Annotated in this window: 58 protein-coding genes and 1 pseudogene (2 of these 59 cut by a window edge); 46 read left to right on the plus strand and 13 right to left on the minus strand. The window is 71.0% G+C overall.

Translation table 11 applies throughout. From position 1 onward, the window contains the following. From alaS to AMYBE_RS46840, 7 genes and pseudogenes are all read left to right on the plus strand, one after another. On the plus strand, positions 1-1,574 hold the 3' portion of the coding sequence (alaS, locus tag AMYBE_RS0104170; protein ID WP_020658083.1) for an alanine--tRNA ligase. The gene continues 1,090 nt to the left of window position 1, outside the view; 1,574 of the gene's 2,664 nt are visible here — the last part of the coding sequence; its start codon lies off the left edge, out of view; the stop codon is at positions 1,572-1,574. Further along, positions 1,564-2,064: a Holliday junction resolvase RuvX gene (gene ruvX / locus AMYBE_RS0104175; RefSeq protein ID WP_020658084.1), complete on the plus strand. Its 501-nt coding sequence runs from the start codon at positions 1,564-1,566 to the stop codon at positions 2,062-2,064. Before alaS ends, ruvX begins: the two co-directional genes overlap by 11 nt. A 773-nt stretch (positions 2,065-2,837) precedes the next feature. Further along, entirely contained in the window at positions 2,838-4,385 is a 1,548-nt protein-coding gene (gene mltG, locus AMYBE_RS45615; protein ID WP_245573151.1) for an endolytic transglycosylase MltG, read from the plus strand. After that, positions 4,372-5,235, plus strand: coding sequence for a shikimate dehydrogenase (locus AMYBE_RS0104185; protein ID WP_084469863.1), 864 nt, complete (start codon positions 4,372-4,374; stop codon positions 5,233-5,235). The genes mltG and AMYBE_RS0104185 overlap by 14 nt, the downstream gene beginning before the upstream one ends. Positions 5,236-5,278: 43 nt before the next feature. Continuing rightward, positions 5,279-6,526, plus strand: coding sequence for a GrpB family protein (locus AMYBE_RS0104190; RefSeq protein ID WP_020658087.1), 1,248 nt, complete (start codon positions 5,279-5,281; stop codon positions 6,524-6,526). Positions 6,527-6,535: 9 nt separating this feature from the next. Then, positions 6,536-7,477, plus strand: a complete 942-nt coding sequence (locus AMYBE_RS0104195; RefSeq protein ID WP_020658088.1) for a D-2-hydroxyacid dehydrogenase family protein — start codon at positions 6,536-6,538, stop codon at positions 7,475-7,477. A 68-nt stretch (positions 7,478-7,545) separates the two neighbouring features. Beyond that, a pseudogene (locus AMYBE_RS46840) lies at positions 7,546-8,008 on the plus strand (DUF3885 domain-containing protein). A 156-nt stretch (positions 8,009-8,164) separates the two neighbouring features. Here the strand turns inward: AMYBE_RS46840 and AMYBE_RS0104205 are convergent. The 5 genes from AMYBE_RS0104205 to AMYBE_RS0104225 all read right to left on the minus strand — a co-directional run bounded on the left by AMYBE_RS0104205 (position 8,165) and on the right by AMYBE_RS0104225 (position 12,964). Next, positions 8,165-9,700 carry an alpha/beta hydrolase gene (locus tag AMYBE_RS0104205; RefSeq protein ID WP_020658090.1) on the minus strand — a complete coding sequence of 512 codons (1,536 nt, stop codon included), beginning with the start codon at positions 9,698-9,700 and terminating at the stop codon, positions 8,165-8,167. Further along, complete coding sequence (locus AMYBE_RS0104210; RefSeq protein WP_020658091.1) at positions 9,697-10,512, minus strand: serine hydrolase domain-containing protein; 816 nt, start codon at positions 10,510-10,512, stop codon at positions 9,697-9,699. The genes AMYBE_RS0104205 and AMYBE_RS0104210 overlap by 4 nt, the downstream gene beginning before the upstream one ends. Before the next feature lie 122 nt (positions 10,513-10,634). Further along, entirely contained in the window at positions 10,635-10,904 is a 270-nt protein-coding gene (locus AMYBE_RS0104215) for an HPr family phosphocarrier protein (protein ID WP_020658092.1), read from the minus strand. 27 nt (positions 10,905-10,931) lie between these two features. After that, on the minus strand, positions 10,932-12,170 hold the full coding sequence (locus AMYBE_RS0104220; protein WP_020658093.1) for a PTS transporter subunit EIIC: 1,239 nt from the start codon (positions 12,168-12,170) through the stop codon (positions 10,932-10,934). After that, on the minus strand, positions 12,167-12,964 hold the full coding sequence (locus tag AMYBE_RS0104225; RefSeq protein WP_020658094.1) for a GntR family transcriptional regulator: 798 nt from the start codon (positions 12,962-12,964) through the stop codon (positions 12,167-12,169). The genes AMYBE_RS0104220 and AMYBE_RS0104225 overlap by 4 nt, the downstream gene beginning before the upstream one ends. 243 nt (positions 12,965-13,207) lie before the next feature. On the opposite strand from AMYBE_RS0104225, the gene AMYBE_RS0104230 reads away from it, so the two are divergent. After that, positions 13,208-13,444, plus strand: coding sequence for a PTS sugar transporter subunit IIB (locus AMYBE_RS0104230; protein ID WP_020658095.1), 237 nt, complete (start codon positions 13,208-13,210; stop codon positions 13,442-13,444). Further along, positions 13,441-13,896 (plus strand): PTS sugar transporter subunit IIA, encoded by a 456-nt coding sequence (locus AMYBE_RS0104235; RefSeq protein ID WP_020658096.1) that lies wholly within the window; start codon positions 13,441-13,443, stop codon positions 13,894-13,896. Before AMYBE_RS0104230 ends, AMYBE_RS0104235 begins: the two co-directional genes overlap by 4 nt. Positions 13,897-13,944: 48 nt before the next feature. On the opposite strand, the gene AMYBE_RS0104240 is transcribed toward AMYBE_RS0104235, so the two are convergent. Next, positions 13,945-14,379, minus strand: coding sequence for a Rieske (2Fe-2S) protein (locus tag AMYBE_RS0104240; RefSeq protein WP_027927364.1), 435 nt, complete (start codon positions 14,377-14,379; stop codon positions 13,945-13,947). 100 nt (positions 14,380-14,479) lie between these two features. Between AMYBE_RS0104240 and AMYBE_RS0104245 the strand changes: the two genes are divergently transcribed. The 7 genes from AMYBE_RS0104245 (at position 14,480) to AMYBE_RS0104275 (ending at position 21,203) form a co-directional block, all read left to right on the plus strand. Further along, positions 14,480-14,860, plus strand: coding sequence for a hypothetical protein (locus AMYBE_RS0104245; protein WP_020658098.1), 381 nt, complete (start codon positions 14,480-14,482; stop codon positions 14,858-14,860). 326 nt (positions 14,861-15,186) lie between these two features. Next, a complete protein-coding gene (locus AMYBE_RS40860; RefSeq protein WP_034286746.1) occupies positions 15,187-16,092 on the plus strand; it encodes a prepilin peptidase in 906 nt (301 codons plus the stop codon). Positions 16,093-16,141: 49 nt separating this feature from the next. Then, positions 16,142-17,329: a chorismate synthase gene (aroC, locus tag AMYBE_RS0104255; protein WP_020658100.1), complete on the plus strand. Its 1,188-nt coding sequence runs from the start codon at positions 16,142-16,144 to the stop codon at positions 17,327-17,329. Continuing rightward, positions 17,326-17,850 carry a shikimate kinase gene (locus AMYBE_RS0104260; protein WP_020658101.1) on the plus strand — a complete coding sequence of 175 codons (525 nt, stop codon included), beginning with the start codon at positions 17,326-17,328 and terminating at the stop codon, positions 17,848-17,850. The genes aroC and AMYBE_RS0104260 overlap by 4 nt, the downstream gene beginning before the upstream one ends. A gap of 181 nt (positions 17,851-18,031) precedes the next feature. Continuing rightward, a complete protein-coding gene (aroB, locus tag AMYBE_RS0104265; RefSeq protein WP_020658102.1) occupies positions 18,032-19,147 on the plus strand; it encodes a 3-dehydroquinate synthase in 1,116 nt (371 codons plus the stop codon). Then, positions 19,144-19,575, plus strand: coding sequence for a type II 3-dehydroquinate dehydratase (gene aroQ, locus AMYBE_RS0104270; RefSeq protein ID WP_020658103.1), 432 nt, complete (start codon positions 19,144-19,146; stop codon positions 19,573-19,575). Before aroB ends, aroQ begins: the two co-directional genes overlap by 4 nt. A 137-nt stretch (positions 19,576-19,712) precedes the next feature. After that, entirely contained in the window at positions 19,713-21,203 is a 1,491-nt protein-coding gene (locus AMYBE_RS0104275; RefSeq protein ID WP_027927366.1) for a glycoside hydrolase family protein, read from the plus strand. Here the strand turns inward: AMYBE_RS0104275 and AMYBE_RS46845 are convergent. Beyond that, on the minus strand, positions 21,127-21,750 hold the full coding sequence (locus tag AMYBE_RS46845) for a B-4DMT family transporter (RefSeq protein ID WP_020658105.1): 624 nt from the start codon (positions 21,748-21,750) through the stop codon (positions 21,127-21,129). The two genes, AMYBE_RS0104275 and AMYBE_RS46845, sit on opposite strands and share 77 nt — an antisense overlap. Before the next feature lie 94 nt (positions 21,751-21,844). On the opposite strand from AMYBE_RS46845, the gene AMYBE_RS0104285 reads away from it, so the two are divergent. The 3 genes from AMYBE_RS0104285 to nusB are packed head-to-tail and all read left to right on the plus strand — an operon-like array spanning position 21,845 to position 24,007. Further along, positions 21,845-22,942, plus strand: coding sequence for a M24 family metallopeptidase (locus AMYBE_RS0104285; protein WP_020658106.1), 1,098 nt, complete (start codon positions 21,845-21,847; stop codon positions 22,940-22,942). Between the two features lie 43 nt (positions 22,943-22,985). Next, positions 22,986-23,549, plus strand: a complete 564-nt coding sequence (efp, locus tag AMYBE_RS0104290) for an elongation factor P (protein ID WP_020658107.1) — start codon at positions 22,986-22,988, stop codon at positions 23,547-23,549. Further along, positions 23,549-24,007, plus strand: coding sequence for a transcription antitermination factor NusB (gene nusB, locus AMYBE_RS0104295; protein WP_020658108.1), 459 nt, complete (start codon positions 23,549-23,551; stop codon positions 24,005-24,007). The genes efp and nusB overlap by 1 nt, the downstream gene beginning before the upstream one ends. A 1,226-nt stretch (positions 24,008-25,233) precedes the next feature. On the opposite strand, the gene bldD is transcribed toward nusB, so the two are convergent. Further along, positions 25,234-25,722 (minus strand): transcriptional regulator BldD, encoded by a 489-nt coding sequence (gene bldD, locus AMYBE_RS0104300; protein WP_003096372.1) that lies wholly within the window; start codon positions 25,720-25,722, stop codon positions 25,234-25,236. 258 nt (positions 25,723-25,980) lie between these two features. On the opposite strand from bldD, the gene pyrR reads away from it, so the two are divergent. The 13 genes from pyrR (at position 25,981) to AMYBE_RS0104365 (ending at position 40,768) form a co-directional block, all read left to right on the plus strand. After that, the gene (gene pyrR, locus AMYBE_RS0104305; protein ID WP_020658109.1) at positions 25,981-26,577 is read left to right on the plus strand and encodes a bifunctional pyr operon transcriptional regulator/uracil phosphoribosyltransferase PyrR; all 597 of its coding nucleotides are present in this window, start codon (positions 25,981-25,983) and stop codon (positions 26,575-26,577) included. Next, positions 26,574-27,521 (plus strand): aspartate carbamoyltransferase catalytic subunit, encoded by a 948-nt coding sequence (locus AMYBE_RS0104310; protein ID WP_020658110.1) that lies wholly within the window; start codon positions 26,574-26,576, stop codon positions 27,519-27,521. The genes pyrR and AMYBE_RS0104310 overlap by 4 nt, the downstream gene beginning before the upstream one ends. Further along, positions 27,518-28,804 (plus strand): dihydroorotase, encoded by a 1,287-nt coding sequence (locus AMYBE_RS0104315; protein ID WP_020658111.1) that lies wholly within the window; start codon positions 27,518-27,520, stop codon positions 28,802-28,804. The genes AMYBE_RS0104310 and AMYBE_RS0104315 overlap by 4 nt, the downstream gene beginning before the upstream one ends. Then, positions 28,804-29,367, plus strand: a complete 564-nt coding sequence (locus AMYBE_RS40865; protein WP_020658112.1) for a PH-like domain-containing protein — start codon at positions 28,804-28,806, stop codon at positions 29,365-29,367. Before AMYBE_RS0104315 ends, AMYBE_RS40865 begins: the two co-directional genes overlap by 1 nt. Then, complete coding sequence (gene carA / locus AMYBE_RS0104325) at positions 29,364-30,491, plus strand: glutamine-hydrolyzing carbamoyl-phosphate synthase small subunit (RefSeq protein WP_020658113.1); 1,128 nt, start codon at positions 29,364-29,366, stop codon at positions 30,489-30,491. Before AMYBE_RS40865 ends, carA begins: the two co-directional genes overlap by 4 nt. Continuing rightward, positions 30,491-33,808 carry a carbamoyl-phosphate synthase large subunit gene (gene carB, locus AMYBE_RS0104330; protein WP_020658114.1) on the plus strand — a complete coding sequence of 1,106 codons (3,318 nt, stop codon included), beginning with the start codon at positions 30,491-30,493 and terminating at the stop codon, positions 33,806-33,808. The genes carA and carB overlap by 1 nt, the downstream gene beginning before the upstream one ends. Beyond that, complete coding sequence (gene pyrF / locus AMYBE_RS0104335; protein WP_020658115.1) at positions 33,805-34,647, plus strand: orotidine-5'-phosphate decarboxylase; 843 nt, start codon at positions 33,805-33,807, stop codon at positions 34,645-34,647. Before carB ends, pyrF begins: the two co-directional genes overlap by 4 nt. A 107-nt stretch (positions 34,648-34,754) precedes the next feature. Then, a complete protein-coding gene (gene mihF, locus AMYBE_RS0104340; RefSeq protein ID WP_003096398.1) occupies positions 34,755-35,072 on the plus strand; it encodes an integration host factor, actinobacterial type in 318 nt (105 codons plus the stop codon). Beyond that, positions 35,069-35,740 (plus strand): guanylate kinase, encoded by a 672-nt coding sequence (gene gmk, locus AMYBE_RS0104345; RefSeq protein WP_020658116.1) that lies wholly within the window; start codon positions 35,069-35,071, stop codon positions 35,738-35,740. The genes mihF and gmk overlap by 4 nt, the downstream gene beginning before the upstream one ends. Continuing rightward, the gene (rpoZ, locus tag AMYBE_RS0104350; RefSeq protein WP_020658117.1) at positions 35,737-36,006 is read left to right on the plus strand and encodes a DNA-directed RNA polymerase subunit omega; all 270 of its coding nucleotides are present in this window, start codon (positions 35,737-35,739) and stop codon (positions 36,004-36,006) included. The genes gmk and rpoZ overlap by 4 nt, the downstream gene beginning before the upstream one ends. Continuing rightward, on the plus strand, positions 35,999-37,231 hold the full coding sequence (gene coaBC, locus AMYBE_RS0104355; RefSeq protein ID WP_020658118.1) for a bifunctional phosphopantothenoylcysteine decarboxylase/phosphopantothenate--cysteine ligase CoaBC: 1,233 nt from the start codon (positions 35,999-36,001) through the stop codon (positions 37,229-37,231). The genes rpoZ and coaBC overlap by 8 nt, the downstream gene beginning before the upstream one ends. Before the next feature lie 89 nt (positions 37,232-37,320). Continuing rightward, positions 37,321-38,529: a methionine adenosyltransferase gene (gene metK / locus AMYBE_RS0104360; RefSeq protein WP_027927367.1), complete on the plus strand. Its 1,209-nt coding sequence runs from the start codon at positions 37,321-37,323 to the stop codon at positions 38,527-38,529. A 124-nt stretch (positions 38,530-38,653) separates the two neighbouring features. Continuing rightward, entirely contained in the window at positions 38,654-40,768 is a 2,115-nt protein-coding gene (locus tag AMYBE_RS0104365; protein ID WP_020658120.1) for a primosomal protein N', read from the plus strand. Positions 40,769-41,016: 248 nt separating this feature from the next. On the opposite strand, the gene AMYBE_RS0104370 is transcribed toward AMYBE_RS0104365, so the two are convergent. Beyond that, the gene (locus AMYBE_RS0104370) at positions 41,017-42,084 is read right to left on the minus strand and encodes a helix-turn-helix domain-containing protein (RefSeq protein ID WP_020658121.1); all 1,068 of its coding nucleotides are present in this window, start codon (positions 42,082-42,084) and stop codon (positions 41,017-41,019) included. A gap of 285 nt (positions 42,085-42,369) precedes the next feature. Here AMYBE_RS0104370 and AMYBE_RS0104375 point away from each other — a divergent pair, with 285 nt between their 5' ends. From AMYBE_RS0104375 to AMYBE_RS0104390, 4 genes are all read left to right on the plus strand, one after another. Further along, on the plus strand, positions 42,370-42,984 hold the full coding sequence (locus AMYBE_RS0104375) for a nucleotidyl cyclase domain-containing protein (RefSeq protein WP_245573152.1): 615 nt from the start codon (positions 42,370-42,372) through the stop codon (positions 42,982-42,984). Positions 42,985-43,003: 19 nt separating this feature from the next. Next, positions 43,004-43,666 (plus strand): Crp/Fnr family transcriptional regulator, encoded by a 663-nt coding sequence (locus tag AMYBE_RS0104380; protein WP_020658123.1) that lies wholly within the window; start codon positions 43,004-43,006, stop codon positions 43,664-43,666. Between the two features lie 277 nt (positions 43,667-43,943). Next, entirely contained in the window at positions 43,944-44,222 is a 279-nt protein-coding gene (locus AMYBE_RS0104385) for a hypothetical protein (protein WP_020658124.1), read from the plus strand. Then, positions 44,222-44,446 (plus strand): hypothetical protein, encoded by a 225-nt coding sequence (locus AMYBE_RS0104390; RefSeq protein ID WP_020658125.1) that lies wholly within the window; start codon positions 44,222-44,224, stop codon positions 44,444-44,446. Before AMYBE_RS0104385 ends, AMYBE_RS0104390 begins: the two co-directional genes overlap by 1 nt. A gap of 318 nt (positions 44,447-44,764) precedes the next feature. Here the strand turns inward: AMYBE_RS0104390 and AMYBE_RS0104395 are convergent, their stop codons facing one another. Further along, complete coding sequence (locus AMYBE_RS0104395) at positions 44,765-45,223, minus strand: GatB/YqeY domain-containing protein (RefSeq protein ID WP_020658126.1); 459 nt, start codon at positions 45,221-45,223, stop codon at positions 44,765-44,767. Positions 45,224-45,346: 123 nt separating this feature from the next. On the opposite strand from AMYBE_RS0104395, the gene fmt reads away from it, so the two are divergent. From fmt to AMYBE_RS0104410, 3 genes are read left to right on the plus strand one after another with little or no spacing between them, the layout of a single operon-like run. Further along, complete coding sequence (fmt, locus tag AMYBE_RS0104400; protein WP_020658127.1) at positions 45,347-46,273, plus strand: methionyl-tRNA formyltransferase; 927 nt, start codon at positions 45,347-45,349, stop codon at positions 46,271-46,273. After that, the gene (locus tag AMYBE_RS0104405) at positions 46,270-47,694 is read left to right on the plus strand and encodes an RsmB/NOP family class I SAM-dependent RNA methyltransferase (RefSeq protein WP_027927368.1); all 1,425 of its coding nucleotides are present in this window, start codon (positions 46,270-46,272) and stop codon (positions 47,692-47,694) included. The genes fmt and AMYBE_RS0104405 overlap by 4 nt, the downstream gene beginning before the upstream one ends. Then, positions 47,691-48,194, plus strand: a complete 504-nt coding sequence (locus AMYBE_RS0104410; protein WP_020658129.1) for a flavoprotein — start codon at positions 47,691-47,693, stop codon at positions 48,192-48,194. The genes AMYBE_RS0104405 and AMYBE_RS0104410 overlap by 4 nt, the downstream gene beginning before the upstream one ends. Positions 48,195-48,254: 60 nt before the next feature. Here AMYBE_RS0104410 and phoA read toward each other — a convergent pair whose 3' ends face one another. Further along, complete coding sequence (gene phoA / locus AMYBE_RS0104415) at positions 48,255-49,658, minus strand: alkaline phosphatase (protein WP_020658130.1); 1,404 nt, start codon at positions 49,656-49,658, stop codon at positions 48,255-48,257. Positions 49,659-49,827: 169 nt separating this feature from the next. On the opposite strand from phoA, the gene rpe reads away from it, so the two are divergent. From rpe to AMYBE_RS0104445, 6 genes are all read left to right on the plus strand, one after another. Next, positions 49,828-50,511, plus strand: coding sequence for a ribulose-phosphate 3-epimerase (gene rpe, locus AMYBE_RS0104420; RefSeq protein ID WP_020658131.1), 684 nt, complete (start codon positions 49,828-49,830; stop codon positions 50,509-50,511). 85 nt (positions 50,512-50,596) lie between these two features. Then, positions 50,597-51,202 (plus strand): riboflavin synthase, encoded by a 606-nt coding sequence (locus AMYBE_RS0104425; protein ID WP_020658132.1) that lies wholly within the window; start codon positions 50,597-50,599, stop codon positions 51,200-51,202. Between the two features lie 30 nt (positions 51,203-51,232). Further along, positions 51,233-52,564 (plus strand): bifunctional 3,4-dihydroxy-2-butanone-4-phosphate synthase/GTP cyclohydrolase II, encoded by a 1,332-nt coding sequence (locus tag AMYBE_RS0104430; RefSeq protein WP_020658133.1) that lies wholly within the window; start codon positions 51,233-51,235, stop codon positions 52,562-52,564. Then, positions 52,561-53,067: a 6,7-dimethyl-8-ribityllumazine synthase gene (ribH, locus tag AMYBE_RS0104435; RefSeq protein ID WP_020658134.1), complete on the plus strand. Its 507-nt coding sequence runs from the start codon at positions 52,561-52,563 to the stop codon at positions 53,065-53,067. The genes AMYBE_RS0104430 and ribH overlap by 4 nt, the downstream gene beginning before the upstream one ends. A 5-nt stretch (positions 53,068-53,072) precedes the next feature. Continuing rightward, positions 53,073-53,519, plus strand: coding sequence for a PH domain-containing protein (locus tag AMYBE_RS0104440; RefSeq protein WP_027927369.1), 447 nt, complete (start codon positions 53,073-53,075; stop codon positions 53,517-53,519). An 86-nt stretch (positions 53,520-53,605) separates the two neighbouring features. Next, the gene (locus tag AMYBE_RS0104445) at positions 53,606-53,965 is read left to right on the plus strand and encodes a group I truncated hemoglobin (RefSeq protein ID WP_020658136.1); all 360 of its coding nucleotides are present in this window, start codon (positions 53,606-53,608) and stop codon (positions 53,963-53,965) included. An 8-nt stretch (positions 53,966-53,973) separates the two neighbouring features. Here AMYBE_RS0104445 and AMYBE_RS0104450 read toward each other — a convergent pair whose 3' ends face one another. Then, positions 53,974-54,759, minus strand: a complete 786-nt coding sequence (locus tag AMYBE_RS0104450) for an exodeoxyribonuclease III (protein WP_020658137.1) — start codon at positions 54,757-54,759, stop codon at positions 53,974-53,976. Positions 54,760-54,866: 107 nt separating this feature from the next. Then, positions 54,867-55,583, minus strand: coding sequence for a S1 family peptidase (locus AMYBE_RS0104455; RefSeq protein ID WP_020658138.1), 717 nt, complete (start codon positions 55,581-55,583; stop codon positions 54,867-54,869). Positions 55,584-55,757: 174 nt separating this feature from the next. On the opposite strand from AMYBE_RS0104455, the gene uvrC reads away from it, so the two are divergent. Next, positions 55,758-56,513, plus strand: the 5' portion of a protein-coding gene (gene uvrC / locus AMYBE_RS0104460; protein ID WP_084469865.1) for an excinuclease ABC subunit UvrC. 1,278 nt of this gene lie beyond the right edge of the window; only the first 756 of its 2,034 coding nucleotides appear in the window; its start codon is at positions 55,758-55,760; its stop codon lies beyond the right edge, outside the window.

Here is a 56,513-nt window from a genome sequence, read left to right on the forward strand (position 1 = left end):
TCCTCGCCACCCTCACCAGCGGTTCGCGCATCTTCGACCTGGCCGCGGCCGAGACGAAGAAGGGCGGCGGCGACGTGCTCGCCGGCGACAAGGCGTTCCAGCTGCACGACACCTACGGCTTCCCGATCGACCTGACCCTCGAGATGGCCGCCGAGCAGGGCTTGACCGTCGACGAGACCGGCTTCCGCACCCTGATGGAGGAGCAGCGCAAGCGCGCGAAGGCGGACGCGGCGTCCCGCAAGAGCGGCCACGGCGACCTGTCCGAGTACCGCAAGGTGCTGGAGCAGCACGGCGAGACCGAGTTCCTCGGCTACACCGAGCTGCAGGCGGACGCGAAGGTCGTCGGCCTGCTCGAGAACGGACTGCCGGTGCGCAGCGTCGCCGCAGGCGGCAAGGCCGAGCTGGTGCTGGACCGGACCCCGTTCTACGCCGAGAGCGGCGGCCAGATCGCCGATACCGGCGTGCTGATCGGCGACGGCGTGGAGCTGAAGGTGCTCGACGTGCAGAAGATCGTGCCGGGCCTGTTCGTGCACCGCGTCGAGGTGACCGAGGGCGAGGTCGCGATCGACACGCGGCTGACCGGTTCGGTCGACTCGCTCCGCCGGCTCGCGATCGAGCGGTCGCACTCGGCCACCCACCTGGTGCACGCGGCGGTCCGCGGCGCGTACGGCAAGCGCGCGGCGCAGGCCGGTTCGCTGAACGCGCCGGGCCGGATGCGGTTCGACTTCACCACGCCGGGTGCGGTGTCCGTCGACATCCTCACCGAGGTCGAGCAGGAAGTGAACGACTACCTGCAGACCGATGTCGAGGTGAACAGCTACACCACCACGAAGGACAAGGCTCTCGAGCTGGGCGCGGTCGCGCTCTTCGGCGAGAAGTACGGCAACGACGTCCGCGTGGTCGATATGGGCGAGTATTCGCGCGAGCTCTGCGGCGGCACGCACGTCAGCCGGATCGGCCAGCTGGGCCTGGTCAAGCTGGTGTCGGACGCGTCGGTCGGCTCCGGCGTGCACCGCGTCGAGGCGCTGGTCGGGCCGGACGCGCTCAAGTACGTCCGCAAGGAGCAGCTGCTCGTGTCGCAGCTGGCGAACACGTTCAAGGTCCCGTCGGACGAGCTGCCCGGGCGGATCGAGGACGTGCTGGCTCGGCTGAAGAACGCGGAGAAGGAGATCGAGCAGCTGCGCACGCAGCAGGTGCTCGGCTCGGCCGGCGCGCTGGCGGACAAGGCGCAGGATGTCTCCGGCGTCTCGGTGGTCGCCGAGGTCGTGCCGGACGTGGACGGCAACGGACTGCGCGCGCTCGCCTCGGACATCCGCGGCCGCCTCGGCGACCGCGCCGGCGTGGTGGCGCTGTTCGCGCCGGCGGGCGAGAAGGTGGCTTTCGTGGTCGCCACGACGTCGGCGGCCCGGGACAAGGGCATCGCGGCGGGCAAGCTCGTGCCGTCGTTCGCCGAGGCGATCGGCGGTCGCGGCGGAGGCAAGCCGGACATGGCCCAGGGCGGCGGCACGAACCCGGCCGGCGCGGAGCAGGCCGTCACGGCGCTGCGCGCGGCGGTCGCGAACCTTGGCCGCTGAGCCCCGGAGAGGCCCGGACCGGCCTGGTGAGGCCGATCCGGGGCGGGGCAGGCGGCTCGCCGTCGATGTCGGGTCTGTCCGGGTCGGGATCGCGCTCAGCGATCCCGCCCCCGTCCTCGCGAGCCCGCTCGTTACCCTCTCCCGTGATGCGAAGGACGACAGCGATCTGGACCGGCTTGCCGAACTCGTCACCGAACACGAGGTGGTCGAGGTGATCGTGGGCTTGCCGAGGACGCTGGCGAACCGGCAGGGAGCGGCCGCGGACATCGCGGTCGCGTATGCGGACAAGCTCGCCGGGCGTGTTGGGGACGTGCCCGTGCGGCTTGCAGACGAGCGGTTGACGACGGTTACCGCGTCGCGAATGCTGTCCCAGCGGGGGGTCAAGGGACGCAAGCAGCGCGCCGTGGTGGACCAGGCAGCGGCAGTCGAGATCCTGCAAGCCTGGCTCGACGCCGCCGCCGCGCACCGCGCCCGGAAAGGCGACTCATGACCGACCCTCGCGGCCCGGAAAACCAGGGCGGTCGCCGTCGGCTGCGCAATCCCGACTCCCCGGACCTTCAGGACCCCGCAGCGGGTCCGGGCGCTCCGGGCGGTCGGCGCCGGCGACGCGAGCCTGGTACGGACCAGCCACCGGCGGCCCCGCGCCGCACCCGAAACGCAGCACCGGACGAAGTTCCCGCTCCCGGCGGGCGCCGCCGCGAAGGCTCACCGGAGGGCGCGCCGCGTCGAGCCGCCGGAGAAGGCCGCCGGCGCGCCGCGGAAGCGCCCCGCCGCGACGGAATGCCGGCCGCGGAGGGGACCCGTTACGTCTCGACGGACGGATTGCTTGGCGCGGAAGGGAACTTGGCCGGCGAACCACCGCGACGCCGTCCCGACGACGAGCTGCCGCCACGGCGTCGGCGGCCGGCCGGGGCGACCGAGAACCGGGACCTTCCGCCGCACGCGGCCGACGACCTTCCGCGAGCCCGTCCGCGGCGCATCAAGCCCGGCGAGGCGCCCGAGCCGCGTGCGGCTTCGGCTGCCGAAAGCGACGCGCCGGCCGGTCGCCGTCGCCGCCGGGACGACGTTGCGCCGGCCGAGGCTCCGGCCGGCCGCCGCCGTCGCGAGGACTTGCCGCCCGAGCCGCCGGCCGGTCGCCGTCGCCGCCGGGAAGACAGGGACGTTCCTTCCGAAGCCGCCGCGCCTGGCCGTCGTCAGGCACCGGAATCGCCGTCGCCGGTTCGTCGCGCATTGGAGCCGGACCCGCGGTTCGCGGACGCTTCGATGCCGCCGGATCCGCGGTTCGCCGAGGCGTCCATGCCGCGCGATCCCCGCTTCGCCGAAGCTTCGATGCCGTCGGATCCGCGGTTCGCCGAAGCTTCGATGCCTCGTGACCCGCGGTTCCAGGACGGTTCGGCACCGCAGCGGTTCGCGGACGCGTCCATGCCGCGCGACCCGCGCCGCCCGCCGCGCCGCCCGCCGGTCGAGGACCCCACCGAGGTGATCCCGACCGTGCCGGCCGCCGCGCTCGAACCGGACCACCCGGCTGAGCAGCCGATCGACGACCTGTTCGACGACGATTACGACGGCTACGACGAGCACGACGGCTACCAGGACGATTACGACGACGGCTACGAGGGCTACGACGAAGAGGCGTACGACGACCACGACGACGAGCCGCCCGCCGACGAGCCGCCGGCGAAGAAGCCGCGCAAGAAGCGCAAGCGCGCGTTCGGCTGGATCGCCGCGGTGCTCGTGCTGGTCCTGCTGAGCGGCGGGGCCTGGTTCGGCTACCAGAAGATCTTCGGCTACGCGGACTTCGACGGTTCCGGCCAAGGCGACGCGCTCGTGCAGGTCGAGGCCGGGGACACGACGTCCGCGATCGGCGCGAAGCTCACCGACGCCGGCGTGGTCGCCAGCTCCCGCGCGTTCGTGAAGGCCGGTGCGGACAACGCCGCGCTGAGCCGGATCCAGCAGGGCTACTACCTGATGCGCCAGCACATGTCCGGCGCGAGCGCGGTCGAGCTGATCACCGCGCCGACGGCCCGGGTCGGCAAGCTGGAGATCCGGCCCTACACCCAGTTCGACGACATCAAGCAGCCGGACGGCAAGGTCACCCCTGGCGTGTTCAGCCTGCTGGCGAAGGCGTCCTGCGCGACGATGAACGGCACCAGCACCTGCCTGACCACCGACCAGCTGCGCAAGGCGGTCGCGGATGCGGACCTCAAGACGCTCGGCGTGCCGGACTGGGCGCTGAACGACGCGGGCAAGGCGCTGACGAAGGACAAGCGGCTCGAAGGGCTGATCGCGCCCGGCGTTTACGACGTGAAGCCGGGCTGGACCGCGACCGAGCTGATCACCGACCTGGTGAAGCAGTCGGCCGATTCGATCCAGGCGGCCGGGCTCAGCCAGCAGACCACCGGGCCGGGCATGACGCCGTACCAGACGCTGATCATCGCGTCGCTCATCGAGCGCGAGGCGATCAAGCCGGACTTCGGCAAGATTTCGCGGGTCATCTACAACCGGCTGGCCAACCACACGAAGCTGCAGCTCGACTCCACCGTCAACTACGTGCTGGACCAGCCGACTCTGCTGACCAAGAAGGAAGACCGGGCGAAGGCCGGGCCGTACAACACCTACGACATCGCGGGCCTGCCGCCGACGCCGATCGCGGTGTCGAGCCCGGACGCGATCAAGGCCGCGCTGAGCCCGACGCCGGGGGACTGGATGTTCTTCGTGAAGTGCGAGAAGGACGGCCATTCCTGCTTCGCGGTCACGAACGACGACCACGAACGCAACAAGCAGCTGGCGCAGAAGAATGGCGCCTACTGACGGGCCGCGCCGCGCGGCAGTGCTCGGCAAGCCGGTGGCGCATTCGCTGTCGCCGGTCCTGCACCGCGCGGCGTTCGCCGCGCTCGGCCTGACCGGCTGGACTTACGAACGGGTCGAGATCGGCGCCGAGGAACTGCCCGGGTTCGTCGACGGGCTCGGCCCGGAGTGGGTCGGCCTGTCGGTCACCATGCCCGGCAAACGGCGGGCACTCGAGTACGCGGTCGAGGTCACTCCGCGGGCGGCGGCGGTCGGCGCGGCGAACACGCTGGTCCGTCGTGCGGAGGGCTGGCTGGCCGACTGCACGGACGTCGACGGGGTGACCGGCGCTCTGTCGTACGCGGGCGGTTACCAGCCAGCTGAGGGCGACCAGGCAGTGGTGCTCGGCGCGGGCGGGACCGCGGCGGCCGCGGTGGTCGGCTTGGCCGCGCTGGGCGTCTCGACGGTGAGTCTCGTGGTGCGCGAACCGGCGCGTGCCGAGGAAACGGTCGACGCGGCGAAGCGCGCCGGCCTCGACGTTTCGGTGCTTCGCTGGTCCGAGGTCGACTTCGCCGATCTGGCGGACCGGACCGCGGTCCTGGTCACCACGGTGCCGCCGGACGCGGTGCTGCCGCACGTCGCGGAACTGGCCCGGATCGGCAGCGTTCTCGACGTGATCTACCACCCCTGGCCGACGCCGCTGGCCGAAGCGGTCAGTTCGCGCGGCGGACGGCTCGCGACCGGGCTGGACATGTTGCTGCACCAGGCGTTCGGCCAGGCGGAGCACTTCACCGGGCGGCCGGCACCGCGCGCGCAGATGCGGGCGGCGCTGCGCGAGGCGAGCGGAAACATCCTGCCGCTGCCCATTTCCTGATAGGCTGGCCGACTGCCTTCCGTACGGTCATCAGGGGGAAACTGTGTCCAGACAGCAGTTCGGCGAAACGGAAATTCAAGCGGCGTGGGTCGGCGAGGCCCCGAAGCTGGGCACCACGATCACGCTCGCCGAATACGATCCGGAGTGGCCGCGGCTCTACGAACGCGAGGCGGCGCGGATCCGCGCGGCGCTCGGGGAGCGCGTGGTGCTGCTGGAACACGTCGGATCGACGTCAGTGCCCGGCCTCGCCGCCAAGCCGATCGTCGACATCCTGCTCGAAGTGCCGGATTCCGACGACGAGGACAACTACCTGCCGGATCTGGAGGCGGCCGGCTACCGGCTCGTCATCCGCGAACCGGATTGGGAGAAGCACCGCTGCTTCAAGGGGCCGGACACCAACGTCAACCTGCACGTTCACTCACCGGGAAACGGTCAGACCGAACGGTATCTGCTGTTCCGGGACCGGCTGCGCAGCCATCCCGAAGAACTCGCCCGGTACCTGGGGGAGAAGCGCCGGCTCGCCGCGCAGGTGTGGGAGTACGTGCAGAACTACGCCGACGCCAAGAACGACGTCATCGACGAGATCATCGACCGCGCACGCGCGGCGCAGTACGACCGATTCGGCGCGGCGTATGCGAAACACGCGGCGACGAGCGTCACGAACGCGTTGTACGACCGGCCGGCGATCCTCTCGCTGGCCGGTCCGGTGGCGGGCAAGAGCGTGCTGGACGTCGGCTGCGCGGCCGGGCACCTCAGCGCGAAGCTCGCCGCGGCGGGAGCGGACGTGCTGGGAGTAGACGCGAGCGAAGCGATGATTTCCCTGGCCCGCAAGGAGTTCGGCGAGGCGGCCCGATTCGAGGTGGCCGATGTCGCACATCCACTGTCCATTCCGGACAGTTCGATCGACGTCGTCACCGCGTCGCTGGTTCTGCACTACTTGGAAGACTGGACGGCGACGCTCGCCGAGCTGCGCCGGGTGCTGCGGCCGGGCGGGCTCTTCGTGTTCTCGGTGCACCATCCGGGCGAGGACTGGCACTGGTTCGAGCGGACGAACTACTTCGAACGAGAACTGCTGGACGACGAATTCCCGCTCGGTGACCTCCGGCACCGGGTGCAGTTCTACCGGCGGCCACTGAGCTGGACTTTCGACGCGGTCCGCGACGCGGGCTTCGCGGTCGACCGGCTGGTCGAGCCGGAACCGCTGCCGAAAGCCGACGAAGCGGATCCGCGGGTGGCGCGGTCCCTGCGGGAAAAGCCACGGTTCCTCTATTTCCGGTGCGAGGCCGGGTAGCGTGGGCGCATGAAGATCGCGGTCCTCGACGACTACCAGAACGTGGCACTCGAGTGTGCGGACTGGACTTCGCTCGATGCGGAGATCGAGGTGTTCTCCGAGCCGTTCGCCGGGCCGGACGAGGCGGTCGCGCGGCTGGCCGGGTTTGACGTGGTGGTCGCGATGCGCGAGCGCACACCGTTCCCGGCGGCGGTGCTGGACCGGTTGCCCGCGTTGAAGCTGCTGGTCAGCACCGGTCGCCGGAATGCCGCGATCGACCTGGACGCGGCCCGGCGCAACGGCGTCGTCGTGTCGGCGACCGGCGCGCTGGCGTATCCGACGGTGGAACACGCGTGGGCGCTGATCCTGGCGGGTGCGCGGAATCTTCCGGTGGAGTTCCGTTCGATGCGCGAGGGCGGGTGGCAGATCGGTCTCGGCATGGGGTTGCGGGACAAGACGCTCGGCCTGCTCGGCCTCGGCCGGCTGGGCGCGGAAGTGGCCCGGATCGGGCTGGCGTTCGGGATGAGGCCCATCGCATGGAGCCAGCACCTCACTCAGGAGCGTGCCGCGGAGCATGGCGTGACCGCGGTATCCAAAGAGGACCTGTTTGCGCAGGCGGACGTGTTGTCGGTCCACTTGGTGCTGTCCGAGCGGACGCGCGGGCTGGTCGGCGCGGCCGAGTTCGCGGCGATGAAGCCGAGCGCGTTGCTGGTGAACACTTCGCGCGGGCCGATCGTGGACGAAGCGGCGTTGGTGGATGCCTTGCGGCGCAAGGAGATCGCCGCGGCCGCGCTGGACGTTTACGACGTCGAGCCATTGCCGGCGGAGCATCCGTTGCGGGCGTTGGACAATGCGATTCTGACTCCGCATATCGGGTATGTGAGCCGGGAGACGTACGAGGTCTTCTACGGCGGTGCGGTGCAGGACATCGCCGCGTTCCAGACCGGCTCGCCGATCAACGTGCTGAACTGAGCTCTCCTGCCGCGGCCGGATTTCCCGGCCGCGGCAGGGATCGGCTACCGGACAGAGAGGAGGCTCGGATGCTGGACGCCGATCTGTCCACGCTCTGGCGGCAGCAGTGGCGCGGGTGCCCGCCGCTGGCCTACCACTTGAAACACGCCTACCCCGGCCGGTGGGTGCGTTTCCACAGCCTTCCCGAGTCCAAACGCTACCCGGGCACCGAGGTGGAATACGAGATCGTGCTCGATCGGCACAACACGGTTTTGGCCGAATTGTTTCGCGGTCAGCAGGTTTGGATCGGCACTGCCGTGTTTACGCACGCAGCGGAGCCTCCGGCGCTGGCAGTCCGGTCTCGTAGACGTCCTTCTCCGCGCGGTTGCCGACGAAGTCACTGTCAATGTGATGATCGCGAGCCTGTCCTTCGACCGGGTGTATCACCCGTACGACGGCGGTGCAGACGTGCTGGTGGCCACCGCCGGCGAACGGGACGAGCTGAAGCGGCGGCATGTCGACTGGCTCTCCGCCCACCCCTCGGGTTTCTGAGCGCCCGTAGGAGATCTTGCAGCCGTTGAAGACGGTGATTCGAATGCCCGGCGAAGCGTCCGCGCGGATCCGCAAGTTCGAGCAGACAAGGGCAGACAAGGGCCGGCCCTCCGCCGCGCGGTCCATGAGCTCAGCGAAGCGAAAGCTCGTTCCAGATCACGGAAACGCCCGCACCACTGGCGGATAGACCGTCCCTTCCGGCGGCAGGGTCAGGTCTGCGAAATACCGTACCAACGCGGCGGAAGCCGCCGTGCTGGGTACATCCAGTGTCGTGTGTCCGGCACCGTCCACCACGACCACGTGGCCGTCACCGAGTTCGCGCGCGGTCGCCTGCGCGTTCGCGAGCGGGGTGACCGGGTCGTACCGGTTGGCCAAGATCAGGGTCGGATGCTGCCGCTGCCGATTCCACGGCCCCAGATAGCGGTCGGGATCCTGCGCGGGCCAGCCAACGCACTGTGCCATCGAAAACACCGGCGCGACGCCGAAATACGGCTGCCGCTTGGCCTCGGCCGCGGCGAGCGCGGCATACTGCGCGGGGTTCTGCGGCAATTGGCTGTCGAGGCATTGCACGGCAAGGAATCCCGGAGAATGCGTCGGCACCCGCGGATCGAGCACGGGTGCGGTGTCCGCCGGGGACGGCGGCACGAGCCCGGCGAGCGTCCTGGCCAGCCGCGGCCATCGAGACGACTGGTACAGCGCACGATCGATCGTTTCCATCAGCGACGCGACCGTCATGCCGCCGACCGGTCCGTGCGTCAACCGCGCGTAGGCGGCCGCGAACTTCTGCTTCAGATCACCGCCGGCGAACGCGCATTTGGCCGGGCCGGCCGCGGTGCAGGCGGCGAAGAACGCTTCCAGTTCTTGCTGCTGGGCAGTCGCGACGTCCGCGCGCACGTCGACCGGTTTGTCTTGCTGGCCGGGCTGACCGGTCGCGTTGGCGACGAGGTCGAGCGTCCCGTCGAGCGCCATCGCGCGCAGCTTGTCCGGGAACAGGTTGGCGTAAGTGCCGCCGAGATAGGTGCCGTACGAGTAGCCGTAGTAGTTCAGCTGCTTCTCGCCCAAGGCTTGGCGCAGCAAATCCATGTCCCGCGCGACATTCGCGGTCGACAGATGCGACAACTCCGCGCCGGTGCCCGCCGCGCAGGCCTTCCCGACCGAAGCGCTGGCCGCCCAGAACGCCGCACTGTCCCGTAACGGCGAGCCAGCGGCGGCCGGCGTGCCCGGGCACCGCACCGGTGCGCTGCCGCCGATCCCGCGCGGATCGAAGCTCACCAAATCAAACCGCGCGCGCAGCTCGTCCGGATACCGCGCGCCGAACCGCGTCAGCTCGCCGACCCCGTCGGTTCCCGGCCCGCCGAAATTGATCACCAGCGAACCGACGCGATGCGCGGGATCGGCGGCAGGCATCCGGATCACCGCGAGGTTGATCTTGGCTCCGCCAGGTTCGCGGTAGCTCAACGGAACCGGCGCGGTCGCACACTGGAAAGCTCCGTGACACGGCGTCCAAGCCAGCTTCGGCACGGCGGTGCCGTTGGTGCCCAACGGAAGCGGCCCCGTCGGCGCGGACGACGCTGGCACCGGCCCGGTTTCCGCGGCCGGCGCGGAACAGGCAGCGACCAGCACGAGCAGCGCCGCACCGAGCGCCAGCCAGGACGATCGGCGAGCCCGCGGCACCGCAGGCCGGAACCTCACGCGGCGAGTTCGGCCAGGACCGCGTCGGTGAACGGCGGCCACACCTCCGCCGCCCAGGGTCCGAACGACCGGTCGGCGAGCGCGACGCAGGCGTGCCCGGCGTCCGGATCCACCCACAGGAAGGTGCCTGATTGGCCGAAGTGGCCGAACGTCCGCGGTGAACTGTTCGCGCCGGTCCAGTGCGGACTTTTGTGGTCGCGCAGCTCGAAGCCGAGCCCCCAGTCGTTCGGCTTCTGGTGCCCGAAGCCGGGCAGCACGCCGTTCAGGCCGGGGAAGGCGACCTCGGTGGCCGAGCGCAGCGTCTCGGGCGCGAGCAGCTTCGGCGCCTGCAGCTCGGCCGCGAACCGGAGCAGGTCGTCCAGTGTGGACACCGCCCCGGCGGCGGGCGAACCGTCCAACCGGGTCGCTGCCATGCCCAGCGGTTCGAACAGCGCCTCGCGCTGGTAGGTGGCGAAGTCGATGCCGGAGTGCTCGGCCAGCGCGTCAGCGAGCTCTTCGAAGCCCGCGTTGGAGTACAACCGGCGCGTACCGGGCTGGGCCATCGCTTTGTGCGCGTCGAACGCCAGACCGGAAGTGTGCGCGAGCAGATGCGCGACCGTCGAGCCTTCCGGCCCGGCCGGGGTGCCCAGATCGACGACGCCTTCCTCGACCGCGATGTGCGCGGTGTAGGCGGTGAGCAGTTTGGTGACCGACGCCAGCCGGAACGGGCGATCCGGGTCACCGTGCCTTCCGCGCACTTCGCCGGACGCGGAGACCACTCCGGCGGCGGCGTTGTCGACCGGCCATTCGTCGATCAAGCGCAGGCTCTGCATGTCCGCCAGCGTAATAGGGGACCTCCCGCGCGGATGCCCCAGTGCCGTGATGCGACGAACCGTGCGGGGCGGCTGGCGACAGCCGCCCCACACGGTCCGCGGTTTCCCCTGGAGCGGTATCGCTACTGAGCGTCGAGGTCGGTGGCGACCAGCTCGGCGACGGCCGTGATGGCCGCCTCGGCACCTTCGCCCTCGGCGCTGATGACTACCTCGTCGCCGTACGCGGCGGCGAGGGTCATCAGGTTGAGCACGCTGCCGGCTGCCACCGGTTCGCCGCCGATCTTGGCGATCTGCACGGCGACGGGCTGGGCAGCGGCCGCCTTGGCGACCAGTGCGGCCGGACGGGCGTGCAGCCCCACCTTGCTGGCCACGGTGACGCGTTTCTCCGGCATGGTGTTCCTCTCTTGCTTTTCTCGGGTCTACTTGGCGGCGGTGCGCTCGAGATCGCCTTCGACCGAGTCGTCCTCGCGGCCCGGCGTGCGCAGGTTGAACTTCGTGATGACGACGCGGAACACCACGTAGTAGATCACGGCGAAGACGAGACCGATCGGGATGAGCAGCCACGCCTTGTGGGCCGTGTCCAGCGAGGAATTCAGCGCGAAGTCGATCGCGCCGCCGGAGAACGAGAAGCCCAGCCGGATGCCCAGCGCGCTGCAGATCGCGAGCGAGAGACCGGTCATCACCGCGTGGAAGATGTACAGCGGCCACGCGACGAACATGAACGCGAACTCGATCGGCTCGGTGACGCCGGTGATGAACGCGGTCAGCGCGGCCGAGATCATGATCGAGCCGACCAGCTTGCGCTGCGACGGGCGCGCGGTGTGCATGATCGCGAGCGCCGCGGCGGGCAGCGCGAACATCATGATCGGGAAGAACCCGGTCATGAACGCGCCGGAGCCGTTCACGTGGTGGAAGAAGTTGTTCAGGTCGCCGCCTCCGAAGATGAACCACACCGGGACGTTCAGCAGCTGGTGCAGGCCGACCGGGATGAGCAGGCGGTTCAGCAGGCCGTAAACGCCGCTGCCGACCACGGGCGAGCCCATGACCGCTTTGCCGGCCGCGCTGATGCCCTGGTCGACGTACTTGAACAGCAGACCGAAAATCACGCCCAGGACGATCATCGCGAGCGCGGTGACGATCGGCACGAACCGGCGGCCGCCGAAGAAGGCCAGCCAGGACGGCAGCTTGATCCGGTGATAGCGCTGCCAGAGCAGCGCCGCCACGATGCCGGACACGATGCCGGTCAGCACGCTGTAGGGCCAGTGGATCGGCGCGAGGTCCCAGCCGGCCTTGTAGCCCTGCTGGCCGCTGATCGGGGCGATCGCCTGGATGACCTTGTTGAACACGACCCAGCCGATGACCGCGGCGACGGCGGTCGAGCCGTCGCCCTTGCGGGCGAAGCCGACCGCGATGCCGATCGCGAAGATCAGCGGCAGCCAGTCGAAGATGCCACCGCCGGCCGCGCCGATCACGTCGGCGGCTTTGCCCCAGTTCAGGCCGTCTTTGCCGAGGACGTCGTCCTGGCCCAGCCGGTTCAGGATGCCGGCCGCGGGCAGCGTGGCGATCGGCAGCATGAGGCTGCGGCCGAAGCGCTGCAGTCCGGCGAGACCGCTGCCCTTCTTCTTTCCGCTGGCCCCAGCCGCGGTGGTGGCGCTCATCGGATACCTCCATTGTGGGGTTGGTTGCCGGAACTCGGGGTGTTCCGGTCCAGTTGCATGGTCACCTGGTAGTGGTCGCCCCGGTACCAGGACGTCATGTCCTCCACCGGTTCGCCCGCCGAGCTGGAGACCCGGCGGAACACCAGGAGCGGACTGCCGGTGCGCATTCCGAGCAGGCGCGCCGTCTCGCGGTCCGCGGATTCGGCCCAGACCGTCTGGTACGCGTGGTCCGGCCGGCGCGCGAAGACGTCGGCCAGCTGGGCGTACAGCGAACGGGTCAGGTCCAGGTCGAGCAGGCCGGGCGTCCGGCCCGCGTGGTACCAGCCGCGTTCCACGGCCAGCGGCACGCCGTCGGCGCGCCGGAGCCGCACCAGCCGGTGCGCGGGCACGCCCTCGGACAAGCCGAGCGCGTGCGCCGAAGCCACCGGCGGCACCTCGGTCGAGGTCGAGATCACTTCGGTGGTCGGGGTGAGCCCGCGCCGGCGCATGTCGTCGCTGAACGACATCAGGTACACCTGCAGTTCCATCCGCCTCGCGGCGGTGAAGGTGCCCTTGCCCCGGACCCGGGCCAGCAGTCCTTCCTCGACGAGCTTCCCGATCGCCGAGCGGACGGTGAGCCGCGAGACGCCGTAGCGCTGCGCGAGCTCTCGCTCGGACGGGATCGGCGAGCCCGGCGGAAGCTCGCGCTCCACCGAGCGGCGCAGGATCTCCCGCAGCTGGGCGTGCTTCGGGGTCGGCCCGTTCACCACGACGTCCTCGGGCCCGGACGGCGGGACATGCGCGGCCGCGCTCATCGGCGTCACCCCTCCCTCACTCGCAGTGCACCGGGACCGGTGCTCGCGTCCGCGCCGGAAGATTGGTACGTTCCGGTCTAGACCAATGTTCTGATGGGGCAGGATGCTCCGCAGTGCGAGCGGGTGTCAACCACCGTTACGCGTTCGTGCCCGGCCGAGGCAGGCAAGGCGGCAAACGGCGTAGTAAGGGTGGTGCCCACCACCTGGTCCAGGTAGAAAGCAACGGGATACGAGGAGGCCGCGATGGCGGACGACAGGCCGGAAAAGATTCTCGCGGCGCTCGGCGGCGCGGACAACGTCGTGGAGATCGAGGGCTGCATCACGCGGCTGCGCTGCGAACTCGAGGACGTGTCCGTCGTGGACGAAGCGGCGCTGAAGGCCGCCGGCGCGATGGGCGTCGTGAAGATGGGCACCGCTGTCCAGGTCATCGTCGGGCCGGAGGCGGACACCATCGCGAGCGACATCGAGGACTTGATGTGAGCCTGCCGATCCTGAGCCCGGTCGCGGGCGAGGTCGTCGCGATCTCCGAGGTCCCCGACCTGGTGTTCGCGGAGGCGATGGTGGGCCCGGGCATCGCGGTCAAGCCGGCCGGCGGCCCTGCGGACGCGGTCGCGCCGGTGGACGGCACCGTCGTGACGCTGCACCCGCACGCCTACGTGGTGGCCACCGAGGACGGCCGCGCCGTGCTCGTGCACCTCGGCATCGACACCGTGAAGGAAAAGGGCGAGGGGTTCACGCTGCACGTCGTCAAGGGCGAGCAGGTGCGGGCCGGCCAGCCGATCGTCGGCTGGGACCCGGACGCGGTCGCCGCCAAGGGCTACTCGCCGATCGTCCCGGTCATCGGGCTCGACGCCTCGGCCGACGTGCTCGCCGGTCTCGAAACCGGCCGCACCGTAGCCGCCGGCGACGAGCTGTTCACCTGGAACGACTGACCCCGGCTGCCCTTTGTGGACGGTGAACGTCCACAAAGGGCGGTCCGGTCAGGCAGTGACCACTTCTCCGTTCTGGACCTTCACCGCCACTTTGGCCAGCGGCTGGCTGGCCGGCCCGTGCTTCACCGCGCCGGTCAGCGCGTCGAACACCGAGCCGTGGCACGGGCAGTCCGCCTGGCCGTCCCGCGGCGGGTTCACGGTGCAGCCCTGGTGCGTGCAGATCGCGCTGAAACAGGACACGACTCCCGCGGTCGGCTGCGCGACGATCACGTCCTGCCCGTCCGGCGTTTTGGCGGATTTCGCCTGGCCCACGGGCACTTCCGCCAACGCGATCACCTTCCCGCCCGGGGCGGGAGCGGCGGGAGCGGTGCCGGAACCCGCGCTCCCGCACGCGGTGAGCGTGACAGCGGCGGTGCCCGCGACGGCGGCCGCGGCCGCCCCGGAGGCGAGGACGGAACGGCGCGAATGAAGTTCGGCAGTCATGCCCAGTGCAACGAATTCGGATCCGTTCGGGTTCAGCTGAACCGCCGCCGTCCCCCGTGCGTGTTCTTCCACGTCCGGCATTCACGGCGAAGGAGACAGCATGGCGACCTGGATCCGAGCGCTCGGCGCGGCGGGCCTCGCGGGATCGGCGGCGATCCACTTCTACCTGTACTGGGGCAGCGGTTACGCGGACATTCCGGTGGTCGGGCCGCTTTTCCTGGTGAACGGAATCGCCGGCGTGCTGATCGCGCTCGCCCTGCTCGCGTGGCGGCATTGGCTGCCCGCGTTCCTGACCCTCGGCTTCGGCGGTGTGACGCTGCTCGCGTACGTGCTCTCGGTGACGGTGGGCTTCTACGGCGTGCATGACCAGTTCAACAGCCAATACGAATACTGGGGCGTGATCACCGAAGCCGTGTGCGTGGTCTGCGGCCTGCTCTTGCTGGCGCGCGCGTTCCGGCGCCGGGCGGCTCGGAACTCGTAACGCCGCGGGCTTTCCGGGTGAAGAGCGAGCCGGATCTGGTCGATCTGCCGCACCTGGCCCAGCGTCGCGGCCCGACTCAGCCCGATCCGCCCCGGATCGCCCCGGATCGCCCCGGATCGGATCGGTAAGACCCCACTACCGCGCCGCGAGCCGCACGGCCGGCTCGTTCGGCCGGCCGTGGTCCGGCCGGACTGATCCCGCCGGGCCATTGTCCAGTCGGGCTGATTCCGCCCGTCCGGGTGAACCTGTCGGCGTGTCAGGTGCGAGGGGTCCCCTCGCGCACCATTCGTTTGCCCTGGTCAGAGCGTTGCGGGCACGCTGACGAAATGGTTCTTACAGCAGTGCTCGCAGCCTGCGCGGTGGTGCCCGTGCTGCTGCTGATGGTGCGGAAAGCGGGTGCGCCGGTCCCGGTCCTGGTCACCCTGGCCGGTGCGGCCGCCGCGGCCGCGATCGCCGCGGCGCGGGCCGACGCCGGTGCGCTGCCGGGGTGGTGGTTGCCGGTGCCCTGGCTGGTTTCGGTCGTCGGCGTCCCGCTGGCGCTGGCCGACGTCCGGCACCGCAGGCTGCCGGACGTCCTCACTCTGCCCGCATACCCGGCCGTCGCACTGACCGTCGCGCTCGCCGCCGTCGGCGGAGGGGGCTGGCGACTGGCTGCCGGTGCCGCATTGGGCTGCCTCCTGTTCGGTGGCACGCACCTGGTCGTGCATCGTCTGAGCGGTGGCGGGCTCGGCCCGGGAGACGTCAAGCTGGCCGGTTCCTGCGGTGCCGTCCTGGGCGCGGTGGGCGGCCTCGCACCGGCGACAGCGGCTGTGCTGGCCGCGCTGGTGAGCGCGGTGGCGGCGGGTCCGATGTGGGCGGTTCGGCGAGTCCGGGAGCTGCGCCGGGACCGCCGGGCTCCGCCTTTCGCCCCGGTGAGCCGGGCCGGCCGGCCAGGTTTGCCCGGCCGGTCACTCGCGGTGCCCGGATCGCCGCCTGAACCTGGTCGGGCCGGCTGCCTCGCGCCGGACCGGCCCGGTGCTCCGAAGCCGACGCCTCACCGTCGCCAAGCCGCCGAGCCCAACCCTCGCCGCCCCGGCCGGCCCCGCCCCGGCCCCGCCTCGGCCTGCTCCGGCCCCGCCTCGGCCCGCCCCGAGACCCGCGCCGGTCCGCTGCGCGTCCCCTACGGTCCGGGCCTCGTCCTGGCCACCTGGGCGTGCGCGGTTTTCCCAGCGGCTGGAACGGGCATCGGCTGAGGCCAGGGGCTCCTCCGGGGCGCGGAGCGGGCCGTGACAGGATTGTCCGGTGCTGCGCTGGATCACCGCTGGAGAATCGCACGGACCCGCCCTCGCCGCCGTGCTCGAAGGGCTGCCTGCCGGGGTGGAGGTGACGACCTCGGACCTCTCCGCGCAGCTCGCGCGGCGACGGCTCGGGTTCGGCCGCAGTCCCCGGATGGGCTTCGAGACCGACCGGGTGCAGTTCCTCGGCGGGGTCCGCCACGGGCTCACCCAGGGCGGCCCGATCGCCGTGCAGATCGAGAACGCCGAGTGGCCCAAGTGGGAGAAGGTCATGGCGGCCGATCCGGTCGACGAGGCCGAACTCGCCGGGCTGGCCCGCAACGAGCCGCTGACCCGTCCCCGCCCTGGGCACGCCGATCTGCCCGGCATGCAGAAGTACGGCTTCGACGAGGCCCGTCCCGTCCTGGAGCGCGCCAGCGCCCGCGAGACGGCTTCGCGGACCGCGCTCGGCACTGTCGCGCGGAACTTCCTGCGGCAGCTGCTCGGGGCCGAGGTGCTGAGCCACGTCGTCTCGATCGGCGGGGCGGACGCGCCGGAGGGGCCGCTGCCTCAGCCGGGCGACCTCGCGGCGATCGACGAGAGCCCGGTCCGGTCGTTCTCGGCCGAGGGGACCGAGGCGATGATCGCCGAGGTCGACGCGGTGCGGAAAGCCGGTGACACGGTCGGCGGCGTCATCGAGGTGCTCGTCTACGGACTGCCGCCGGGCCTCGGCTCGCACGTGCACTGGGACCGCAGGCTCGACGCACGCCTGGCCGGCGCGCTGATGGGCGTCCAGGCGATGAAGGGCGTCGAGGTCGGCGACGGCTTCACCACCGCCCGCCGCTGGGGCAGCCAGGCGCACGACGAGATCGACCGGGGGACCGGCCCGGTCGGCGTCACCCGGCGGTCCAACCGCGCGGGCGGGCTCGAGGGCGGCATCACCAACGGCGAGCCGCTGCGGGTGCGGGTCGCGATGAAGCCGATCTCCACCGTGCCCAAGGCGCTGTCCACCGTGGACGTCCGGACCGGCGAGCCCGCGGTGGCGATCCACCAGCGGTCGGACGTGTGCGCGGTCCCGCGCGCCGGCGTCGTGCTGGAGTCGGTGGTCGCGCTGGTCGTCGCGGACGCGGCGCTGGAGAAGTTCGGCGGCGACTCGCTGGCCGAGACCAAGCGCAACGCGGAGGCGTATCTGAAGGCGCTCGAGGAGCGCTGGTGAGCCCGCGCGCGGTCGTCGTCGGCCCGCCCGGATCCGGCAAGAGCACGGTCGGCCCGCTGCTGGCCGCGGCGCTCGGGGTGGCGTTCCGCGACACCGACGACGACATCGTCGCGCGCGCCGGACGGCCCATCTCGGACATCTTCGCCGACGACGGCGAACCGGCCTTCCGCGCGCTCGAAGAGGAAGCGGTCGCGACCGCGCTGGCCGAGCACGACGGAGTCCTGTCCCTCGGCGGCGGCGCTCCGCTCACGCCCGGCACGCGGGCCCGGCTGCGCGGTCACACCGTGGTGTTCCTGAACGTCGGGCTCGCCGCCGGGGTCCAGCGCACCGGAATGTCCAGCGCTCGCCCGCTGCTCGCCGGCATCAACCCGCGCGCCACCTTCAAAGCACTGCTCGACCAGCGGCTGCCGGTGTACCGCGAGGTGGCGACCGTCGAGATCGAGACAGACCACCAGACGCCGGAAGAAATCGTCGCGGCCGCCGTCGCCGCCCTCGAACCCGATCGGGTCCACCGGCAGTGAACCGGCACCAGCCGTCCGCCGTTCGCGGGCGGGGCGCGAACCGCCCCGCTTCGCGGCCTGCGCGCGCCGGCCGGACGACCGAGGCCGGGCGACGAGGCCAGCCAGGCCAGTGCCAAGTCACCGCCCAGCCCAGGAACCACCCAGCCCAGGACCGCCCGGTCCGGGAGCAGTGAGGAGCACCGTGTCCGACACCCAGCCCGTCCGGATCCGGGTCGCCACCGCGCAGCCGTACGACGTGCTCGTGGGGCGCGGCCTGCTCGGCGAGCTCACCGAGCAGCTCGCCGACGCGTCGAAAGTCGCGCTCATCCACCCGCCGACGCTCGCCGCGACCGCCGAGGCGGTGCGCGACGAGCTGGCCGAGGCCGGAATCGACGCGCACCGGGTCGAGGTCCCGGACGCCGAAGACGGCAAGGCCTTCTCGGTCGCCAGCTTCTGCTGGGAGGTGCTCGGCAAGATCGGGCTGGACCGGCGCGGCGTGGTCGTCGGGCTCGGCGGCGGGGCGGTCACCGACCTGGCCGGGTTCGTCGCGGGCACCTGGATGCGCGGCGTCCGGCTGGTGAACGTGCCGACCACGCTGCTCGGCATGGTCGACGCGGCGGTCGGCGGGAAGACCGGCATCAACACCGAGGCGGGCAAGAACCTCGTCGGCGTGTTCCACGAACCGTCCGCCGTCCTGGTCGACCTCGCGACGCTGGAATCCTTGCCGCGCAACGAACTCGTCGCCGGAATGGCGGAGATCGTCAAGGCCGGCTTCATCGCCGACCCGCGAATCCTCGAACTCATCGAGGCCGACCCGGCCGCCGCGCTCGACCCGGCCGGCGACGTGCTGGCCGAGCTGGTCCGCCGGTCGATCCAGGTCAAGGCCGACGTCGTAGCGGCGGACCTGCGCGAGTCCGATCTGCGCGAGATCCTCAACTACGGCCACACCCTCGGCCACGCCATCGAACGCCGCGAGCGCTACCGCTGGCGCCACGGCGCGGCGGTCAGCGTCGGCCTGGTGTTCGCCGCCGAGCTGGCACGTCTGGCCGGCCGTCTCGACGACGCCACCGCCGATCGGCACGCCGCGGTGCTCAAGCTGATCGGCTTGCCCACCACCTACGACCCGGACGCGCTCTCGCAGCTGCTGGAGACCATGAAGGGCGACAAGAAGACCCGCTCCGGGGTGCTGCGGTTCGTCGTGCTCGACGGGCTCGGCAAGCCCGGCCGGCTGGAAGGCCCGGATCCGGCGCTGCTCGCCGCCGCCTACTCGGCGGTCGCGGCCGAGGCCCAGGGCAATGGCGGGAGCGTGCTGCTGTGAAGGCGTTCGTGTTCAACGGTCCCAATCTCGGCCGCCTCGGCAAGCGCGAGCCGGCCGTCTACGGTTCCACCACGCACGACGATCTCGTGCGGCTGTGCGTCGACACCGGCAAGGAGCTGGGCATCGACGTCGAGGTACGGCAGACCGACCACGAGGGCGAGATGGTCGGCTGGCTGCACGAAGCCGCCGACGCGGGCGCTCCGGTCGTGCTGAACGCCGGCGCGTGGACGCATTACTCGATCGCCGTCCGCGACGCGGCCGCTCAGCTCACCGCGCCGCTGCTGGAACTGCACATCACCAACGTCCACAAGCGCGAGGAATTCCGGCACCACAGCGTGCTTTCCGACATCGCGACCGGCGTCATCGCCGGCCTCGGCGTGGACGGCTACGCCCTCGCGCTCCGCTGGGTCGCGGCACACGGTTCCTGACCGGAAACAGCAAGCCGGCGGTCAACGCGCAGAACGGCGCGCGGAGGCCGATCTGGTTCACCCGTCTGGTGCCGGTATCGCTACACTCGGCTATCGTGCACCCGTTTCGTCGTGGGGGTCGACGACCCGTGGGTCAGCTGCTCGCGCTGCTGGCCGCCGGTTCCCTCGTCGCGGGGTGCGCGGCGACCGCCGCCCAGCCGCAGGCTGAAGGCACCGGCCAGGGCGGAATCGCGGGCAGTGGGCCGCAACCCCCGCCAGAGCCGCCGCGTGCCGCCAACGTCCCGCTCGTCGCGAAAGCGGGACGGCAGAGCCAGGGCGTGGTCGGCGGCGGCGCGGAAGACGCGGTCTACAACTACGGGCCCACGGCGATGGTCGAGAACGGCCGGACCCGGATGTGGTGGTGCAGCCAGTACAGCAGCGCCCCGCCGCCCGGCGACGACATCCTGTACGCCGAAGCGCCCACCGCCAACGGACCGTTCACCGGCCCAGGCGGCGGTGCCGCGATCCCGGTGCTGTCCGGTTCGCCCGGTCATTTCGACGGCATGCACACCTGCGACCCCTCCGTGCTGCGCGTCGGCGGCACTTACTTCATGTACTACACCGGCGCGGCGGGCGATCACGCGCTCGGCAACGCGATCGGCCTCGCCACCAGCACCGACGGCATCCACTGGACCCGGCCGACGCCGGACCGGCCGCTGCTCGGCGCGTCGCACGACGTCCACCGCGCCAACGTCTACGGCGCGGGCCAGCCTTCCGCGGTCTTCCTCGACGGCTGGTACTACCTGATGTTCACCGACACCACCGGCCGCGCGGCCGGCTGGAACGGGGCCGGGCAGTTCCTCATGCGAGCGCACGACCCGGCCTTCCGCGAAGGCGTCGAATCGTTGGGGGAGAAGGGCTTCGAGCCGGTCGCCAGCACCACGACGCCGCGCACCCGGTCGGTGGTCGACGGGTTCAGCGCGGACCTGGAATGGGTCGGTGCGCTCGACGCGTTCGCCATCGCGCACGAAACCGCCGACGGCACCACGATCACCTTCTGGGACCGGGGTTTCACCATGCAGCCATACCAGCCGGTGCTGATCCCCGGGGCGTGGAAGGAAGGCCCTGGGCTGGTCCGCCGCCCCGACGGGCACGCGCCGACCTCGCTCGACGACCCGTGCGACACCGTTCCGGTGGACGTGGTGCGCGCGACCGAGATCGGCGGCGCCGGCGCGCCGACCGGGCTGAAACACTTCGGGATCGACATCCAGAACGCGGGCGGCTGCTCGACGGCTGCCCGCAGCACCGCGACGTTCGACGGTATCGCCATGCCGTCGCCGGACCGCACGATCGACCTGTACCGGCTGGGCGTGCGCGTCCGGATCGACCGACGGTCGGTCGCCGCCGCGCTGGCCGGCGAGCTGGTGGACCGGCCGCTGCCGCAAGTGCCGGCACTGCCGGTGGCGACCCGGTTGCGTTCCGGCGCGACGATCGTGCATTCGGCCGAGCGCGGCTACGGGGTGGTACTGGACGGCAAGCTCTACGGCCTGCCGGACACCGCGACCGTCGCGCTCAACGGTTCCGGGGTGCAGGAGATCGGCCCGCAACAGTGGGACGCCGTCGCGCGCGGTTTGGCGCTGGGCGGCTGACCGGCGAAGGCTTCGGCTTCGGCGAAGACTCGGTTCGCGGCTCGGGGCTCGGCGGCAGTTCCAGTTCGCCGGAGCGGCTGCCGGCGCCGTCCTCGTCCTCAGAGTCGCCGGGGTCGCCGGAGTGGTCAGTTTCGTCTTCGTCCTCGGCAGCTGCCGGACGCCGGATCCGCCCGCCGACGAACAGGCCGAGACCAGCGGGCACCAGCACGAGCAGCGCGGAAAACGCCGCGCCGCCGGTCAGTGCGGCACCCAGTTCCGAGGTGCCGGTCTGGTCGACGAAAATCGCCCGCCCGACGACGTACAGGACGCCCGAGACGACCCCTGCGACCAGCGAGGCGATAAACCACGCGCGTCCTCGGTCCGGTACGCCGCGCCAGCCGTCCACCGCGCTCCACAGCGCTGCCACGCCGACCAGTGCGGCGATGGCCAGCGACGTGATCAGCGTCTGGCCGGTCGGGTGGAACACGGACCACTTGGCGAGCAGCGTCATCGCGGCGGCGTGCACGACCGCCATGACCAGCCCGCGCGTCAACCAGGCACCCAGCATGGACGGAGTGTAGGCGCGCCGAAGTTAACCGCGAGTAGGCCGTCCTCCGGGCGCGCCGGAACCGAGACCGGAACGTGCTGGTTAAGCTGGTCGAGTGCCGGAAATCCACGACCGCCGCCGCGGCGCGCTGCGCACCCTGCTCCACGAGAACGGGGTCGACGCGCTGCTGGTCACCGACCTGCTCAACATCCGCTACCTGACCGGGTTCACCGGGTCGAACGCCGCGCTGCTGCTGCACGCCGGCGGCGACGGGAAGACCCTGTTCTGCACGGACGGCCGCTACACCACGCAGTCCGCGGTCGAGGTGCCTGATCTGGAGCGCGTGCTCGACCGCGCCAGCGCCCGCGCCCTCGCGGGGCACGCGGCCGGCGAAGCCGCGGTGTACGGCCGGACCGGGTTCGAGAGCCAGCACGTGAGCGTCGAGGAGCACGAAGCGCTGAAGGTGAGCTTCGACCGGGTCGAGCTCATCCGCACGCCCGGGCTGACCGAGCAGCTGCGGCTGGTGAAGGACGAGACTGAGATCGCCGCGCTGCGGCAAGCGTGCGCTGCCGCCGACCGCGCGCTCGCGGACCTGATCGAAGCGGGCGGTGTGCGGCCCGGCCGGACCGAGCAGGAAGTCGCCCGTGACCTGGAGAACCGGATGCTGGACCACGGCTCGTCCGGCGTTTCGTTCGAGTCCATCGTCGCCGCGGGAGCGAACTCGGCGATCCCGCACCACCGGCCGACCGGCGCGGCACTGCGCACCGGCGACTTCGTGAAGTTCGACTTCGGAGCCACCGTGGACGGGTACCACTCGGACATGACCCGGATGGTCGTCCTCGGCGAGCCCGCGGACTGGCAGCGCGAGATCTACGAGCTGGTGCACCGGGCGCAGGCAGCGGGCTGCGACGCGGTCCGGCCGGGCGCCGAGGTGTCTGATGTGGACCGCGCGGCGCGCTCGACGATCGCCGACGCGGGGTACGCGGAGCAGTTCTCGCACGGTCTCGGGCACGGTGTCGGGCTGGAAGTGCACGAGGCACCGAGCCTGGCCGCGGCGGGCGTCGGTACACTGTCGGCCGGTATGGCGGTCACCGTCGAGCCCGGCGTCTACCTCGCGGGGCGCGGTGGCGTGCGCATCGAGGACACGCTCGTCGTGCGGGACTCCGGACCCGAACTCCTCACCCTGAGCACCAAGGACCTCGTGGCCGTCTGACGGCCGCAGCCGAAGAGATCGAAAACAGGAGACCTGAAGACTCGTGGCCACGACCAACGACCTGAAGAACGGACTCGTCCTCAACCTGGACGGGCAGCTGTGGACCGTCACCGCGTTCCAGCACGTCAAGCCGGGCAAGGGCGGCGCCTTCGTGCGCACCACCCTCAAGCACGTGCTGACCGGGAAGGTCGTCGACAAGACCTTCAACGCCGGCACGAAGGTCGAGACGGCCACGGTGGACCGCCGCAACATGACGTACCTGTACAAGGACGGCGCGGACTTCGTGTTCATGGACGGCGACACCTACGACCAGATCACGGTGCCCGCTGAGACGGTCGGCGACAACGCCAACTACATGCTGGAGAACACCGAGGTCCAGGTCGCGGTGCACGAGAACGAGCCGCTCTACGTCGAGCTGCCGACCTCGGTCGAGATCCTGATCCAGCACACCGACCCGGGCCTGCAGGGCGACCGTTCCACCGGCGGCACCAAGCCGGCCACGCTGGAGACCGGCGCCGAGATCCAGGTGCCGCTGTTCCTCTCGACCGGCGAGAAGATCAAGGTCGACACCCGCGACGGCCGTTACCTCGGCCGCGTCTCCGCCTGATGACGGAGAAACTTCCGCCGCATCCGAACCGCGGCGGCGCGATCAGCCGGCGCCAAGCCCGTCGCCGCGCGGTCGAGATGCTGTACGAGGCCGCGCAGCGCGGGGTCGACCCGGTCACCCTCCTGGCAGACCGGGTCGGCGCCGTCGAGGTCGACCCGATCGCGGACTACACGGTCACTGTCGTGGAGGGCGTCACGGCGCACCGCGAGCGGATCGACGAACTCCTCGCCGAACACTCGCAGGGCTGGACGCTGGAGCGGATGCCGCCGGTCGATCTGGCCGTGCTGCGCGTAGGCGTGTACGAGATCCTGTGGGCCGAGGACGTGCCGGACGCGGTCGCGATCGACGAAGCGGTCGGCGTCGCGAAGGAACTGTCGACGGACGATTCGCCGCGTTTCGTGAACGGCGTGCTGGGCCGGATCGGCACTATCGCGGACCGGTTGCGCGCGATCCTGTAGCGATTCACGGCGGCGGCAGTAGCTCCGCTGGGGGAATGTCGCCACCTGAATGGCCGCTACCTGATCGGGCTACGGTTTGGCGGAGCGGCATCCGGGGCGAACGTTCCGGCGGGAAAATTGATCACCGAGCGGAATCGGAATCGGTCGGCGGGTGCCTAGCGCGCCCGATCCGGTCATCCGGTTCCGCTTGTGTGGTTTCCGGCCAGGCGATTTTTCCCGGTTTTGGCGGCGACCGGCGAAGAATCGCGCGCCAGGGCGACCAGCAGTGGATCTCGGTGCGCGGCAACGGAAACTGCCGGCCGATAGGTGGTCGTTGCTGGGTTTTCGCAGCTGAAGTACGGTGGCGGCGGGGCTGAGTGTTTCGGCCGGGCATGCGGCGCTGAGGGGAAATGCGCTGGAACGCCGGAGTCATTGCGGGACGCCAGTCGGGCGGACGGGCCTGGCGTTCGGCGGGGAGCTCGGCGGCGCTCTTGTGGCCAGGTGGTTCGGAGCGCGAAATTCGCTGGAGTTGGGACCGCTGTGCCGTTTTGGCAGGAGAACCCGAGGCGATTCTGGCGGCTTGTGCTGGACAAACCTCGGCTCGGCGCTCGATCGGTGATTCCGACGTCGAAGCGGGGTCTCGGAAGGGGACCTCGGCCGCGACGCAACGCCTGGGACGTGCGGATTTCGGCGTCGGCGGGATGGTCTAGGGGTGCGGGTCTCCGCAGCGTGCGTCGTCCGGCACCCTGGGGATTTCGGCCGGCTCGGCCCTTCTGATCGGGTGATCCGGCGGCAGGACTGTGCCTCAGTCGCGTCGGCCCAGGTGAGGCGTGGCGTCGGCCTCTGTCCAGCGATCCCGGGGGCCAGCTTGCCCTCCGGGGCTTTTGAGCCCCGATCCGCTGCGGCGCATCCTCAGCCGTCGAGCGGCAGCCAGCGGCGGCGATCCGATCCGACAGCGCACTGGCACGGCCAACCCCAACCCAGCCCCCCAACCCCAGTCCGGAGCCTCGACCCAGCACAGCGACTCACCTGCGCGGCGAGACCCGGTCAACCCCAACTTCGGCCCAGCTCAGCCGCGGAAACAACCCGCCTCGGGACCCGACCCGGGGCCAGCTCGCCCGATTCTGACCGCAATGCCACCCCAGCCCTGGTCAGCCCGGCCTTCACCCGAATCGCGGCGGGCGTTCCCGATTCCCCGGTCGCGGGAAGCCCGCCGCGTCGTGCGCGGCCGTTGCCGCCATCAGTGCTCAGTCCTCTTTGGACGGGCGGGCTTCCGGCGGCAGGACGCCCCAGTCGATCAGCTGCTCGGTGAGCTCGCCCGGGGTCATGTCGTAGATGATCGCGAGGGAGCGCAGGTCCTCGGTGCGGATGGAGAGCACCTTGCCGTTGTAGTCGCCGCGCTGGCTCTGGATCGTCGCCGCGTAGCGGGCGAGCGGGCCTACCTTTTCCGCGGGCAGCTGCTGGAGCCGCTCCAGGTTGATGACGATCTTCGTGGCGGGCTCGGCTCCCGAGGGGACGCGGCCCTCCGGCAGCAGTTCGACCACCGGCACGCCGTAGAAGTCCGCCAGCTCGGCCAGCTTCTGGACGGTCACTGCCCGGTCGCCGCGCTCGTAGGAACCGACCACGACGGCCTTCCACCGTCCGCCGGACTTCTGCTCGACCCCGTGCAGGGACAGGCCTTGCTGCTGGCGGATCCCGCGGAGCTTGGCCCCGAGCGCCTTGGCGTAATCGCCCATCTGGTGGTTCTCCGTTTCATCGCCCCGCCCGGCCGGAGGACCGGGCCGGGGACTCCTCGAGTCGAATACTCAGAGTAATGGTTACGCATAGTTGTCACCAGGTCAAGCACGAGGTCCGTCCGCGCAGGTGGCGGCCGTGCGCGTACCACCCGGAAGACTGATTGACCCCGCCTGCTACTGTCGGTGCGGTTTCCGGCAGCAGCCGGTTGCCGACGTCCTTTAACGACCTGTCCAGAGAGGCAGGGAAGGAGGTCCGCCTTGTCGTCACGCCCGCGTGACGCGGCGGAGCCGGCGGGAGAGCGCGAGCTGCTGTCCGCTGGCGATGTCGCGCGCACGATCGCGAGGATGGCCCACCAGGTCATCGAGAAGACCGCTCTCGGAGCCGGTCCGCCCGAGGAGTACCCGGTACTGCTCGGCATCCCCACCCGCGGCACTCCGCTGGCCGCCCGCCTCGCCGGCAAGATCGGCGAGTTCGCCGGGGTCGAGCCGCCGCACGGGGCCCTTGACATCACCCTGTACCGCGACGATCTCCGCCGCCGTCCGCCGCGCGCGCTCGAACAGACGCAGCTGCCGCCGGGCGGGATCGACAACCGGGTCGTCATCCTCGTCGACGACGTGCTGTTCTCCGGCCGCACCATCCGCGCCGCCCTCGACGCCTTGCGCGACCACGGCCGTCCGCGTGCCGTGCAGCTCGCCGTGCTCGTCGACCGGGGCCACCGCGAGCTGCCGATCCGCGCCGACTACGTCGGCAAGAACGTTCCTACCGCGCGCGCCGAGGGCGTCTTCGTGCTGCTGTCCGAAACAGACGGCCGGGACACGGTGCTGCTGCGCGCACCAGAAGGAGAAACCCGGTGAAGCACCTGCTCGCCACCGACGGGCTCGACGCGGACACCGCGACCGCGGTACTCGACACGGCGGACGAACTGAAGCACACGCTGCTCGGCCGTGAGGTCAAGAAGCTGCCGACGCTGCGCGGCCGCACGGTGATCACGCTGTTCTACGAAAACTCCACGCGGACCCGGGTTTCCTTCGAAATCGCCGGCAAGTGGATGAGCGCGGACGTGGTCAACGTCTCCGCGTCCAGCTCCTCGGTCAACAAGGGCGAATCGCTGCGCGACACCGCGTTGACCCTCGCCGCGGCGGGCGCCGACTGCGTGATCATCCGGCACCCGGCCTCGGGCGCGGCGCACCGGCTGTCCGGCTGGCTCGCCGAGCCGGGCACCGCGGTCGTCAACGCGGGCGACGGGATGCACGAGCACCCCACCCAGGCGCTGCTCGACGCGGCGACGCTGCGCGAACGGCTCGGTTCGCTGCAGGACCGGCGCGTCGCGATCGTCGGCGACGTACTGCACAGCCGGGTCGCGCGGTCGAACATCCACCTGCTCAGCACCCTCGGTGCGGAGGTGGTGCTGGTCGCGCCGCCGACGCTGCTGCCGGTCGGCGTGGAGAAGCTGCCGGTGACCGTCTCGCACGATCTCGATGCCGAGCTGCCCGCCCTGGACGCGGTGATGATGCTGCGCGTCCAGGCCGAGCGGATGACGGGCGGCGGCCCTGGGCAGAGCTTTTTCCCGTCCGCGCGCGAATACTCGATTTCCTACGGCCTCAACGCGCGCCGGCAGGCGCTGCTGCCCGACCACGCGGTCGTGCTGCACCCGGGCCCGATGCTGCGAGGCATGGAAATCGCTTCCGCGGTCGCGGATTCCGCCGCCTCGGCCATTACCGAACAGGTCCGCAACGGCGTGCACGTGCGCATGGCGGTCCTCTACCACCTCCTGGCCAGTGAAGGAGCCGCCGCGTGAGCCTGGTGATCAAGGGCGTCCGCCCGTACGGAGAAGGCGAACCGGTCGACGTCCTGGTCGAAGACGGCGTGATCGCCGCGATCGGCGAGGTGCGCGTGCCCGAGGGCGCCGAAGTGCTCGACGCGCAGGGCCAGGTCCTGCTGCCCGGGTTCGTCGACCTGCACACCCACCTGCGCGAGCCGGGGCGCGAAGACACCGAGACCATCGACACCGGTTCCGCCGCGGCAGCGCTCGGCGGCTACACCGCGGTGTTCGCCATGGCCAACACCGAACCGGTCGCCGACAACGCGCTGGTCACCGACCACGTGTGGCGGCGCGGCCAGGAGGTCGGCCTCGTCGACGTCCACCCGGTCGGTGCGGTCACCGTCGGGCTCAACGGCGAGAAGCTCGCCGAGCTGGGCACGATGGCCAAGGGCGCCGCGGCGGTCCGGGTCTTCTCGGACGACGGCGTGTGCGTCTCCGATCCGCTGCTGATGCGGCGAGCGCTGGAGTACTCGACCGCGCTCGATGCGGTGATCGCCCAGCACGCCGAAGAACCGCGGCTCACCGTCGGCGCACAGGCGCACGAGGGCGAGCAGGCGACGCGGCTCGGCTACGCGGGCTGGCCGGCGGCGGCGGAGGAATCGATCGTCGCGCGGGACTGCCTGCTGGCGCTGCACGCGAACGCGCGGCTGCACGTCTGCCACGTGTCCACCTCGGGCACGGTCGACGTCCTGCGGTGGGCGAAGGAACGCGGCACCAAGGTTTCGGCCGAGGTCGCCCCGCACCACCTGCTGCTCACCGACGAGCGCCTGCAGACCTACGACCCGATCAACAAGGTCAACCCGCCGCTGCGCACCGGCGGCGACGCCGAGAAGCTCCGCGCCGCGCTGGCCGAGGGCGTCGTGGACTGCGTCGCCACCGACCACGCCCCGCACGCCCCGCAGGACAAGGACACCGAGTGGGCCGCGGCCCGCCCGGGCATGCTCGGCCTGCAGACCGCGCTGTCGGTGGTCGTGGAGACGATGGTCAAACCGGGCCTGCTCGACTGGCGCGGGGTGGCCCGGGTGATGAGCGAGCGGCCCGCGGAGATCGGGAACCTGGCCGAGCACGGCCGTCCGATCGAGACCGGCGAACCGGCGAACCTGGCGCTGGTCGACCCGGCCGCCGAGTGGACGGTCCGCGGCGCCGAGCTGGCCAGCATCGCCGCGAACACCCCGTACGAGGGAATGCGGCTGCCCGGCGTGGTGACGGCGACCGTGCTGCGCGGGCGGATCACCGCGCGCGAGGGGAAGATCTGCTGATGGAGCGGTTGCTGCTGACGCTGGGGATCGTCGCCTTCTTCCTGATCTGCCTGTGGGGCATGTGGCTGGGCTGGCGGCGCAAGGCGCGTTCGCAGAGCGCCCGGATCGCGCCGTTCCCGGAGATCCCCGCCGACCCCGGCGAGTTCCAGCTGGAATCCACCGGCGTCTGCGTGGGCACCACCACCGCGGGCAACTGGCAGGACCGGGTGGTCACCCGCGGCGCCGGTCCGCGCTCGGGCGCGGTCTGGCGGCTGCACCCGGACGGAGTGACGGTGGAACGCGGCGGGCTGCCCGACTTCTGGATCCCGCGCGCCTCGATCACCGGGATCCGCCGCGACTCGCGGCTGGCCGGGAAAGTCACCGGCACCGACGTGCTGCTGGTGATCACCTGGCAGCTCGGCGACGTCTCGCTGGACACCGGGTTCCGCGGCGACGATCTCGCCGACTATCCACAATGGATCAATGAGCTCTCCCCGGAGCCCGGGGGCGACGCCCCCGCCGGGGGCCAGGGGGTCCTTCCCCCGAAAGACACGGATCACGACATCAAGGGAGGTGCCCAGTGAGCACCGGCACTCGCGGCCCCGCCGCCCTGGTTCTCGAAGACGGCCGGGTGTTCCGCGGCGCGGCCTACGGCGCGCGCGGGCGGACTCTGGGCGAAGCGGTCTTCTGCACCGGCATGACCGGCTACCAGGAGACGCTGACCGACCCGTCCTACCACCGGCAGATCGTGGTGCAGACCGCGCCGCAGATCGGCAACACCGGCTGGAACGACGAGGACGACGAATCGGCCCGGATCTGGGTTTCCGGTTACGTGGTGCGCGATCCCGCGCGCACGCCGTCCAGCTGGCGTGCGAAGCGCACGCTGGACGAGGAACTGGTGCGCCAGGGCGTGGTCGGGATTTCCGAAGTGGACACCCGCACGCTGACCCGGCACCTGCGCGAGCAGGGCGCGATGCGCGCCGGGGTGTTCTCCGGCGACGCGCTGGGCAGCGACGAGCAGATGGTCGCCGAGGTGCTCGCGAGCCCGCAGATGAAGGGCGCCGACCTGGCCGGCGAGGTCTCCACGGACCAGCCGTACGTGGTGGAAGCCCAGGGCGAGCGGCGTTTCCGGGTGGCCGCGCTGGATCTGGGCATCAAGGCGAACACGCCGCGGCTGATGGCGCAGCGGGGCATCGAGGTGCACGTGCTGCCGTCGAGCACGACCGCGGAGCAGCTGCTGGCGCTCGGCCCGGACGGGGTGTTCCTGTCCAACGGCCCGGGCGACCCGGCGACCACCGCGCACGCGACCGCGTTGACGAAATCGGTTCTGGAGCAACGGATTCCGCTGTTCGGCATCTGCTTCGGCAACCAGATCCTGGGCCGCGCGCTCGGGCTGAACACCTACAAGATGCGCTACGGCCACCGCGGCATCAACATCCCGGTGATCGACGTGGCGACCGGCCGGGTCGCGATCACGGCGCAGAACCACGGGTTCGCCCTCGAAGGCGAGCCGGGCCAGCGCTTCGATTCCCCTTACGGGGCAGCGCAGATCAGCCATTACTGCCCGAACGACGACACCGTCGAGGGCGTGCGCGCGTTCGACGTGCCGGCGTTTTCCGTGCAGTACCACCCAGAAGCGGCGGCGGGTCCGCACGACGCCGCGCCGCTGTTCGACGAGTTCGTTGACCTGATGGAGAAGAAGGCCTGATGCCGAAGAGGACGGACATCCAGCACGTGCTGGTGATCGGCTCCGGGCCGATCGTGATCGGGCAGGCGGCCGAGTTCGACTACTCGGGCACGCAGGCTTGCCGGGTGCTGCGGGCCGAGGGCCTGCGGGTGTCGCTGGTGAACTCGAACCCGGCGACGATCATGACCGACCCCGAGTTCGCCGACGCGACCTACATCGAGCCGGTGACGCCGGACTTCGTGGAGAAGGTCATCGCGGCGGAGCGGCCGGACGCGATCCTGGCGACGCTGGGCGGGCAGACCGCGCTGAACTGCGCGGTGGCGCTGCACGAGCGCGGCGTGCTGGAGAAGTACGGCGTAGAGCTGATCGGCGCGGACATCGACGCGATCCAGCGCGGCGAGGACCGGCAGAAGTTCAAGGACATCGTGCGCACGATCGGTGCGGACGTGCCGCGCAGCCGGGTGTGCCACGACATGGACGAAGTCCGTGCCACGGTGGCCGAACTGGGTCTGCCGGTGGTCATCCGTCCGTCGTTCACGATGGGCGGCCTCGGCTCGGGCATGGCGCACACTCCGGAGGACCTGGAGCGGCTGGCGTCGACCGGGCTGGCGGAGTCGCCGGTGACCGAGGTGCTGATCGAGGAGAGCGTGCTCGGCTGGAAGGAGTACGAGCTCGAGCTGATGCGCGACAAGCACGACAACGTGGTGGTCGTGTGCTCGATCGAGAACGTGGACGCGATGGGCGTGCACACCGGCGACTCGGTCACGGTCGCGCCGACGATGACGCTGACCGACCGCGAGTACCAGGTGATGCGCGACGTCGGCATCGCCGTGCTGCGCGAGGTCGGCGTGGACACCGGCGGCTGCAACATCCAGTTCGCGTTCAACCCCGAGGACGGCCGGATGGTCGTCATCGAGATGAACCCGCGGGTGTCGCGTTCGTCCGCGCTGGCGTCGAAGGCGACCGGTTTCCCGATCGCGAAGATCGCCGCGAAGCTGGCGATCGGCTACACGCTGGACGAGATCCGCAACGACATCACCGGCGAGACCCCGGCGTCCTTCGAACCCGCGCTGGACTACGTGGTGGTGAAGGTGCCGCGGTTCGCGTTCGAGAAGTTCCCGGGCGCGGACCCGACGCTGACCACCACGATGAAGTCGGTCGGCGAGGCGATGTCGTTCGGCCGCAGCTTCCCCGAGGCGCTGGGCAAGGCGATGCGCTCGATCGAGACGAAGGCGGCCGGGTTCTGGACGCTGCCTGACCCCGAGGGCGCCACCGTCGAGTCGGTGCTGGAGTCGCTGCGCACGCCGCACGAGGGCCGGCTGTACGAGGTGGAGCTGGCGCTGCGGCTGGGCGCGAGCGTGGCGCAGGTGCACGAGGCGTCCGGCATCGACCCGTGGTTCATCGACCAGGTCGCGCTGATCGGCGAGGTCGGCGCGGAGGTCCGCGACGCTCCGGTGCTGGACGGCGAGCTGCTGCGGCGGGCGAAGCGGACCGGGCTGTCGGACCGGCAGATCGCCGCTCTGCGCCCGGAATTGGCTGGCGAAGACGGCGTGCGGGCACTGCGCCACCGGCTGGGCGTGCGGCCGGTCTTCAAGACGGTCGACACCTGCGCGGCGGAGTTCGCGGCCACGACGCCGTACCACTACTCGGCCTACGAGACCGACCCGGAGGCGACGTCGGAGGTCGCGCCGCAGGGCGACAAGCCGAAGGTGCTGATCCTGGGTTCCGGCCCGAACCGGATCGGGCAGGGCATCGAATTCGACTACTCCTGCGTGCACGCGGCGATCGCGTTGCGCGAGGCCGGGTTCGAGGCCGTGATGGTCAACTGCAACCCGGAGACGGTTTCGACCGACTACGACACCTCCGACCGGCTGTACTTCGAGCCGCTCTCGTTCGAGGACGTGCTGGAGGTCGTGCACGCCGAGCAGCAGTCCGGCACCGTCGCCGGGGTGATCGTGCAGCTGGGCGGGCAGACCCCGCTCGGTCTCGCGCAGCGGCTGGCCGACGCCGGGGTCCCGGTGGTCGGGACCCCGCCGGAGGCGATCCACCTGGCCGAGGACCGCGGCGCGTTCGGCGAGGTGCTGACCGAGGCCGGGCTGCCCGCGCCCCGCTACGGCACCGCGACCTCGTTCGAGGGCGCGAAGCGGATCGCCGACGAGATCGGCTACCCGGTGCTGGTCCGCCCGTCCTACGTGCTGGGCGGGCGCGGCATGGAGATCGTCTACGACGAGGAGACCCTGGCCGGCTACATCCGCCGCGCCACCGAGGTCACCCCGGAGCACCCGGTGCTGGTCGACCGGTTCCTCGACGACGCGATCGAGATCGACGTCGACGCACTGTTCGACGGTGAGGACCTCTACCTCGGCGGCGTCATGGAGCACATCGAGGAAGCGGGCATCCACTCCGGCGACTCCTCGTGCGCGCTGCCGCCGATCACCCTCGGCGCGCAGGACCTCGAAGCGGTCCGCCGCTCCACCGAGGCGATTGCTCGCGGCGTCGGCGTGCGCGGTCTGCTCAACGTGCAATACGCGCTCAAGGACGACGTGCTCTACGTGCTAGAAGCCAACCCGCGCGCCTCGCGGACGGTGCCGTTCGTGTCCAAGGCGACCGCGGTCCCGCTGGCCAAGGCGGCCGCGCTGATCATGACCGGCTCCACGATTAAGGACCTGCGCGGCTCCGGCGTCCTTCCCGCCGAGGGCGACGGCGGCCGGATGCCCGCGGACTCGCCGGTCGCGGTCAAGGAAGCGGTGCTGCCCTTCCACCGCTTCCGCACCCCCGAAGGCCACGGCGTCGACTCCCTGCTCGGTCCGGAGATGAAGTCGACCGGCGAAGTCATGGGCGTGGACACCTCGTTCGGCAAGGCGTTCGCGAAATCCCAGAGCGGCGCGTACGGATCCCTGCCCACCTCCGGCCGGGTGTTCGTCTCCGTCGCCAACCGCGACAAGCGTTCCCTGGTCTTCCCGGTCAAGCGGCTGGCCGACCTCGGCTTCGAGATTCTCGCCACCACCGGTACGGCGGAAGTGCTGCGGCGTAACGGGGTTGCCTGTTCGGTGGTGCGCAAGCACTCCGAAACGGTCTCGGGCGGCGGCGAGCCGAACATCGTGGACGTGATCCTCGAAGGCGGCGTGGACATGGTCATCAACACGCCGTACGGGAACAGCGGACCGCGGGTGGACGGCTACGAAATCCGCACTGCCGCGGTGTCGCGGGACATCCCGTGCATCACCACCGTGCAGGGCGCCGCGGCGGCCGTGCACGGCATCGAAGCGCTGATCCGGGGCGACATCGGGGTGCGCAGCCTCCAGGACCTCCAGGCGGCGCTGAAGGCGACGTCGTGACCAAGCGGTTCGGGGCCCGGCTGGCCGAGGCAGTGGCCGCGCGCGGGCCGCTGTGCGCCGGGATCGACCCGCACCCGGGCCTGATCGAGGCGTGGGGCCTGCCGGTGGACGTGAGCGGTCTCGAACGGTTCGCGCTCACCGCGGCCGAAGCGCTCGGCGAAGTCGCGGCGATCGTCAAGCCGCAGTCGGCGTTCTTCGAGGCGTTCGGGTCCGCCGGCGTGGCGGTCCTCGAACGCGTCGTCGACGTCGCGCACGACGCCGGATCGCTTGTCCTGCTGGACGTCAAGCGCGGCGACATCGGCTCCACCATGGCCGCGTACACCGCGGCCTACGTGGCCGACAAGGCGGCCTTCACCGCCGACGCGGCCACGGTGTCGCCGTACCTCGGCTTCGGAGCGCTGGAGGCAGCTGCCGCCGCGGCGCGCGAAGCGGGCAACGGTCTGTTCGTTTTGGCCCGTACGTCCAATCCGGAAGCGAACGCGTTGCAGCGCGCGCGACTGGAAGACGGCCGTACGGTCGCTCAGAGCGTCGTAGACGCCGCGGCGGCCCACAATGCGGGAGAGGAGCCGTACGGCGACGTAGGCGTGGTTGTAGGGGCCACTGTGGCTCCTGGGGAAGTCGACCTGGGCCAGCTCAACGGTCCGGTGCTCGCGCCCGGATTCGGGGCGCAGGGGGCAACTGAGGCGGATTTGCGGGCAGTGTTCGGAGAGAGCCTGCCCGGCCTGCTGCCGGCTTCGTCGCGTGACCTGCTGCGGCACGGGCCTGACCCGGACGCGTTACGCCGAGCAGCCCAAGAGGTGAACAGCCGGTTGGCGGGGCCGGGCGCGAAAGGCCAATAGCAGGCCCCGGAAACGCGCTCCACCAGCCACCCCCGCATTGTGGCCCCTGCTCAGGGGTGGGTACCGTCGCGTCACCCACCCAGATGTGAGAACTACCGGAGGAAAACGTGGCACTTCCCCAGCTGACAGAGGAACAGCGTGCTGCGGCGCTGGAGAAGGCCGCCGCCGCCCGCCGCATCCGTGCTGAGCTGAAGGAGCGGCTGAAGCGGGGCGGTACCACTCTGGTCGACGTGCTGAAGCAGGCCGAGGAGAACGAAGTCCTCGGCAAGATGAAGGTTTCGGCCCTGCTCGAGGCGCTCCCCGGCGTCGGCAAGGTCCGTGCCCAGCAGACGATGGAACGACTGGAGATCGCCCCCAGCCGCAGGCTCCGCGGTCTCGGCGACCGGCAGCGCAAGGCGCTGCTGGCCGAGTTCAGCGGCGAGTGAGCGGCGTCGGTCAGGACTACCCGGTGATCCGGGGCGCCGACCGCGGCAGTGAGCCGGTGGCGGGGGAAATCCTCCGCCCCCGGCTCACCGTCGTCTCTGGCCCCTCCGGTGTCGGGAAGTCGAGTGTGGTGGGACAGCTGCGCCGGCTCGAGCCGAACCTGTACTTCAGCGTTTCGGTGACGACGCGGGCGCCGCGGCCGGGCGAGATCGACGGAAACCATTACCACTTCGTGGATTCCGCCGAGTTCGACCGGATGGCGGCCGAGGGCAGGCTGCTGGAGTGGGCCGAGTTCGCGGGCAACCGGTACGGGACGCCGCGCGAGCCGGTGGAACAGGCGCTGGCGGCGGGCCGCCCGGCGATCCTGGAGATCGAACTGCAGGGCGCCCGGCAGGTCCGGATGGCGATGCCGGAAGCCCGGCTGGTCATGCTGATGCCGCCGTCCTGGGAAGAACTGGTCGGCAGGCTCACCGGGCGCGGCACCGAGAGCGAGGCCGCGGTGGCCGCCCGGCTGGCCGAGGCGGAACGCGAACTGGCCGCTGCCGGGGAGTTCGACGTGCGGTTGGTGAACGCCGACGTCGAGGTCGCCGCGCGGCAGTTGCTAGACTTGATTACCGGCGGTGGCGATTCTGCCGCCGATCGATGTGACGATACGGAGCAGCACGAGTGACTGTGCAACAGGCGACGCTGGAAGAGCTCGAAGGCATCACCAACCCGCCGATCGACGACCTGCTCGAGAAGGTCTCCTCGAAGTACGCGCTGGTGATCTACTCGGCCAAGCGGGCCCGGCAGATCAACGACTACTACGCGCAGCTGGGCGAGGGCCTGCTGGAGTACGTCGGTCCGCTGGTCGAGCCCGGTCCCCGGGAGAAGCCGCTGTCGATCGCGCTGCGCGAGATCCACGGCGGTCTGCTCGAGCACACCGAGGGTGAGTGACGCCAAGCCCAGGGTCGTCCTGGGGGTAGGCGGCGGCATCGCCGCCTACAAGGCGTGCGAGGTCCTGCGGGGCCTCACCGAATCCGGGCACGACGTCCGCGTCGTGCCCACCGAGGCAGCGCTGAACTTCGTCGGCGCGGCCACCTTCGAGGCGCTGTCGGGGAACCCGGTGCACACCGGGGTCTTCACCGAGGTGCCCGAGGTACAGCACGTGCGGGTCGGCAAGGAAGCCGACCTGGTGCTGGTCGTCCCGGCGACGGCGAACCTGCTGGCCAAGGCCGCGCACGGACTCGCCGACGACCTGCTGACGAACACCCTGCTCACCGCCCGGTGCCCGATCGCGTATTTCCCGGCGATGCACACCGAGATGTGGGAGCACCCGGCCACCCGCGACAACGTGGCGCTGCTGCGCTCGCGCGGAATGGTCGTCACCGAGCCCGCGGCAGGACGGCTGACCGGCGTCGACACCGGCAAGGGCCGGCTCGCCGACCCGGCCGAGATCGTCGATCTGGCCCGGCTGCTGCTCGCCGCGCCGCGGGCGCTGCCGCGCGACCTCGAAGGCAAGCGGGTGGCGATCTCCGCGGGCGGCACCCGCGAGCCGCTCGATCCGGTCCGTTACCTGGGCAACCGGTCGTCCGGGAAGCAGGGCTTCGCGCTGGCCCGGGTCGCCGCGCAGCGCGGCGCCGAGGTGACCTTGGTGGCCGGGCACACCGACGAGCTGCCGACTCCGGCCGGCGCCACGGTGCAGCGGGTGTCCACCGCCGAGGAACTGCGCAAGGCGATGCACGCCGCGGCCGCGGACGCGGATGTCGTGGTGATGGCCGCCGCCGTCGCGGACTTCCGGCCCGCCGCGCAGGCCGGCCACAAGATCAAGAAGTCCGACGACGGTCCGGACCCGGTGATCACCCTCGACCGCAACGCCGACATCCTCGCCGAACTGGTCCGCGACCGGCGGCCGGGCCAGGTGGTGGTGGGCTTCGCCGCGGAAACCGGCGACGAGCAGGGCAGCGTCCTCGACCACGCCCGGGTCAAGCTGCGGCGCAAGGGCGCGGACCTGCTGGTGGTGAACGCGGTCGGCGACGGCAAGGCGTTCGGCACCGAGGACAACGCGGGATGGCTGCTCGCGGCGGACGGAACCGAAGAGATTATCCCGACCGGGGCCAAGTCGCGGCTCGCGGCCACATTGTGGGACGCGGTAACGGCCCTGTTCGAACGTCGACTGTAGCTATGGCCCCGCTGGGTAGTGTGGGTTGACAACAGGAGCGCCTGAACTCGCTGGGGCGCCGAAGCTTGACCGAGGGAAGTGACGAGGTCGTGTCTGCGTCCACGAAAAGGCTGTTCACGTCGGAATCGGTGACCGAGGGGCACCCCGACAAGATCTGTGACGCCATCAGCGACTCGATCCTCGACGGGCTGCTGAGCAAGGACCCGCGCAGCCGGGTCGCGGTCGAAACCCTCATCACCACCGGCCAGGTGCACGTCGCGGGCGAGGTGACCACCGAGGCGTACGCGGACATCCCCACCATCGTCCGGGACGTGATCCTCCGGATCGGCTACGACTCCTCGGCCAAGGGGTTCGACGGCAACTCGTGCGGCGTGAACGTCGCGATCGGGTCGCAGTCCCCGGACATCGCCCAGGGCGTCGACACCGCGTACGAGGCACGGGTGGAGGCCGGGTCTTCGCTCGAGGACGAGATCAACCGGCAGGGCGCGGGCGACCAGGGCCTGATGTTCGGCTACGCCTGCTCGGACACCCCGGAGCTGATGCCGCTGCCGATCGCGCTCGCGCACCGGCTCTCGCGCCGGCTGACCGGGGTGCGCAAGGACGGCGTGCTGCCCTACCTCCGCCCGGACGGCAAGACCCAGGTCACCATCGAGTACGACGGCGAGAAGCCGGTCCGGCTGGACACGGTCGTGGTGTCGACCCAGCACGCGGACGGCATCGACCTGGAGCAGATGCTCGGCGTCGACGTGCGCAAGCACGTGGTGGAGCCGGAACTGGAAGGGCTCGGCCTGGACACGTCCGGCACCCGGCTGCTGGTGAACCCGACCGGGCGCTTCGTGATCGGCGGGCCGATGGGCGACGCTGGCCTGACCGGACGCAAGATCATCGTCGACACCTACGGCGGCATGGCCCGCCACGGCGGCGGGGCGTTCTCCGGCAAGGACCCGTCCAAGGTGGACCGGTCGGCCGCGTACGCGATGCGCTGGGTCGCGAAGAACGTCGTGGCGGCGGGGCTGGCCGGACGGGTCGAGGTGCAGGTCGCGTACGCGATCGGCAAGGCCGCGCCGGTGGGGTTGTTCGTGGAGACGTTCGGGACCGAGACGGTCGACCCGGCGAAGATCCAGACGGCGATCAACGAGGTGTTCGACCTGCGCCCGGCGGCGATCATCCGGGACCTGGACCTGTTGCGCCCGATTTACGCGCCGACCGCGGCGTACGGGCACTTCGGCCGGCCGGATCTGGACCTGCCGTGGGAAAGCGTCGCGCGGGCCGAGGCGTTGCGGGCCGCAGTGGCCTGAGGGGCCTCGCTCCCAGCCGAATCTTGGTCTGTGAAGGGCCCCTTGCCGGAATCAGATTCCGGCAAGGGGCCCTTCACAGCGTTCGGCGGCGGAACTGTCGGAGCGGTCTGGTAGAGATCTTCTGGTGAACAGCTCCGAACCCGCCCCTCTGTGGGACCTGCCGGAGCCTTCGCGCTCTGCTTCGGAGCCGAAGGCCGCGCCGGCCAAGAAAGCCGCGGGACGCAAGACCGCGCCTCGCAAACCCTCGCGCAGGGGGCAGCTCCAGCCTGCCCCGGAACTGCCGGTCGCGAAGGTCGTCGTGGACATCCCGCTCGCGCACCTGGACCGCACGTTCGACTACCAGGTGCCGGAAAAGCTTCACGAGGCCGCGGTCGCGGGCTGCCGGGTGCGGGTGCGGTTCGCCGGGCAACTGGTCGACGGATATCTCGTCGAGCGCACCGACAAGTCCGAGTACGAGCGCAAACTGGCCTATCTGGAGCGGGTGACCTCCAGCGAACCGGTGCTGCCGCCCGCTTTGCACGCGGTGTGCCGGTCGGTGGCGGACCGTTATGCGGGCACGCTGTCCGACGTGTTGCGGCTGGCGTTGCCGCCGCGGCACGCGAAGGTCGAAGGCGAACCGCCGAGGGAACCGGCACCGGCTCCGGAGGCACCGGATGTCTCGGCGTGGGCCCGCTACCAGCGCGGGGAAGCGTTCCTGGAGGCGATCGCGGAAGGGCGGCAGGCGAACGCGGTATGGCAGGCGTTGCCTGGCGAGGATTGGCCGCGCCGGTTGGCGGAGGCCGCGGCGACCGCGGCGGCGCACGGGCGTGGCGCGGTGGTGGTCGTGCCGGACCATCGGGATCTGACGCGGGTGCACGCGGCGTGTGTCGAACTGGTGGGTGAGCAGGGCGTCGCCGCGCTGATCGCTGGGCTGGGGCCGGCGGAGCGGTACCGGCGGTGGCTTTCCGTGCTGCGGGGTTCGGTACGCGTGGTGGTCGGCACGCGGGCGGCGATGTTCGCGCCGGTGGCGGATCCTGGGTTGTTCGTGGTGTGGGACGACGGCGACGATCTCCACCTGGACCCGCACGCGCCGTACCCGCATGTCCGGGACGTGCTGATGGATCGGGCGCACGCCACGAAATCGGCGTTCATCGTCGGCGGGTTCGCCCGGACCGCGGAAGCGCAGCTGCTGGTCGAATCCGGCTGGGCGCAACAGGTTCAGGCCGATCGCGCGGTGTTGCGCGCGGCCGCGCCTCGAGTGACGCCGGTCGGTGAAGACTTCGACGTCGCGCGGGACGAGGCCGCTCGCGTCGCCCGGTTGCCGGCCGTCGCGTTCGAGGCGGCACGGCAGGCGTTCGCGGCGGGATTGCCTGCGCTGGTTCAGGTTCCGCGACGCGGGTATGTCCCGGGGCTGTCGTGCGGCCAATGCCGGACGCCGGCGCACTGCCGGCGGTGCGCCGGTCCGTTGGCGTTGCCGGGCGGATCGGTGGACGGGGCGCCGCGGCCGCCGGCCTGCCGCTGGTGCGGAGTTCCGGAGACGGCTTTCCGTTGCCCTGCTTGCGGTTCCGTTCGGCTGCGGGCGGTGGTGGTCGGGGCGAAGCGGACCGCGGAGGAGCTGGGGCGCGCGTTTCCGGGCGTGCCGGTCCGGACGTCCGGCGCGGCCGAGGTGCTGGCGACCGTTCCGGGGCGGCCGGCATTGGTGGTGTGCACGCCGGGAGCGGAACCGGTCGCCGAAGGCGGTTACGGCGCGGCGTTGCTTCTCGATGGATGGGCGTTGCTCGGCCGCCAGGATTTGCGGGCGGCAGAGGAGACACTGCGCCGATGGATGGCGGCGGGTGCGTTGGTGCGGCCGGCTTCGAGCGGCGGACGGGTAGTCGTCGGTGCGGAGGCGGGGCTCGCGGTGGTGCAGGCGCTGGTGCGCTGGGATCCCGGCTGGCACGCGAGCCAGGAGCTTGAGCAACGGCGCGAGCTGGGCTTTCCGCCGGCGATGCGGATGGCGAGTGTGGAAGGCAGCCCGGCGGCGGTCGCGAGCGTGCTGGACGACCTTCCGCTGCCGGAAACCGGCGAGATCCTCGGACCGGTTCCGCTCGGCGATTTCGACGACGAGGGCAATGCGGAGCGCGAGCGCGCGCTGGTGCGGGTAGCCCGGCCGGAAGGACGCGCGCTGGCGGCGACGGTCCGCGACGCGGTCGCCCGCCGCGACGCACGCAAAGCGACCGAGCCCGTCCGGGTGCAGCTGGATCCGCTGGACCTGATCTAGCGGATGCGGGTTCAGCGAGGCCGGTTCGGTGGCACGAGGTTCAGCGGGCGAGGCTGGGACTCAGTGAGACCAGCCGGCCGGGGCGAGGCTCCAGCGGAGCTAGCCGGCTAACCCTCTGCCCGCCCGGACTGCTTGCCCGCCCGGACTTGCGCGGCCGAACTTGCCCGGCGCGGTGCCGGACTTGCGCGTCCGGACTCGCCCGGCCGGGCGCGGTGCCGGGACGAGCCGTCCCGGCGCCCGCCTCGTCCTCAGTCGGCGTCCAGATCGGACCATTCGTGCAGCCGGTTGCCGGGCACCGTCCAGTCGGGAGTCAGGCCCTGGTTGTTGAACACCGGGACCCGGCTGAGGATGCTGAACGACTCCGCGCCGGCGAACCGCTGGTCCAGGTACGACTGGTTGCGGTCGCGGAACCGCGGGTCGGTCAGCGCGCGCACCGCGCCGAGGGTGCCGCGGGCGTGCATCCCGTTGCAGACGGTCACCGTGCGCTTGCGGTTGAGCGGATTCGGGCCGCGGTAGAACATCGTGACGTCCTCGATGAGGTTGCCGTCCGACGACATCTTCGCGCGCAGGTGCTCCAGGCGGCCGTCCCGTTGCCGGACCTGGAAGCTGGCCAGGGATTCGTCGTAGTCCGAGCGTGGGTTCTGCCGGATCGGCGCGTCGATCCGCTCCATCAGCTCACGGGTCTGCGGGTTCCAGTCGACCCCGCCGAGCAGCACGAGGTGCGCGGTGTACTCCTCCGGCCGCAGCGGGTCCCGGCTCGCGGTGCGGAACGAGACTCTCGCGGTCGGGTTGCACGCGCGGAGGTGACCGTACAGCTCGATCAGCGCGTCCGGGTCGCCGTAGCGCAGCAGCCGGGCGTAGTCGGGGCTTTCCGGCTGCGCGTTGGCGTGGCGCATCGCGTTCGGCAGCTCGGACACGACGATCACGATGTCCTCGCTGGCCGGGAACCGCCACAGGTTGCCGGGCGCGAACTCGGGGGCTGCCGTCGCGGTGTCCTCGGAGCTGCCGCGCAGGCCGGTCAGCTCGGCGAGCAGCTTCTTGCGGAGATCGCGCTCCTCGTCGGTCAACTGGTCCACGGGCAGCACCCGGAAGCCCTGGCCCTCGACTGAACGCCGGGTGGCGAAGAACGTGGCATACGCGTCGAGCCGGGGCGGCGGCGGCGCGACCGGGCTGCCGGTGTTCTCCCAGGACGACAGCAGGCCGTTGCTCACCCCGAACGCCTCGGCGAGCATCCGCTGGGTGATCACGATGCCGGGCCAGCTCTCCTTCCGGAGAGCCCGGAGGCGTCCGGCGAGTGCGGGGCTGGGCTGGGACATGACTTCAGTCCTTCAGTGAAGTTTGGTAACGGCACTGACCGGGTACTGTACTTCGGTCGTGCGGGGATCGCCCAGCAGGTACCAGGGTGATTCTCGTTGCGCCTCGTGCAGGGTGGCGGTCATCGGCCTGTCCTTCGGAAGTCATGTGCGTGACACCATTGTTCAGTCCGGGGTCAACCCTTATAGTTCATGGTTATTCTCATTAAGTTTACTACATTTCAGTACCTACCTGAAGCAGGGGGTGGAACGATGGACACAGCGGTCCTGCACCTACCGGTTCTGCACGTGCCTTTGCACAGGGCGATCGTGGTAGTCGACGTCGAGGGGTCGACAGCCCGGACCAACCCGGGCCGGGCCCAGCTGCGCGCGATGCTGTTCGACCTGCTTGACGAGGCATTCCGCGCGGGGGGCATCACCGAGGGGGTCCGGGATTCCTTCGTCGACCGCGGCGACGGGGCGATGTGCCTGGTCCGGCCGGTCGACGAGGCGCCCAAGACGGTCCTGCTCGCCGGCGTGGTGCCGGAGCTGGCGGTGCGGCTCGCGCGGCACAACGCGATGCATCCGGACGACGCGTTCCGTCTCCGCGTGGCCATCCACGCCGGAGAGGTGCATTACGACCTGCGCGGGCCGTACGGTGAGGACGTGGACTTGGCCTGCCGCCTGCTCGACGCCCCGGAAGTGCGCAAGGCGCTGCGCGGCGCGGCCGGACCGGTGGCGCTCGTCGTTTCGGAAGGGATCTACTCCGCGGTGATCGCACACGGCTACGCCGGGATCGACCGGTCCGCGTTCGGCCACGCCTTCCACGTCCGGGTAGGCAGAAAGCGGATCCGTGGCTGGATCCGCACGGACGGCTGGGCGCCGGCCGGGACTGTCCTGCCGGGCGCGGGGCTCACCGCCTGACAGGCACGGGAGGCAACCCGTGGAAACGACCGGATTCTGGCCCGCGCTGAGCGCGGCCGAACGCGGCAAGGTGGCGGAGCTGGCAGTGCGCCGCACCTACCGCAGGGGCGACGTGGTGTGCCATGAAGGCGACCATGCCGCGGTAGTAGTGCTTCTGCTGTCCGGGCACGTCCGGATCACGAACGCGACCTCCGACGGCCGCGAAGTCGTGGTCGCGGTGCGCGGGACCGGCGACGTGGTCGGGGAACTCGGCGCGATCGACGGCCAGCCGAGATCGGCGACGGTCGAAGCACTGGACGAGGTCGAGGCGCTCGTCGTTCCCGCCGCGCGGTTCGCCGCGCTGTGCCGGCGCGAGGCGTCGATCTCGTGGGTGTTGCTGCTGGTGCTGGCGGCGAGATTGCGCGATGTCGGGCGGCAGCGGTCCGACATCGGCGGCGGCTCGATCGCCAGGAGAGTGGCGGTGCAGCTGATGCAGCTGGCAGTGGAACAAGGGGTGCGCGCGGGGGACGACATCGTGGTCGCGATCCCGGGCACTCAGGCGGAACTGGCGATGACCGCGGCGATTTCGCGGGAATCCTGGGCGCGGGCGACGCGCGGGCTCCGCCGCGACGGAGTGATCAGCACCTCCCGCGGGCGAGTGGTGATCCATCGGATGGAGGATCTGCGGCGGCTGGCCCGCTGAGTTCCTTCCCGAGGCGTCCGGCGGGCGCCGAATGCAGTCCGGCCGACCGGCGAACGGCGGCCAAGGCGGGTGGCGACAGCGCGGTCGCGAGCCCGCCGCCTCCCCTTCGGCCGTGCCGCGAGCGCGGCTTTTTTTATTGCGCGCGAACTGTCTTTGCCTTAACGCCGGGTTGCCGGCGGACGGCCGGCGGGGATCTTCCCTCCAACGTGTCTGCTGACACAGATTCCCCTGTGCCACAGGGGAATTCTGAAGATACGCACCACTGAGGGAGGCAGTCATGGATCCGTATGCCCGGTCTCCGCAGCCGGCTCGCTGGCGTCGCGGGGTTTATGCCGCAGCTTTGGTCGTGCCGTTCACGGTGGCGCAGATCTGGGCGCTGCTGGTGCTGCTCCGGCTCGCGCCGCTCGACGGACTCGTAGGACAGGCGTTCGTGATCACGTTCGCCGGCTCGGCCGCGTCGATGTGGGCCGGGTGGCGGTGGGCCTGGAACCTCGGATCGGAGCGGCAGCGCAAGCTGGAAGCTTCGCGCCGGAACGACGAGCGGGTGGGATTGTGATGAGCGCGGTGCTCGCCTCGGCGGAGCCCGGCGGAGGGGTTCCGGCCGCGATGCTGGTGGCGGGGATCGTCGTGATCGCTCTGGTGTTGCGGGTGCTGGTGCGGATGGTCCGCGCGGTGCTGCGGGTGGCTACCGCGGTTTCGGCGTCGGCGAGTTTGGTGATGGCGGTCGCCGGGGTCGGCGGGGCGGCCACGTTGGCGTTGGTGGCGGTATACGCCGGGTAGGGAGTCACAGGCAGGCCCGTTCTCAGCCGGTTGCCGGCGAGGGCGGGTTTTTTGCTGTGCGCGGAAGTTCCCGTCATTGCCGGGAAACTGGCGCCCGGGCACCGCGGAGCCGGGTTGAGGCCACGGTCCCGGGTCGCTGGTCAAAGCGGGAAAGGTGGTTGACGAGCGACCCGCGACCGGGTCGGTGTTCAGCATCGAGGCGTCTGCCGGCAGTGCGGCTGAGCCGAGGATCCGCGGGCGGCCCGGCGACGGGTTCCGCTGCCTCCGGCGTGCCGGCAGCCGAACCTTCGCCCGCTCTCGGACCGGCCTGCTTTCACCTCATCCGGCAGCCAGTTGCCGCTTGACTTCAGCCGCCACCCGAGAACCCTCCGCGCGTCCGGCGACCTTCGGCTGCACCGCCTTCATCGCCGCGCCCATTCCGGCCATTCCCGAAGCGCCGCTTTCCGCGATGGCGTCCGAAACCAGCTTCCGCAGTTCTTCGTCCGAGAGCTGCGCCGGCAGGTACCCGGTCAGCACCTCCGCCTCCGCCAGTTCCCGCTCCGCCGACTCGGTGCGGCCTGCCTTCGCGAACGCGTCCGCGGCGTCTCGGCGCTTCTTCACCTCGCGGGTGATGATCTTCCGCACCTCGTCGTCCGAGAGGGTGCGGGCCTCGGTGCCCGCTGTCTCTTCGTAGCCGATCGCCGACAGGGTCAGGCGCAGCGTGGCGGAGCGCAGCTGGTCCCTGGCTTTGATCGCGGTCGTCAGGTCGTCGTGCAGGGTCGCCTTCAGCGTCGTCATGAGACGATCCTGGCACTCGCTCCGGCGAGCCGCCCGCGCCGCGTCCTCGCGGCCGCGTCTTCTAGACTCCCATCTGATGTCCGACCAGCCTGAAATCCCCTTTTCCCGTCCGGAGGTGCGGTGATGCGTCTCGTTTTCGCCGGCACCCCGGAACCCGCCGTCCCGTCGTTGCGCGCGTTGCTCGAGTCCGAACGGCACGAGGTCGTCGCCGTCGTGACCCGGCCGGACGCGCAGGCCGGGCGCGGGCGCAAAGTCCTCCGGTCCCCGGTCGGGGCACTCGCCGACGAGCACGGCATCGAGGTGCTCACGCCGGCGCGCGCGGGCGATCCGGCCTTCCTCGCCCGGCTGCGCGAACTCGCGCCGGAAGTCTGCCCGGTGGTCGCCTACGGTGCCCTGCTGCCGCAGTCCGCGCTCGACATCCCGGTGCATGGCTGGGTGAATCTGCACTTCTCGCTGCTGCCCGCGTGGCGCGGTGCGGCACCGGTCCAGGCGGCGATCCGGGCCGGGGACGAGATCACCGGAGCGTCGACTTTCCGGATCGTGAAGGAGCTCGACGCGGGGCCGGTATTCGGCGTCGTCACCGAGACGATCGGCCCGCACGACACGTCCGGTGCGCTGCTGGGCCGGCTCGCCGAGTCCGGTGCGGAGCTGTTGCGGTCCACGGTGGACGGCATCGAAGACGGCACGCTGCGTGCGGTCGAGCAGGCCGCCGAGGGCATGAGCTACGCGCCGAAGGTGACGGTCGAGGACGCGCGGGTGTCGTTCGCCGACCCGGCGGCCGCGGTCGATCGGCACATTCGCTCGGTCACGCCGGAACCCGGCGCGTGGGCGGAGTTCCGCGGCGAGCGGTTCAAGCTCGGGCCGGTCACCGTGGTCGACGAACCCGGTCCGCCGCCGGGCGAGCTGGTCGTCGAGCGCAAGCGGGTGCTCGTGGGCACGGCGACGAAACCGGTGCGGCTGGGCGAGGTCCAGGCAGCGGGCAAGAAACGGATGGCGGCCACCGACTGGGCGCGCGGTACGAGGATCGAAGAAGGGGAGCGCCTGCGGTGAACGAGCGTGGAGAACGGAGGCCGTCGAGGCCGCAACGGGGCCGGCCGGCCCCGCGCAAACAGGGACCGCGGCGTCCGCCGGAGGTGGACCCCGCCCGGCAGGTCGCGTTCGACGTGCTGCGCGCCGTGCGCGAGAAAGACGCGTACGCGAACCTGGTCCTGCCGCAGATGCTGCGCGAACGCCGGATCAGCGGGCGCGACGCCGCGCTGGCCACAGAGCTGACCTACGGCACCGCCCGGGCGCAGGGGCTGCTCGACGCGGTGATCGCCGCGTGCGCGGACCGGCCGATCGAGAAGACCGACCCGGTGGTGCTCGACGCGCTGCGCCTCGGCGTCTACCAGCTGCTGCGCACCCGCATCCCGGAGCACGCCGCGGTCGGGTCCACTGTGGACCTGGTGCGCGCGGAAGCCGGTTCGTGGGCGACCGGTTTCGTCAACGCGATCCTGCGTGTGGTGTCCACAAAGGACGAAACGCAGTGGCTCACCGAGGTCGCGCCGGACGAGGCGACCGACCCGATCGGCGCGTATGCGCTGCGCTCGGCGCACCCGCGCTGGGTGGCCCGGTCGTTCGCGGAAGCGTTGGGGGACAAGGGTGCGGAGCTGAAAGCCGCACTGGAAGCCGACGACGCCCGTCCGGAGGTGCACCTGGTCGCGCGCCCGGGCGAGATCAGCGCCGACGAACTCGCCGCGATCACCGGCGGCGACCTCGCGCCGTACTCGCCGTACGGTGTGCGCCTGCCTTCCGGCGCGGGCGACCCGGCCGAGGTCGCGCCGGTGCGCGAGCACCTCGCCGCGGTGCAGGACGAGGGCAGCCAGCTATGCGCCATCGCGGTCACGAAGGCCCCGTTGGAAGGCCCGGACGAACGCTGGCTGGACCTGTGCGCGGGCCCCGGCGGCAAGGCCGCGCTGCTCGGCGCGCTGGCCAAGAGCAGCGGTGCGCGTGTCGACGCGGTCGAGAAGGCCGAGCACCGGGCCCGGCTCATCGAGAACGCGACCGAGGGCCTGCCGGTCACCGTGCACGTCGCCGACGGTCGCGACAGCGGCCTCGAACCCGGCTACGACCGCGTCCTCGTCGACGCCCCGTGCAGCGGACTGGGCGCGCTGCGCCGCCGTCCGGAAGCCAGGTGGCGGCGCAAGCCCTCCGACGTCGCGGACCTCACCAAGTTGCAGGGCGAACTGCTGGTCGCGGCGCTGGACCTGGTGCGCCCCGGCGGCATCGTCGCGTACGTGGTGTGCTCGCCGCACCTGGCCGAAACCGAAGGCGTAGTCGGGGAAACCGCTCGCCGGACCAAGTCGGAGATCCTGGACGCACGGGAGTTCTTCCCCGGCGTCCCGCAGCTCGGCGACGGCCCGTACGTGCAGCTGTGGCCGCACCGGCACGGCACCGACGCGATGTTCTGCGCCGTGCTGCGCAAGCCGTGACGGACCTGGGCTTGGTCGCCAGCTCGTGCGGCGGACTGGACCTCCGGTTCACCGCCGAGCTGGCCAAGCCCGCCGCCGCCCGGGGCTGGCGGCTGGCCGTCACCCTGACGCCGACCGCGCACCGCTGGCTGGACACGACCGGCGGCCTGGCGGAACTCCAGGCGACGACGGACCTTCCGGTGCGCAGCGCGTCGCGGCTGCCCGGGGAACCGCGCCCGCATCCGGACCCGCGGGTGTTCCTGTTCGCGCCCGCATCGGCGAATTCGATCGCGAAACTGGCACTGGGCATCGCGGACAACCAAGCGCTGACGCTGCTCGGCGATGTCCTGGGCGCACCGGGCATCACCATTGTCGTGGCGTATCAGATCCAGCCGACCCGGGCGCATCACCCGGCATGGCAACGGCACCTGGACACGCTCGCCGGCGCAGGCGTCCGGCTGCACCAGCTGGACCCGAGCCGCCCCTGGTCCGAGCCCTTGGACCTGTTGCCCGCGCCGTGAAGGGAACTTTAAGGGAATCAGAGTCCCTCAAAGTTCCCTTCACGCACGTTCAGGCGAGAGTCAGCGCAGCTTCAGTGCGCGCTTGACGGTGCCGAACAGGTCGGTCTGGTTGGTCAGCCCGACGACGTTCGCCGCCTGCGGACCGTACGCCGCGATCCGCACCTGGGTCCCGGTGTGCTCCATCGACGAACCCGGCATCGCGGTGCCGTAGTTGATCGTCATGTTCGCGCCCTCGTTGGTGATCAACGTGGCGGTCTGGCCCGGCGACTTCGCGTCGTTCGACACGATCTGGCTGGTGTGCCCGTGGTCCGCGGTCACCACGACCAGCGTGTCCGAGTGCGTCCGGGCGTAGGCCAGGCCGGCCGCGACCGCCGCGTCGAAGTCGATCGTCTCGCCGATCTGGCCGCACGGGTCCGCGGCGTGGTCCTGCTTGTCGATCGACGCACCCTCGACCTGGAGGAAGAAGCCCTTGTTGCTCTTGCGGTCCTCGAGCAGCTGCAGCGCCTTCTGGGTCTGCGCGACCAGCTTCGGCTGGGTTTTCGGCAGGGCCGGGTTCGCCGCGCAGCGGGCCGGTGCGGTGCCGCCCACGGCCGGCTTCGGGCCGACCCAGTTCACCGGCAGGTTGCCTGGCGCGAACAGGCCGAGCACCGGCTGGCCGGGACCGGCCTTGGCCAGGTCGTCGGCGGTGGTGAGGACGCGGTACCCAGCTGCCTTGGCCTGCTCCAGGACCGGCTTGCCTTTGAACTGGCCCGCGGTGGCTTTCTGGTCGAAATACTTCGCGCCGCCGCCCAGGAGCACGTCCGGGCGGGTCTGCACGAGCTGCTCCGAGATCGAGCCCGCGCCGCCGTTCTCCTTGGCGTTCTGCGCGCATTTCTTGGTGGTCTCGTCCGGGCCCTTGCAGTCGCGGTCGACGACGTGCGCGCCCTGGACGGCCGGGGTGGCGTCCTGGACCTCGGCAGTGGTCACGTCGCCGGTGCGCAGGCCGTTGCGCTTGGCCAGCTCCAGCAGCGTCGGCAGCGGGTTGCCGTAGGCGTCCACCGAGATCGCGCCGTTGTAGGTCTTCGTACCGGTCGCCCAGCCGGTGCCGGACGCCGCGGAGTCCGTGACGTAGTCCGGTTTCGCCGGGTTGCCCTTCTCGACCGCGTACGTGGTGTAATCGCCGGTCAGCGGCAGCTCGTCCATCGAGAGCCGGCCGGCGGCGCCGCGTTCGTAGTTGCGCGCCGCGGTGATCTCGGAATCGCCCATGCCGTCGCCGATGAACAGGATGACGTTGCGCGCGGCACCGCCCTGGATCGCCTGGCGGATCTCCTGCGTGCGGTCGCCCGCGCCGGCCGAAGCGGTGCGCGCGCCCTGGTCGTCCTGGTTGCCCTGCGCGGCCAGCGCGACGGGGGCAGCAGCGACCAGCGCGACGCCTAATGCGCCCGCGGCCAGCCACTTGCGACGGCCTGCCAAGACGGTTCTCATGGTTCTCCTCGGGGGGCATCTCGTCCGGAACTTCCGGTCGTGACCCATTAGCGCTCGCTGATGTGTTCGATACGGAGAATCCGGATGAGCGCTTTGTGTCCGGAAAGCGAACTCCGGTGCGGTCACGGCCGGTGAACAGCGGGGAACCCGGCCCTCTTACACTCGGGTCGTGGCTTCACCTCTCATCGCACCCAGCATCCTGTCCGCGGACTTCGCCCGGCTCGGCGAGGAGATCGCGGCCATCGCCCACCCCGGCGCCACCCGCGCCGACTGGGTGCACGTGGACGTCATGGACGCGCACTTCGTGCCGAACCTGACCCTGGGCCTGCCGGTGGTGCAGTCGCTGCTGAAGTCGACCGACCTGCCGCTCGACTGCCACCTGATGATCGACGACCCGGACCGCTGGGCCCCGGCCTACGCCGAGGCCGGCGCGTACAACGTCACGGTGCACGTGGAAGCCGCGAAGGACCCGGTCATGCTGGCCAAGAACCTGCGCGCCGCGGGTGCGAAGGCCGGCCTGTCGGTCAAGCCGGGCACCCCGCTCGAACCGCACCTGGAAACGCTGAAGCACTACGACACGCTGCTCGTGATGTCGGTCGAGCCGGGCTTCGGCGGGCAGTCGTTCATCGCCGACGTGCTGGAGAAGGTGCGCACCGCGCGCCGGCTGGTGGACACCGGCCACCTGAAGCTGATCGTCGAGATCGACGGCGGGATCAACGCCGACACCATCGAACAGGCCGCCGAGGCGGGCGTCGACTGTTTCGTCGCGGGCTCGGCCGTCTACGGCGCCGAGGACCCCGGCCAGGCCGTCGCCGCGCTGCGCGAACAGGCCGCCCGCCTTCGCGTCGGCTGACCCGCTGCCCGGGCGCACCGCGCCGGGCCGGACGGGTGTTGGATGGAGACGCCACCTACGGCGGTGGCCGGTCGAGGAGGCAGCAGTGTTCACGGGAATTGTCGAAGAGGTCGGCGAGGTCACCGCGGTCGAGCAGCTCACCGATGCTGCCCGGCTCACCGTGCGCGGGCCGCTCGTCACCTCGGACGCCGGCCACGGCGATTCGATCGCGGTCAGCGGCGTCTGCCTGACCGTCGTCACGGTGTCCGACGGCGAGTTCACCGTCGATGTGGTGAACGAGACACTGCAGCGTTCCAGCCTCGCGAAGGTGGCGGTCGGCGACGCGGTGAACCTCGAGCGCGCGACCCCGGCGGGCGGGCGGCTCGGCGGCCACATCATGCAGGGCCATGTCGACGGCACCGGTGCGTTCGTGTCCCGCGACGAGCGCGGCGTGACCACGTTCTCGCTGCCCCGCGCCTTGTCTCGATACGTCGTGGAGAAGGGCTCGATCGCCGTCGACGGCGTATCGCTGACCGTCGCGAGCGTGTCCGACGACCGGTTTTCGGTCGCCTTGATCCCCACCACGCTCGAAGTCACCACACTCGGCCGGCGCGAAGCCGGCGATCTCGTGAACCTCGAAGTGGACGTCGTAGCCAAATACGTGGAGAAGCTCACTGCGCCACACGTGGCGGCGAACGCGCACAATGTGTGACATCCACCTGGCGGTAGCGAAGGAGCACCCGTGAGCGAGACGAAGGCGTCCGGGCAGCAGACGGGCTGGGCCCCGTGCGGGGCCGGCGCGAAAGTCGACGCGGACGCGATCGAAGCCGCGATCGCGGACATCGCGGCCGGGCGCGCCGTGGTCGTGGTCGACGACGAGGACCGCGAGAACGAGGGTGACCTCATCTTCGCCGCCGAGAAGGCGACGCCGGAGCTGCTCGCGTTCATGGTCCGCTACACGTCCGGCTACGTGTGCGTCGCGCTGACCGAGTCCGAGGCGGACCGGCTCGACCTGCCGCCGATGTACCACACGAACCAGGACCAGCGCGGCACCGCGTACAGCGTCACGGTCGACGCGGCCGAGGGCATCAGCACCGGCATCTCCGCGGCCGACCGCGCGCACACCACGCGCCTGCTGGCCGACCCGGAAGCCACCGCGAAGGACTTCCGCCGTCCCGGGCACGTGGTTCCGCTGCGCGCCAAGGAAGGCGGCGTGCTGCGCCGTCCCGGGCACACCGAGGCGTCGGTCGACCTGGCCCGGCTGGCCGGCCTGCACCCGGCGGGCGTGCTCTGCGAGATCGTGTCGCAGAAGGACGAGGGCGACATGGCCCGGCGCGACGAGCTGGAAGTGTTCGCCGCCGACCACGACCTCCAGATCATCTCGATCGCCGACCTGATCGCCTACCGGCGGCGCACCGAGAAGCAGGTGGAACGCGTCGCCGAGGCGCGGATCCCGCTGGCCGCGGGTACCTTCCGCGCGGTCGGCTACGACAGCCTGCTGGACGGGATCGAGCACGTCGCGTTCGTGTACGGCGAGATCGGCGACGGCGAGGACATCCTGGTCCGGGTGCACTCCGAATGCCTGACCGGCGACGTTTTCGGCTCGCTGCGCTGCGACTGCGGCCCACAGCTGGACGCCGCGCTGCAGAAGGTGGCCGACGAGGGGCGCGGCGTCGTGCTCTACATCCGCGGGCACGAAGGCCGGGGCATCGGCCTGCTGCACAAGCTGCAGGCGTACCAGCTGCAGGACGCGGGCGCGGACACCGTCGACGCGAACCTGGCGCTGGGCGTGCCGGCCGACGCGCGCGACTACGGCACCGGCGCGCAGATCCTGTGCGACCTGGGTGTCCGGTCGATGCGGCTGCTGACGAACAACCCGGCGAAGCGGGTCGGCCTGGAGGGCTACGGGTTGCGCGTCACCGGCCGCGAAGCGCTGCCCATCTCGCCGAACCCGGAGAACCTGCGGTACCTGCGCACCAAGCGCGACCGGATGGGGCACGACCTCAGCCAGCTGGAGCACTACGACCAGGTCGGCGCGGCCGGCCCCGCCACCGAGGAGGACACCACGCGATGAGCGGCGAGGGGCGGCCGGACGCCGCGCTCGACCTGCGCGACTGCAAGTCCCTGAAGCTGGGGATCGTCGCGACGCGGTGGAACGCCAAGATCACCGACGTGCTGCTGGAGCGCGCGCTCGCCGCCGCGAAGGACGCCGAGCTCGAGGAAGAGCCCACGGTGGTCCGGGTGGCCGGCGCGATCGAGCTGCCGGTCGTCGCGCAGGCGCTGGCGCGCAACCACGACGCGGTCGTCGCGCTGGGCGTCGTGATCCGAGGCGGCACTCCGCACTTCGAGTACGTCTGCGACGCGGTGACCGCCGGCCTCACCCGGGTGGCGCTCGACGAGAGCACCCCGGTCGGCAACGGCGTGCTGACCTGCGAGACCGAGCAGCAGGCGCTGGACCGTTCCGGCATGCCCGGCTCGGTCGAGGACAAGGGCTACGAAGCGGCCGTGGCGGCGCTCGACACCGCGCACGTGCTGCGCGGCCTGGGCAAGCCGTGGACCGAGCGGGGATTCGTGTGAGCGTGATGACCGAGCCGCAGACCACCCTCGTGATCCGGCCGCGCCGTGCGCTCGTCATGTGCAGCGTCCTGGCGGTGGCGCTGCTCGCGGCGTTCGTGATCGTCGCGGTCCTGCTGCGCAACTCGCACACCGGCGTGGTGTTCGAGGCGTCGGACCAGATCGCGATGATCGGCATCGGCGTGGCGCTGGCCGCCGGGACGATGCTGTTCGGCAACGCGCGGGTGCGCGCGGACGCCACCGGCATCGAGGTCCGCAACGTCATCGCGCGGCGGGTGTTCACCTGGGATCAGGTGCTGTCGATCAGCTTCCCGGACGGCGCGTCGTGGGCGCGGCTGGAGCTGCCGGACGACGAATACTTCTCGGTGATGGCCGTGCAGGCGGTGGACCGGGACCGCGCGGTGGCGGCGGTGCGCGCGCTGCGGAAGCTGCACCGGGCCGCGACCGAGGCGTGAGCCCGCGGCGGCGGTGAGGTTTTGCTAGCCCGACGTTGACGGTCGCGACACGCGGCCGAAATGCGGCACCGCTTTTCTAGTGCGCTATGAGCAGCATTTACGAGCAGATCGGCGGCGAGGAAGCCCTCGTCGCCGTGGTGGACGACTTCTACGTTCGAGTACTCGCCGACCCCGACCTCGCGCCGTTCTTCGTCGGCACCAGCCTGCCGCGGCTCAAAGGCATGCAGGTGGAGTTCTTCGCGGTCGCGCTCGGCGGTCCGCACGAGTATCGCGGCCGCACGATGAAAGAGGTCCATCGCGGACGCGGTATCGAACAGCGGCACTTCGACCTGGTCGCGAAATACCTGATCGAAGCGCTGCTGGCGGCGGGCGTGCCGCAGCCCGTCGTGGACCAGATCGTCGGCGCGGTCGCTCCGCTGGCCGACGACATCGTCGCGCCCGCCTGACCCTCGGCTCAGCGCTCCAGGTCCACCACGATCGGAGCGTGGTCCGAGGGACCCTTGCCCTTGCGGGCGTTGCGGTCCACATAGGAATCGGTGACCGCTTTGGCGAACGCGTCGTTCGCGTAGACCAGGTCGATGCGCATTCCCTTGTTGTTGGGGAAGTTTCCGGCGCGGTAGTCCCAGTAGGTGAACGGGTGGTCGTACTTCAGCGGCCGCGGGAAGACGTCGGACAGCCCCGCGTCGCGCAGCTTCTTCAGCGCGGCGCGTTCCGGCTCGGTGACGTGCGTGGAATCGGCGAACGCCGAGATGTCCCAGACGTCCTCGTCGGCGGGCGCGACGTTGAAATCGCCGAGCACCGCGAACGGCCGGTCGTGGCCCAGTTCCTCGACGACCAGGCTGTGCAGCTTCTCGAACCACTCGAGTTTGTAGGCGTAGTGCGGGTTTTCCGGCTCCCGCCCGTTCGGCACGTACACCGACCAGAGCCGGATCCCGCCGCACGTCGCGCCGATCGCACGCGCCTCGGCCTGCCCGTCGAACCCGGGCTCGCCCGGCAGCCCGCGCACGACGTCGTCCAGCCCGATCTTCGACAGGATCGCGACCCCGTTCCACCGGCCGAGCCCGTACGCGGCGATTTCGTATCCGCGCGCGGTGATCTCCTCGGCGGGGAAGGCTTCGGTGGTGTTCTTCAGCTCCTGCAAGCACAGGACGTCCGGCGCGGTGTCGTCGAGCCAGTCGAGCACGCGGGGCAGGCGGGGAACGATGGAGTTGACGTTCCAGGTGGCGACGCGGACGGACATGGCGAATGCGCTCCCTGAGCGGTCGGCGGGCGGGCCAGACCACGGTACGGCAGCACGGTGCAGTACCGGTCCGGGCGGGTCCGCGCGGGCCCGCCCGGACGAGCGGGTCACACGCCCGAGGTGCTCCGGATCCACGAGCGGCTCGCGGCCACGCTCGCGTAGTTGTTGGTGCCGCGGGTGTTCGTGCCGTCCTGGTTCTGCACCGTCGACGCGACCCCGACCTGTGCGCCGCCGGACAGTTCGGGTCCGCCGGAGTCGCCCTTCCACGCCGAGCCGTTCACGCCGACGCTCTGGATCGCGCGGCCGCCGTAGGCGTCCGTCGACTGGCCGGTCACCTGGACGTTCGCGACCTTCAGCGCCGACGCGGGCGGTCCGGTCGGCGTGGTGCGGCCCCACCCGTACAGCTGGTTGGTGCTGCCGGTCGCCGGGTCGGCGCCGCCGAGCGAGATCGGACCGGCCGAGGTCGACTGCGCGAGGTGCAGCAGCGCGATGTCGCCGTTGGGCGACTGTTCCTCGCGGTCGACGGCGATCTTCGTGCCGCCGTAAAGGGTGTTGGAGCCGACGCGGACGAACATGCCGGAGCCGTCCTGGTCGAGGCAGTGCACCGCGGTCATCACCCACCGCGGCGCGATCACGGTGCCCGAGCAGTTGAAGCCCTGGAAGTCGCGGCCGGGGGTGTTGACGTAGACCTGCGCGCCCCAGCTGACGGACGGCGCGGTGCCGCCGCCGATGATTCTCGGCTCGGCCGCGGTGGCGGCGCCGGGGACGGCGAGCGAGAGCAGTGCGGCGGCGGTGACAGCCGCGGCGGCGAATCGGGTGCGCATGGCGGAGTTCCCTTCGGGGCGGGGATCTGCGGAGAACCGAAAGTAACCGCGCGATCACCCGACCGGGGAACCGACTAACGTCGGAAACGTCCGGAACGGTCGGATCCGCCCGGTGCCGCGCCGCTGCCAGGGGTCTCCCCGGAACTGTCGGACCCGCGCCATACAGTGGGGCACGTGGCTGACCCGACCACCTACCGACCCCAGCCGGGGACCATCCCGGACGCGCCTGGCGTGTACAAGTTCCGCGACCCCGGCAAGCGCGTCATCTACGTGGGCAAAGCGAAGAGCTTGCGCAGCAGGCTGAACTCGTACTTCGCCGACCTCTCCGGTCTTCACCCGCGCACCCGGCAGATGGTCACCACGGCGGCGAGCGTCGAGTGGACCGTCGTCGGCACCGAGGTCGAGGCGCTCCAGCTGGAGTACAACTGGATCAAGGAGTTCGACCCGCGGTTCAACGTCCGCTACCGCGACGACAAGAGCTACCCGGTCCTCGCCGTCACGCTCAACGAGGAGTACCCCCGGCTGCACGTCTACCGCGGCGCGCGCAAAAAGGGCGTCCGCTATTTCGGGCCCTATTCGCACGCCTGGGCCATCCGCGAGACGCTCGACCTGCTGCTGCGCGTCTTCCCCGCCCGCACCTGCTCGGCCGGGGTGTTCCGGCGGCACGGGCAGATCGGCCGGCCGTGCCTGCTCGGCTACATCGACAAATGCTCGGCCCCGTGCGTCGGCAAGGTGTCCGCGGACGAGCACCGGGCGATCGTCGAGGACTTCTGCGACTTCCTGGCCGGCCGCACCGACGCGATGGTCAAGCGGCTGGAACGCGAGATGGCGGATGCGTCCGAGGCGCTGGAGTTCGAGCGCGCGGCCCGGCTGCGCGACGATCTCGGCGCGCTGCGCCGGGCGATGGAAAAGCAGGCCGTGGTGTTCGGG

It is taken from the genome of Amycolatopsis benzoatilytica AK 16/65 (assembly GCF_000383915.1).
Classification (GTDB): Bacteria; Actinomycetota; Actinomycetes; order Mycobacteriales; family Pseudonocardiaceae; genus Amycolatopsis; species Amycolatopsis benzoatilytica.

Coding starts and splice junctions, on each gene's coding strand:
- mltG (WP_245573151.1), top strand. CDS start 2,838: ATGCCGCCGGATCCGCGGTTCGCCGAGGCGTCCATGCCGCGCGATCCC.
- AMYBE_RS0104185 (WP_084469863.1), top strand. CDS start 4,372: ATGGCGCCTACTGACGGGCCGCGCCGCGCGGCAGTGCTCGGCAAGCCG.
- AMYBE_RS0104195 (WP_020658088.1), top strand. CDS start 6,536: ATGAAGATCGCGGTCCTCGACGACTACCAGAACGTGGCACTCGAGTGT.
- AMYBE_RS0104210 (WP_020658091.1), bottom strand. CDS start 10,512: ATGCAGAGCCTGCGCTTGATCGACGAATGGCCGGTCGACAACGCCGCC.
- AMYBE_RS0104215 (WP_020658092.1), bottom strand. CDS start 10,904: ATGCCGGAGAAACGCGTCACCGTGGCCAGCAAGGTGGGGCTGCACGCC.
- AMYBE_RS0104220 (WP_020658093.1), bottom strand. CDS start 12,170: ATGAGCGCCACCACCGCGGCTGGGGCCAGCGGAAAGAAGAAGGGCAGC.
- AMYBE_RS0104225 (WP_020658094.1), bottom strand. CDS start 12,964: ATGAGCGCGGCCGCGCATGTCCCGCCGTCCGGGCCCGAGGACGTCGTG.
- AMYBE_RS0104230 (WP_020658095.1), top strand. CDS start 13,208: ATGGCGGACGACAGGCCGGAAAAGATTCTCGCGGCGCTCGGCGGCGCG.
- AMYBE_RS0104240 (WP_027927364.1), bottom strand. CDS start 14,379: ATGACTGCCGAACTTCATTCGCGCCGTTCCGTCCTCGCCTCCGGGGCG.
- AMYBE_RS0104245 (WP_020658098.1), top strand. CDS start 14,480: ATGGCGACCTGGATCCGAGCGCTCGGCGCGGCGGGCCTCGCGGGATCG.
- AMYBE_RS40860 (WP_034286746.1), top strand. CDS start 15,187: ATGGTTCTTACAGCAGTGCTCGCAGCCTGCGCGGTGGTGCCCGTGCTG.
- AMYBE_RS46845 (WP_020658105.1), bottom strand. CDS start 21,750: ATGCTGGGTGCCTGGTTGACGCGCGGGCTGGTCATGGCGGTCGTGCAC.
- nusB (WP_020658108.1), top strand. CDS start 23,549: ATGACGGAGAAACTTCCGCCGCATCCGAACCGCGGCGGCGCGATCAGC.
- bldD (WP_003096372.1), bottom strand. CDS start 25,722: ATGGGCGATTACGCCAAGGCGCTCGGGGCCAAGCTCCGCGGGATCCGC.
- AMYBE_RS40865 (WP_020658112.1), top strand. CDS start 28,804: ATGGAGCGGTTGCTGCTGACGCTGGGGATCGTCGCCTTCTTCCTGATC.
- carB (WP_020658114.1), top strand. CDS start 30,491: ATGCCGAAGAGGACGGACATCCAGCACGTGCTGGTGATCGGCTCCGGG.
- AMYBE_RS0104370 (WP_020658121.1), bottom strand. CDS start 42,084: ATGTCCCAGCCCAGCCCCGCACTCGCCGGACGCCTCCGGGCTCTCCGG.
- AMYBE_RS0104385 (WP_020658124.1), top strand. CDS start 43,944: ATGGATCCGTATGCCCGGTCTCCGCAGCCGGCTCGCTGGCGTCGCGGG.
- AMYBE_RS0104390 (WP_020658125.1), top strand. CDS start 44,222: ATGAGCGCGGTGCTCGCCTCGGCGGAGCCCGGCGGAGGGGTTCCGGCC.
- AMYBE_RS0104395 (WP_020658126.1), bottom strand. CDS start 45,223: ATGACGACGCTGAAGGCGACCCTGCACGACGACCTGACGACCGCGATC.
- fmt (WP_020658127.1), top strand. CDS start 45,347: ATGCGTCTCGTTTTCGCCGGCACCCCGGAACCCGCCGTCCCGTCGTTG.
- phoA (WP_020658130.1), bottom strand. CDS start 49,658: ATGAGAACCGTCTTGGCAGGCCGTCGCAAGTGGCTGGCCGCGGGCGCA.
- ribH (WP_020658134.1), top strand. CDS start 52,561: ATGAGCGGCGAGGGGCGGCCGGACGCCGCGCTCGACCTGCGCGACTGC.
- AMYBE_RS0104440 (WP_027927369.1), top strand. CDS start 53,073: ATGACCGAGCCGCAGACCACCCTCGTGATCCGGCCGCGCCGTGCGCTC.
- AMYBE_RS0104445 (WP_020658136.1), top strand. CDS start 53,606: ATGAGCAGCATTTACGAGCAGATCGGCGGCGAGGAAGCCCTCGTCGCC.
- AMYBE_RS0104450 (WP_020658137.1), bottom strand. CDS start 54,759: ATGTCCGTCCGCGTCGCCACCTGGAACGTCAACTCCATCGTTCCCCGC.
- AMYBE_RS0104455 (WP_020658138.1), bottom strand. CDS start 55,583: ATGCGCACCCGATTCGCCGCCGCGGCTGTCACCGCCGCCGCACTGCTC.